Genomic DNA, 56,900 nt, shown 5'->3' with positions numbered 1-56,900 from the left:
CGCGATGCGACGTCGCAAGATTACCGTCGCGACCCGCATCCGGTTCGCCTAATCTTGCCGACATCTATCTAACGGGCCGTCGACCGTCATGTCGGCGGCCCCTTTTGTCGATCGAGGCTTTACGCTCAGTTGCGAACGATCTGAATGGCAGGTTTCGGTCTGACAAATATATTGAGTGAACGTCCGCAACTGGGCGCTAGCCGCCCGGCTTCTTTTGCGGCTGACCTGAGTTGGAACTGATTCACATTTCGATAATTCTCTGATCCAGATCAACCAAATGGGCCATGGGATATGTTTTCCTTCATTGAGAAGCCCGCTGCGGCGCTTGGGCAAAAGCTCTGCGGTTCAGGAATGATCTCCCATGACGAGGTGGACGCTCTCCAATCACTACCTCTACGCACACTGCGGCTGAAGGCGGGGGCGTGGGTCGTCACCGAGGGCCAGCTGGTGTCAGAATGCGGCGTCCTCATCTCGGGCTACGCCTGCCGACACAAGGTGGCAAAGGATGGGGGGCGTCAGATCGTCTCGTTCCACGTCGCAGGCGACTTCCTGGACGTGCAGCATCTCTGGCTCGAGAACGCCGACCACAACGTGCAGCTTATCACAGACGCCAACGTGGCGTTCGTGCCGGTCACGGCGCTGCGGCAACTGGTCGAAGAGCATCCCGCCATTGGCGTCGCGCTCTGGCGCGACAGCCTCCTGGACGCATCGGTCTTTCGAGAATGGGTGCTTAACGTTGGCCGCCGCGGCGCGAAGACCCGGATCGCCCACATGCTCTGCGAGTTCGTGACAAGGTCGGAAGCCGCCGGACTGGGTAGCCCGAGCGAGCAAGTGATACCAATGACTCAGGAGCACATTGGCGACGCCACCGGTCTCACGTCGGTGCACGTCAACCGGATGCTGCGGACACTCAGGGAGGATGGTGCCTTGCAAGGCTCCGGTCGCGACCTGCAGGTCGCGGACTGGAAACGCCTGAAGCAGATCGCAGAGTTTCGGGCGGACTACCTCCACCTTGCTGCCTAAGGCGATGGTTCGTGAGAATTCGCTTCCTTCGATGTCAGCACAGGATGACTAACGCCGTGGTAGCGGCTCCACTGGACCGGCCGGCCATGACCAAAGTCGCGAGATGACTTTACGCGGTGGGCGGCGAGATCGCGACTGCCTCAGCAAACCGCAGTGACATGACCTCGGCACCACCGGCGTCGACGACCTGGATCTTCCCGTCCAGATAGAGGTGTCCCTCGCAGACCTGAGCCGCCATAAGCCCCCGCGCGCCTTTCAGGCCGAAGTGCCGGACCTGGGCTAGATCAGCTAGCTCCGAGCCCTCCTCGTCCAGTGTCACGCTGCCGCTTTCGTGCAGATGGAAGAAGTAACGCGACATCACGTACCTCGAGGTCAATAAGCTGTCTCAACGCGCAGAAAGCGGATTGGTGCGTAAGCTCATAGAAAAAACGTCTTTGGTTCAATCTCTAGCCCCACCGCCGCTACTTCTGCGCCCTATGCCCGCAACGAAACACTGAGGGATTGTGGCAAAACGCCGCGAAACTAAAGGGCGAGGGCAACTCGGGGTGGGTTACGGCTGAGGGCGGAATGACACCCTAAACTAAATGGCAAAAAGTGGTGGATTGCCGAGCGACCGCTGTCGGGTCGCAAAGACCGGACAGCGGACGTAAAGACGTTGGATGGTAGTAGAGACTATAATCCGGGACGCTTGAAAGATCTCCCATGTGGTGCTTCAGAGTCGACGCGTTAGTCAAATGCTGTCGCTTTTGAGCGAGATTGGCGGCACAGTGATCAGTCATGTTCTGATGAAAAAGGCGCAGATCGCGGGTGGCTTGGTTTTGATCAAACTCTTAATCAGCGGTCATTCGCCTCTTACATCGTCGGCGCGAATGACAATCGGTGGTAGGTTTGTTTTAAACGCCTGTCTTTGACGCTGCGCGATGTGGTGAATGTAACGCTCAAACTTCTTAAATATATCCATACACTGTTGCGTGTTGAAACTAATCTCGCCGTCGTTTGACAATTCAGCGATTGCGGCTGGGGTAATTAGATATTTGATAGGTCCGCCAGGGCCAGACGCTTCGAACACGATGCCATTCCGTATTTCGTCTCAATGGAAGCGCCCGGAGACGAACGTCAAAAGCGGTATCCCTTTTGCAATAGGATCAGTGGTGGCAGGTCGGACGTTAGCGTGTGAACCCGTTGCCAAAAAAGATTAAAATGTACTCGCACTTGGTCACATGCGTGAGATAACAATCGGTCTATATGCGCTTTATACATTTCGACTGGATCGTTTTTGCGACGATGCAACATATTCCATAATCCGATTTCTCGATCGGAAATAATACGATCCATAATTATTTCGATGGAGTGGTGACGGTCGTCTTTCATAATTCTTTGCAAGCAAGGTTCGACGCTTACCCCCGAACCTTCCAACACCTGTATGAAGCATTTGCCATCTGAAAATAGCAAACCCGTAACCCCGTCCAGTGCGTTGTTATGGCGCGACTGATTGAGTATTCTCGTGAGGTCAGCGCCATCACCCGGAACCGTGCTTGTACTGACATACAGTATCTGGCGCATTGTTCACCCCAAACCGAGTGACCATAGGTCTGACCGAGAGGCCAGATTGCTGTCAACAACATGCGTTATTGAGGGCGCTCGAAAAGGCGGAAGCCGAGGCTAAACGAGCGACCGATTTCGGGAAGCACCCAAGCAGCGCTAAATGTCCGAAATTGGGCGATTTCGTTGAAGAAGTCGGGTTTGGGCTGCGGGTGGAAGCTGCTTCTGTATCGCGTGAGCGATGTCCGCCGTTCAGGCGGGTGCCATTTGCACCGGCATCGGGATGAGCTTGGCCATCTTGCGAAGGTTCTGAGCGGTGGCGGCCAGGAGGAACTCATCTTTGGCGCCGTTTGGTCCTCGCAGGCGCAATCGGTCGAGCTTCAGGATGCGTTTGAGGTGCGCGAACAGCATTTCGACCTTCTTTCGTTCGCGTCGTGACGTGACATAGGCGTCGGTCGTGGCGATGTCGCGGGCGCCCTCATGGATGGAGTGCAGGATCTTGCGGTGCGAGCCGTTGGGGCAGCATCGTGGCCGCAGGCTGCAGGCGTCGCACGCCGCCTTGCGGGCGCGGTATCGGTAGAGGCCGTCGATCGGTGGTGTTCCTTGGCGGCGCGGCCCTCCTGCCAGTGGCGGCGCAACTCCTCGCCCGTCGGACACGTGTAAACATCACGCGCGATGTCGTAGCGGAAGTCGGTGTGTTCGAACGTGCCGTCACGGCGGGCGGACTTGTCGAACACCGGGATATGCGGTTCGATGTCGCGCTCGTGGACGAGCCAAGCGAGCATCTCGGCCGAGCCGTAGCCGGTGTCCGCCGCCAGCCGCTGCGGCCAGATGCCAAACCGGTCCTGCACCCGCGCGATCATCCGCTTGCACGCCGTGACCTCGGCCTGCCGGATCGCGGTGCTCGCCTCAACGTCTAGGATGACGGCATGGTCGAGATCGATGAGGTAGTTAGTCGAGTAGGCGTAAAAGGCCTGTCCGCCATGCGCGCAGGTCCAGCGCGATGCCGGATCAGCGGGTGCCAGGAACTTGGGCACCACCGGTGTTGCCGCTCCGAACGCGGCATCGTCGAGGACTGCGAGATATTAGCGCACGGCGCGGTTGTCGGCGTCGGGCGGCAAGCCGTCGCTTCCCGGGCCGCCGGTTTGGCGGTTGGCATCGGCCCGGATCAGGCTGGCATCGACCGCAAAGCCTTCGCCACCGACCAGTCCCTCGGCCATGCAGCGCGCGACCGTCGTCTTGAACAATCCGCGCAGCAGATCGCTGTCGCGGAAGCGGCCATGGCGGTTTTTCGAGAAGGTCGAGTGGTCGGGCACGTCGCCCTCCAGACCCAGCCGGCAGAACCAGCGATACGCCAGGTTCAAGTGCACTTCGTCGCACAGCCGCCGCTTCGAGCGGATCCCCATGCAATAGCCGACGATCAGCATCCGGATCATCAACTCGGGATCGATCGAGGGCCGTCCCGTCTTGCTATAGAAAGGCTTCAGGTGCTCACGGATGCCCGACAGGTCGACGAACCGGTCAATCGAACGCAGCATGTAGTCCGACGGCACGTGCCGCTTCATGTTAAAGCCGTAAAACAGTGCCTCTTGCGCCACCGTCCGCTCGCCCATCATCGGCCGCCTCCGCTTATCTTGCGACGAGTGAATCAGACCGACGCCTCTACTGCAAGCGCGAGTTTTTCAACAGAATCGGGCGTTTCGGGTCCGTCCGCTTTACCGGCCGAAAGCTGCAAGTCGGCTTTCAGGAACGGCCGGAACGCCAGTAGCGCCTGACCGTCACGATCTGGTGGAAATTGTACGTTCAGTGCGACACGTGGTCGCCAACCTAACTGAAAATCAACGCGCTTCTGGCCGGTCACGCTGTTCGAACGGCGCTGAACGCGCTTGATCCTGCCCGGAGGAAAGCTCGAGAGCATGAAGGATGGACCGCCAAGTCTCAGAAACGGTGCCGCTCGAACTCTCAGATTGGTTACGAGCTACTTCCTCAGCCCTCGCGCCGAATTGACGTCGCATGCTAACGACGAAGGCCGACAAATCATGTTCCATGAGATGATCCTACCTCCTGACCCAAATCCGCGAAACAACATATGCTATTTCTCAGAAAGGCGCTCTTTGTCGATATCCGCGATGTGCGATCGCACGACGGCCGCCAGCGTGATGGGGTCAAAGGGCTTCGTGATCACTCCCAGGACGCCAGGCTTGTCGTATCGGCTACGGCGAATAGTATCCGCCGTGAGGAAAATCACTGGGGTAGGTGGCGACCCATCAGTTTTCGTTATGTTTTCCAGCAATTTCAATCCACTTGCCTCTTCCACCAATGCATCGAGAAGCACCAAATCGAACGTCTGCTCAGATAATGCCGACATTGCCTCCGCAGCGCCGCCGACCGAAACAGCGGCAAAGTGTGGGTCGAGATTCAGGGAAAGTTCTACAATCAGCCGGATGTCAGGATTATCGTCCACGCAGAGAATGCGCAACGTGCGTGTGCTATCCACAGCAGCAAGCCCTTCCTCGACTACCGAACCCAAACTTTTTGAGTCGCGCTTTTAGCATGACCGACGAACAGGAAACAACGGGTTGGTCGCCAGAGCTTGTCGATGCTGCGGCAAGGCATCATCAAGTCAGCCTTAACGAGCAAGCGGTCAGAATCGACAATGTCCGAAATTGCGCGGAATCGGCCGGCAGCCTTCGGCGGCGGAGACGACCCATAATCCGCCATTCTGCGCTTAGTTGGTGCCTCCCAGTTTCAGACACTTGTTCATTTTGGAAGAACGACAATTTGACGTTGCATAGTGACGCGCAGCCACACCGCTGAGTTGAAAGAGCTGGGGCGAGCCTGGGTCCTTGTCATCAGCGCCGGAAAAGGCGTGTCGACTACATACGCTTGGAACGGCATGCGCTACATTGCGCGCCCCAGAACGTTAGAACCGAAGTCAGGGCATGCAGGGCTTCACCGATCGCATCCAGCCAGGCAGTCGCCAGTCCTACTTCCTCAGTCAGTCGAGCCGCAAAAGCCCGACCGCGAGGGCGTCGAACACGACCCGGTACCGTGCACTTGTCTTCAGGTCCTCGTGCATGACGATCCAGAATGGCAGCGGCAGCGTGATCTCAGGAAGTATGCGAACTAGTATCGGGTCGCGGCTGGCGATCGCGACCTGACATATGCCAATGCCGAACCCGCCCCGGATGGCTGCCAACTGCGCGAGGTTGCTGTCGGTCCGTAATGCGAAGCCCCGCCGGTCAAGAGGGGCTAGACGGGTCGCCATCGTCCGGAGGGCAGGCGTCTCCTCATCGTACCCGATCACATCGTACCGCGAGAGGTCAGCGAGTGTCGTCGGCGTTCCAACCCTCCCGATATAGTCGGCATGGGCATGGAAGCCGAGCTCGACCGGCGGCAGTCGCCGCGCCAGCAAGGCGCCCTGGGTCGGCTCGGTCATGCGCACCGCGATGTCGACTGCGCGACCTAGCAGGTCATCTACGCGGTCCGTAAGGACGAGCTCGACCACCAGCGCAGGGTGTTCGCGGCGAAGCCGGGCGAGGATCGTTGGCAAGTACTCGACGCCAATGACTTCGCTCGCGCTGATCCGCACCGTCCCCTCGACTGCGCCGGGCGCGCCGCTTGCGGTGCGCAATAGCGTGGCGGCGGCGGTGGCCATGATCTCGGCGTGTGGGCGCAGCGTCCGCGCCAGATCGGTCGGCTCGAGCCCGCGCTGCGATCGCAGGAACAGGTCCGCGCCAAGTTTCGCCTCAAGCGCGTCGATGTGACGCGCCACTGTTGGCTGTGTATATGCGAGGCGACGTGCCGCTCCAGAAAGCGACCCCTCGTCCAGGACTGCCAATAGCGTCCGGTATAAAGCCCAGTCTGGATCAGCGCTCATCGTTTCTCGTATAGCAGGTGCACGCGCTTCGGCAATTTCCGTCGTACGCCAAAGGGTCCATCTCCGTCTTACCAACGGGAAGGAATGAGCGATGACACAGCAGATCACGGTATTTGGATTCGGCGCGGTCGGGCGCCGAATCGTCGAGATACTCGCCGCACGCGGTGACCGCGTCAGGGTCGCGACCCGGAACCTGCCGGCCGATCTACCTTACGGAGTCGAGCACATGGCGTGCGACGTGCTGGACGCTGCGGATGTGCGACGTGCACTCGCCGGATCGGCGCAGGCGATGCTCGCGGTCGGCTTCGCCTATGACTCACGCCTATGGAAGACGGTGTGGCCGACGACGATGACCAACCTGGTCGAGGGCTGTGCCGACGCCGGTACGCGGCTGGTGCTCATCGACAATCTCTACCAGCTAGGTGCCAAGACGAAGTCGCGCACGGAGGACATGGCCCTAACGCCGACCGGGAAAAAGAGCGCGATTCTCGCAGACGTCAGCCGCATCTGGCAAGCAGCAGCGGACCGCGTGCGGGTAGCGGCCCTGCGCTGCACCGACTTCTACGGACCAGGGGTCGCCGTATCGCACCTCGGCGCGTCGGCATTCGGCGAGCAGGCGAAAGGCAAGCCCGCGCAGCTGCTGGTTCCGGCGACCATTCCTCACGACTTCGCCTACGTGCCGGACATTGCGCGCGCGGCGGTGGTTTTGCTCGACGCCGACGATGCCGATTTCGGACAGGTCTGGAACATGCCATGCGCACCGACACGCACTCCACGCGAGCTGCTCACAATAGGCGCTGCAACACTGGGAGAGCGCCTCCGGGTGTGGGCCGTGCCACCAGGGCTGCTTCGGCCGCTCGGCCTTTTTTATCGCTTCGCCAAGGAGGTCGCCGATGTTGGCTTCACATGGATCGGCCATATATCGTGGACGGTAGTAAGTTCACGCGCCGCTTTGGCTTCGCGCCAACACCGTTCGAGGTTGGCGTCCCCGCCACCGTTCGCGCCTTTGCGGGCCATCGTTGAAATGGCTGGCACCCGCCACGTGCGGCCGGAGAGGCCAGACCTCCGCAACGTCGTTCTGGCGGTGCTGACCGCCTTGGTAGGTGGAGACGTCGTCGATCAAGCCATTCTCGTCGGCAGGTCGATGACGCATTGCTGGACGATGACGTGCACGCCATAGTTGCGCGCGCCGCCCAACCGAGCTGACCGCAAGTCGTCGAACCTATGGAATAAATGCGGCAATCGCCGTGATATCCGTAGCTGCTTTGAGCGCACCTATGCGCTTAGGCAGATCGTTACTACACCCACCGCTGCAAGCAGCGAGGTTTGAGGAGAACGTGATGCTTCATTGGGCTTTGTCGGCGGCGGCCGGAGTTACCAACGTCACCTCTGGTATAACGAGCCCACCGCAATGCGTGCGTTCAGGCATCTACGTCCTAGACCGTGAACGGAGCGACGACATCCAACAGGCGATCACGCGCGCTGTTGCCGGTCTTCCCAACACCGACTACTTCTCCCGAAGGCTGCGGAAGGCAAACACGCCTGGAGATGAAATTAGAACTTCAAATTTACCAAGTCGGTTCTCAATCAAGTACGAAACCAGACCGCAGCTTCTTCTTTTGAAAGGCGGTGAGCCGACGCAGTGGAAGCTCAACGACGGGCAGGTCTTCGATGTATTGGCAAAAGCGAACGGTGAAGCGGTTTTGCTGACGTTCCATGCCTTCGACAACGAACGGACCACAGTGTATCGAATCGTTGGCCCCCAGTTTGTGGAAGAGACTACGATCACCAGTCCGCGGCTCTCCACACCGATCCGGTATCGGCTCATCTATAACCAAGCGACCTGCTAGGATACTTGCCTAAGCAAGGCCGCTAGTGACAAACACTGCTTGACCGATTGGCGTACGGGCCCGACTCAGTCTGAATGACCGATCCGAAGGCGGCGACATCGGCCCTGCACGAGCGCCGCGCACCGGGCGCGACGATATGCCCGAGCGAGGTGGCCCGCTTGATCGCACAGGACTGGCGCAGCGCGATGCCTGCGGTCCACGAAGCGATAGACGAGCTGTTCAGCGACGGGCTGGTACGGCTAACGTCGAAGGGACAGCTGCTTGGAACGCGATCAGGACCGTACAGGATCCACCGTTTTGGCGACGATTGAGGCTGGGGCTCACCCTGCACTCTTCGCTCATTCCAGTATGAGACCAATCCTGCCAATCTGCTCAAAATTGTGAGAGTCTGCAGCTGCGGCTGGGGTGACCCAGGTGTGGACGTTCGAGCGCCCTTCCCCGCCTGCCAACTTCAGACACTCATTCATCTCCGCGCTGACAGCATATTAGGCATCGCTTTCCAAATATGTCCGGCGGTAAGCTTATACCAAGTCCCTCGGAGCCTGACTCAGCGCCGGGGATTCCCAAGTCGGTCATGATCTGATTCAACATCGCAAACGGTGGGAGGTTGGCGGTGGCATCAGCGGTTGGGCTAAGGGACGATTTCGACGGGTCTGGTCTTCGAAGGTTGGCGCGTTTGAGCGGTGACGCCAATCAGGTCCGGCGGCTGCTGGCGCTGGCGGTGATTTACGATGGTGGTGCGCGGCACGCGGCGGCACAGGTCGGCGGCGTTGGTTTGCAGACGGTTCGAGACTGGGTGCTGCGCTTCAATACCAGCGGGCCCGACGGCTTGCTCGACGGCAAAGCCCCCGGTCCCCGTCCAGTGCTTGGCCCAGAGCATAAGCGGGCGCTTGCCGAGATCATCGAACAGGGCCCGGTCCCGGCGTCGCATGGCGTGGTGCGCTGGCGGATCGTCGATTTGATCCAGTGGCTGTTCGACGAATATGGTGTGTCGGTCAGCAAGCAGACGCTGAGCCGCGACCTGCGCGCCATGGGCTACAGGAAGCTGACGGCACGACCGAGGCATCATGCGCAGGCGGCTGACGCCATCGACGTTTTTAAAAAGGCTTCCCCGCCCAAGTGGCAGCGATCCGGGCAGCGCTCCCTGGCGGTACACCTATAGAACTGTGGTGGCAGGATGAGGCGCGGGTCGGCCAGAAGAACGGCATCACCCGGCGCTGGGCCAAGCGCGGGACACGTCCGTCAGCGCCGAAGGACCAACGTACCACCTCGGCCTACATCTACGGCGCCATCTGCCCAGCCGAGGGCAAGGGAGCGGCCCTGGTGCTCCCGCGCTGCAATACCGAAGGGATGACGCTGCACCTCGCCGAGATATCCGCCGCCGTGACGCCCGGCGCCCATGCCGTGCTGATACTTGACCAGGCAGGCTGGCATCTCTCGGCGGGGCTGATCGTCCCGGCCAACATCACGCTGCTGCCGCTGCCGGCAAAATGCCCCGAGCTCAACCCGGTCGAAAACGTCTGGCAGTTCATGCGCGACAACTGGCTGTCGAACCGCATCTTCAAATCCTACGACGACATCCTCGACCATTGCTGCTTCGCCTGGAACCGCCTCACCGATCAGCCGTGGCGCATCATGTCCATCGGACTGCGGTCGTGGGCCCATCGGTCCTGATCAGAGAGTCTTGGTATTAGTGGCGTCCCGAAAACCTCCCCGGCCAATTACTGTCTTTCCGTAAATTTATGATGTAGAACAAAGTCAATGCGGGTTACGCATTATCACGCATATGACGGTCTTTTCTAACAACGCCGGACGTGCGCGATTTATTGGAGTGGGCTACGACAACATTTGGATTAACGGGCAATGTCGATCAAATGTCCATAACTGACCGAATAGTTTTACGATTATGCTGCTGTGGAAGCGCAATTTGAATAGACTCGAGGGCGGCATTGGCCACTAACCCTCTTTTCTGGCATTCTCGTCCATCACTTTGTTGATCAGCGAAGCGGCTCCAGCCTCGCCCAGCATCCGACCCATTTTGATCGCTACCGCGGGGGTCATTGAGACGATTTCTCCGTCGTGGCCCTCGACAAAGACATGTCCATCTTCGACCCATACCTGTCTGGGATCGCCGTACTTTTTCGCGCTAGCTAAATGACTGACAATTAGATCAATCTCATCCGAGTTTAGCAAATTTGTTGGTTTATCGAGGTCCATGGCAATCCAAACAGTCGGAATGAGCTGATGGCAAATCTACCATTCCGTATATCGGCCGCAATAGGCTTTAACAGTCCGATTCCGTCACCTTCTTACATTCGCAAATTGGGCGATCCCTGGGAAAAGCAGCCGGGGCTAACTGCAAGACGGCTAATGGCCAAATTTGCTTTCCCAATACAGGTTCCTGATTACTCCGTCCCGAGATTACAGCTCGGAGGAGGCGAATGATTGCGCCGGCCAAGCGGCTGCTTTCGGGGATTGGGTTTATCACCTGAGCGTCCGGGTCTGGGCGGAACTGCCCAGGAACAGGCAAGCAAGACCCAATTATGGACGCACAGCGCCCTTCTTGCGCTTCCTAACTCCGGACATTCATTCATCGGTTCGCGATCGTCCTGTAGCCGCGCTGAAATGGCGAACTTTGGGACAATTTTGCCGTTCACCAGCGACCTTTCGAACGGCAGGTCTTGTCAGGAGCCGACATTCGTCGGGTGCGGGACCGGTATCGCAGAATGACAAAAGGTGGGCCGGTTCTCGAAACGGCAGGTTCCAGACTGAGAAAATGGGATAACTGCCTTCCGTCATCCAGGCCCACAAAAGTTACGTGCAATCGATATAACCTCGTCTGAGGCTTCCGAACCGCGCTAGACGTCCGGTACGTCCTCGGCGACGAAATGCTCGAACAATGTATTCGAGCCGGGCGTCAGAGCGTCAGGGCCTGGGGAGCGCCATCAACGTTGCGGCGCATGATTTTTCCGGGGTAGTCACGCGGCGGCGACCGCAATCACGGCTGCCCGGATTAGGCAGCAAGCGCACTCGGCCGCGCAAATCGCCCAAGGTTTGTGTCGCCCCAATGCTTGAGCGCCAGCAGTACCGGGGTCAGTGTCAGACCAAGCTCGGATATGCTGTACTCAACCTTCGGCGGCACTTCGGCGTAGACCTTGCGGACGATCAGACCGTCGGTTTCCAGTTCGCGGAGCTGGTTGGTCAGCGTGCGCTGCGTCGCGCCGGGGATGTGACGCCGCAGTTCGTTGAAGCGACACGTGCCCTCGAGCAGGTGGAAGAGGATCACGCCTTTCCACTTGCCGTCGATCAGGCTGATGGCCGCTTCGACGGGACAGCCTGGCGCGCACTCGAAGCTGGAATGACGAGGCTTCACCACGATCGGTATCCTTTTTGACACTACGATAGAATTTTGTGCGTATTACGCGTTCGGTCTATACTCACTAGATGCGGTTCCAGCAAGCTGGAGGCAAGCATGAAAGCCATAGGATATAAGATCGCCGGCCCGATCACTGACGCCGCGTCGCTCGTCGATATCGAGCTGCCTGTGCCGGTGCCGACTAGCCGGGACATTCTCGTCGAGGTGAAGGCGATCTCGGTGAACCCGGTCGACTATAAGGTCCGTCGCAGCACCGCACCGCAAGACGGCGATTGGAAGATTCTCGGCTGGGACGCCGCCGGAATCGTCAGCGCCGTGGGGCCGGACGTGACGCTGTTCGAGGTGGGCGACGCGGTCTTCTACGCCGGCTCGATCACTCGAACGGGCACCAATGCCGAATACCATCTGGTCGACGAGCGCATCGTCGGCCGCAAACCCGAGACGCTCGATTGGGCTCAGGCGGCGGCGCTTCCGCTCACCTCGCTCACCGCGTGGGAGAGTCTGTTCGACCGGCTGGACGTGATCCGCTCGATTCCGGGCGCGGCACCGGCGATCCTCATCATCGGCGGGGCAGGCGGCGTCGGCTCGATCGCCGTTCAGCTTGCCCGTCGGCGCACCGATTTGACCGTGATTGCCACGGCGTCTCGTGCCGAAACGCAGGACTGGATCCGCACGCTCGGCGCGAATCATGTGATCGATCATGCGCAGCCGTTGGCGGCGCAGGTCGCCGCGCTCGGCATCGGCGCGCCCGCCTTCGTCTTCTCGACCACGCAAACACAGCAACATGTCGCCGAGATCGCCGAGCTGATCGCGCCGCAGGGACGGTTCGGGCTGATCGATGACCCGCAGGGCTTCGACGTGATGCTGTTCAAGCGCAAGGCGGTGTCGATCCATCACGAGCTCATGTTCACCCGCTCGATCTACGAGACACCGGACATGAGCGAGCAGGGCAAGATCCTCGACGCCGTCGCCGCGCTTGTCGACGCGGGCGAAATCGTCACGACGCTGACCGAGCGCCTCTCGCCGATCAACGCCGCCAATCTCAAACGAGCGCACGCGCGGCTCGAGAGCGGCACTGCAAGAGGCAAGATCGTCCTCGAAGGCTTCTGACCGCAGATCACCGCTACCCCCTGATACATATCGCAACACAGGCCGGGCCAACATCAGTCCCGACAAAGGAGATCCCATGACCGACAAGTCGATCGCTACCGCTTCCATCAACCGCGCGGCAGCCGTCGCGCTGATCGAGGCCGCGCTTGCAGCGGCGCGCGAAATCGGCATTCCAGCCGCCGTCGCCGTGGTTGACGCCACGGGCAATTTGCGCGCCTTCGAGCGCACTGACGATGCTCCGTTTCTCACCGTCGACGTCGCCATCGACAAAGCCTGGAGCTCTGCCTCGTTCGGTTTCCCCACCCATGTCTGGAACGACTATGTGTCGAACGATCCCAAGGTCGCGCCGCTTGCTTATCGTCCGCGGATGGTGGCGGTCGGCGGTGGCTATCCCATTCTGGAAGACGGAAAGCTGATCGGGGGCATCGGCATCTCGGGCGGAACCTACGGCCAGGATCAGAACGCCTGCGTGGCGGCGTTGACCAAATTGGCGTTTGAACTTCCTGCGTGAAGCGTTCGATATAGGATTAGCCGTTGGGCACCATTCAGGGGCCCAACGGTGGCGACTTCCTCAAGCAGATTTTCCTCAACAGAGGGGAGTTTCGGACGAGAAATCAGCCGCCGGGGCTCGCGTCAAAACGGTATTGATACCACTGTATCTCGCCTATGCTGTCCGTAGTCTGCCGGGACAGTGTGATGAACGACGCACGCAGCAAGCAAGAAGCAAGCAGTTCTAAGATAATCCGTCGGGATCCGCTGCCTTGACGTGCCAGATCCCCCACGCTGAATGACTGGGGCACTTTCCTGCCAGTTAACTACGGAGCGATACATCGGCAGCTTTTGTCAGCGGAAGACGTCCGCGATGGCTGATCTGAACTACCGGCTTTGGTCGGCTCCTGCCGATCGCTCCGCGGCCGTCAAGACCCATAGTCGGCCATTCGACGCTAAGTTGCGGCCTCCCAACTTCAGACATTCGTTCACTTCGATAGAACGGCAATTTGACGTCGCATATTGACGCGCCGCCGCACCGTTGGATGGAAAGAGCTGAGGCAAGCCTAGGTACGTATCGTCAGCGCTTGGAAAGGCGCGTCGACGACGTACGCCTGGAAAGGCATGCGCTACCTTGCGCGCCGTAGAACGTTAGAAACGAAGTCAAAGCATGCAGGGCTTCATCGATCGCATCCAGCAAGGAATGTCGCCAGTCCTGTTCGTTCGGTCAGTCGAGCCGCGAAAGCCCGACCGCGAGGGCGTCGAATACGACCCGGTACCGGGCACTCGTCTTCAGGTCCTCGTGCATGACGATCCAGAATGGCAGCGGCAGTGTCAACGCCGGTCGCATTCCAGGCCAGCGGGGCGGAGTAAAAGCAGGCCATTGTTGATGCGAGGCTGACGATACGAAGAGGGCCCCGATCGGGGCCCTCTTCGTATCGTTGTCCTCGTCTACTAGGCGGCGGTGATCTCGCCGGTTTCGGGGTCGATGATCTCGGTGGCCTGGTTTTGCTCCGCCCTGGCGGCGGAGCGTCGGCGCCCGGCGGACTGCTTCAGCCGATAGCTGTCGCCGTTCATGGTCAGGATGCTGACGTGGTGGGTGAGCCGGTCGAGCAGCGCGCCGGTGAGCCGCTCGCTGCCCAGCACCTGGGTCCAGTCCTCGAACGGCAGGTTGGAGGTGACGATCGTGGAGCCACGCTCGTACCTTTGGGAGAACACCTCGAACAGCAGCTCGGCGCCAGTGGGCGACAGCGGCACATAGCCAAGCTCGTCGATGATCAGCAGCTTCACCGCTGCAAGGTCGCGTTGCATCTTCAGCAGGCGGCGTTCGTCTCGCGCTTCCAGTAGCTGGCTGACCAGCGCGGCCGCGGTCATGAACGTCACGGTAAAGCCCTTCTGGCAGGCGGCCAAGCCGAGGGCGAGCACAACATGCGTCTTGCCCGTGCCGCTGTTGCCCAGCGCGATGATGTTCTCGCGCCGCAGGACATACTCGCAGCGGGCAAGCTCCAGCACGAGCATCTTGTTGAGGCTCGGGATCGCGGTAAACTCGAACGTGTCGAAGCTCTTCACCGCCGGGAACCGTGCCGCCCGGATACGCCGCTGATCGTGCGCCGTTCACGGTCGATCAGCTCGAGCTCGATGAGCCGCAGCAGATAGCGCGGATGGTCGGTGCCATCGCGCGCGCACTCGCGGGCCACCTTGTCATACTCGCGCAGCACGGTGGGCGGCTTCAACTGCTTGAGGTGATGCGCCAGCAGCACCTGCGGTGTGCCGCTCATCGTGCCGACCGGCATCGTATCAGGTGCGCCGCTCATGCCGCCAGCACCGCGTAATCGGCGGCCGAGGTCGTCTTGACCGCCGTTCGCGGCAGGTGCGGATACGCCGCCAGGTCGAGCCGGGCGGGTCGCTGCGCGATGCGCGCCAGCGCGATCAGCTTGATCGCATCGAACCCGACAGCGCCGATCTGGATCGCCTGGGTTACGGCATCCGTGACGGTGTCGAGCGGCAACGCCTCCAGCAGGCGCAGCACTTGGATAAACTCACGCTTGCCGCGGTTGCCCATCCGCGCTTCGAGCAGGTGTCGCAGATGCTGGAACACATCCGGCAACGCCCAGCCCTGCAACGCCGCGGCTTGGTCGAGCGCACCCGGCTTGGTCTCGATCAGCGCCAGATAGTGGAGCGGGTCGGCGACGAACACGCCCTCGCCATAGCACCGCTGGTGGCGGGCGATCTCCTTGCCGCCGCACAGGATCACGACCTCGGCGACGAAGCCCTTCACCACCACGTCCTGGAAGCCATAGGCGGTCGGCACCGAGTAGTCGTTGGTCCGATAGCGCACGAGCGCCATCGACGAGACCCGGCAGCGCGCTTCTCGCAGGGCTCCAACGGCACCGCCGGCAGCGGTCGCAGCGCGGCGCGATCGGCCACCAGCCGCTCGCCGATCGTCTCGGCATGGCGGCCGGCATGATCGCGCTGTCGAGCGCGGCAGCGCTCTTCCAGCACGGCGTTCAGATCGTCGAAGCTGGCGGCGTGCGGGACCGGCACCATGAAGTTGGCGCGTGAGAACTTGACCAGCCCTTCGACCTTGCCCTTGTCGTTGCCCTTGGCCGGCCGGGCGAAGCGATCGCGGAACAGGTAATGGCTGCACAGTTCGGTGAAGGCGCGCGTGCGTTCGCGCTTCCCGTCGCCCAAGATCTTCGCCACCGCGATCGTCGTGTTGTCGTACAGGATCGATAGCGGCACGCCGCCGAAGAACGCGAACGCCGACACATGCCCGTCGAGGAACGCCTCGGTGGTCTCGCGTGGATAGGCCTTAACAAAGCAGGCATCCGACTGCGGCAGGTCCATGCACAGGAAGTGGATCTTCTGGCGCACCCGCCGATCACGCCGACGCCTCGCCAAAATCCACCTGCGCATGACCCGGCGGGTGTGCCAGCGGACGAACGTCTCGCGCCCTCGTGCCCGGCAGAGCCGAACATGATCCTTCACCACGGTATATCCGCCGGCAAAGTCATGCTCATCGCGCAGCCGTTCGAAGATCCGCTTGGCCGTATGCCGCTGCTTCACAGGCGCTGTGGTCCGCTCAGGATCGCATCGATCACCGGCAGCAGCGGCCCCAACTTCGGCTTCGCCGCCGGCTCCTTGCGCGTATATCCCGGTGGCAGCGAAAACCGGCACATCTTGGCCACCGTCTCCCGGTTCAGCCCGAACACCCGCGCCGCCTCGCGACGGCTGTGACCCTCAAACACGAAGCGCCGAACGGCGGCATAGCTCTCCACGGCAAACATCCCCGGCCGCTCCCAAAAAGAAGCAGCCTTACCAACGGCCGGATTTTACTCCGCCACGCTCAGCACCGCGCCGGCGTTCCGATGGCCTGCTTTGTCACCGCCGCATCCATCAGATCGCGGGATTTGCTGGAACACCGGCAGTTGCCGATCCGGGGAACCGCGTGGCGGCGCCATCGGCCGAAGCGATTGCCAACTACATACGACGCGAGCGTATAAAGGCACCGGTCATCATCGGCCATTCGCTGGGTGGCGAGGTCGCGTTGATGCTGGGGGCGCGTCATCCAGGGGAAATCGGCCGACTGCTGATCGTCGACGCTCTGCCTTTCTACAGTTTGCTGTTCAGTCCCACAGCGACCGTCACAGCTGTGACGCCTCGGGCTGTCGCATTCCGGGATGCAATGATGGCTGCGCCGACCGATCAGGCCAATGCTATGCAGAGCGCCGCTATCGCTCGCTTGGTGAAGACCGAAGTGGCGCGCCCCGCCGTGATCGCCGCAGGTGTTCGTTCGGACCGCAAGACCGTGGCCGATGCCACCTACGAGCTGATGACCACCGATCTTCGTTCCGAACTCAAGCGGATCACAGCGCCGGTCGAGGTCATCTATGCCTATGACAAGATGTACGGTGTTCCACCGGCCAGCATCGATACCACGTTCCAGAACGCCTATGCTTCGACGCCGCAGGTCCGCTTCAAACGCATCGACGACAGCTTTCATTTCGTCATGCTGGACCAGCCCGATACCTTCGAGCGTGCCGTCATCGAGTTTGTTGATCAGCGCACACCGGTGCCGACAAACAGGTGATTTCCGTGATGCCGGCCGGCCAGCATAAATCCGGACCGAATTACTGGCATAATATACACGACAAACCCTGTCGCTTTGCCATACTATGCGGAAACGCTATTCTTGGGGTTTGTCGTACATGCTGGTCGGGTACATGCGGGTGTCATCGGCTGATGATCGCCAATCGGTCGACCTTCAGCGCGATGCGTTGATCGCGGCCGGTGTCGATGAGAGGCACATCCATGCCGACAAGGCGTCAGGGGGGCGCGACGATCGTCCTGGCCTGAAGGCATGTCTCGCCTACCTCAAGTCGGGCGATACCCTGGTGGTCTGGAAGCTCGACCGGCTCGGGCGATCGTTGCCGCACCTGCTGTCGATCATCACCGACTTCCGAAAACGCGGCGTCGCGTCCGGTCGCTGACCGAACAGATGGACACGACCACACCGCATGGCGAACTGCTGTTCTCGATGTTCGGCGCGCTCGCGCAGTATGAGCGCGCGCTGACGCGCGAACGAGTGATGGCCGGCCTTGCCGCAGCGAAGCGCCGAGGTCGGCAAGGCGGCAGGCCGTCCGCGATCGATCCCGAGAAAATCGAAGCGATCACCAATGCCCTCGAAGGCGGGGCCAGCAAGGCGGCGGTGTGTCGCAACTTCGGCGTGCCGCGTTCGACGTTGATCGACACCCTTGCCCGGGTCGGCTGGGCCGCACCCACCAAGGCCTGATCCATGCCGCGTCGTTCCGTCCTGACCGAGGCGCAGCGCGCCAACCTCCTCGCTCTGCCCGAAGACGAAGCGGACTTGGTACGATACTGGACGCTGAGTGCAGATGACCTCCGCATCGTCGTCAGCCGGAGGCGTGCCCACAACCGGCTCGGCTTTGCGATCCAGCTTTGCGGTCTGCGCTATCCGGGGCGATTGCTCCGGCCGGGCGAGCTGATCCCCCATGCTCCGCTCGCCTTCGTCGGCGAGCAACTCGGAATCGAGCCACAGACACTGGCCGAATATGCGACGCGGGGACCGACGCGCTACGAGCAACTGGATGCGCTGCGCGACGTGTTCGGCTTCCGGTCATTCTGCCGCCCCGTTCAGGCAGAACTCCAGGCATGGCTGTTGCCGGTCGCCCTCACAACCACCAGCGGGCCAGCCTTGACGCGGATGCTGCTGGACGAGGTTCGCCGGCGTCGCATCATCGTACCGGGCATCACCCCGGTCGAACGGATGGTCGGCAAGGCGTTGCTCGATAGCGAACGGCACGTTGCAGACCTGCTTACCCAAAAACTCACCGTAGCCCAGCGCGACCGGCTCGACGCGCTTCTGCTGAAACATGACGAGCGACCAGTCAGTGTCCTGACATGGGTACGTCAGCCGCCCGGGAAGCCGGGACGGCGCGCCTTCGCCGCGATTCTCGATCGCCTCACGGTATTGCGCGCGATCGAACTGGATGCCGATCTTGTCAGCGCGATCCATCCCGAACGGTTGCGCCGGCTGTGCCAGGAAGGTGCCCGGCTCACCGCGCAGCATCTTACGTCGCTCAACCCGGCAAGACGGCGCGCCGTGCTTGTCGCCGCGGCGATTGAGACGCAGGTGGCGCTGACCGACGATGCGGTGCTGATGTTCGAGCGGCTGTTCGGCCAGCTGTTCCGGCGCGCTGAGCGCCGCGAGGAGGCGGCGCTGAAACGTGACCGGCGCACTATCAATGGCAAGATCCGGTTGCTCGCCCGTCTTGGCGAAGCGATCATCACCGCGCGTGCCAGCGATGCCGACCCTCTTGCCGCCATTGAGGGGATCATCGGCTGGGACGATTTGGCGACCGAAGTGGATGAAGCCCGGCGCCTGGTACGACCTGATCCGCTCGATCCCGTTGAGCTTTCCCGATCGAACGCGCCTATCCTGCGACAGGTCGGGCCGGCGTTCATCACGACCTTCACCTTCGGAGCCGTCCCGGCCTGCGCACCGCTTGCCCGCGCCGTCGCCATAATGCGTGATCTCGGCAGCGGCCGGCTGCGCAAACTGCCGACCGACGTATCGCTCGGCTTCGTCCGAGCGACGTGGCGACGACGAATCGATCGTGCCGGCCTCGATCGCCGGACCTTCGAGTTCTGCGTGCTGGCTGAACTGCGCGATCGGCTGCGGGCCGGCGACATGTGGGTCGAGGGCAGCCGACGCTACCGCGCAGTCGAGCAGCAGCTCATTTCTGCGCCGGTATTTGCCGCGATGCGTGCGGCGGGACCGCTGCCCGTGCCGGTCGGCGATACCGCCGGACCGTGGTTGGCGGAGCGAAGGGCACTACTCGCGCAGAGGGTGGCCGAGGTAGAAGAGAAGGCAAGCGCCAATACCCTGGAAGACGTGTTGCTCGCAGGCGGGCGGCTTCGCATTTCGCCGCTGCGCGCTATCACGCCCGACGAAGCCGAAGGCGCACTATCACCGCTCTACGCGCATCTACCTGCGATCCGGATCACCGATCTGCTCGCTGACGTCGATCGCTGGACCGGCTTCGCCAGCTGCTTCACGCACCTGACGCACGGCAGAGCGCACGACGATCCGCGCGCGGTCCTCACTGCTATTCTCGCCGATGCAACCAACCTTGGTCATGCCCGAATGGCCGAGGCGTGCGGCCTGATGACGGAGCGGCAACTCGGCTGGCTGTCGGCATGGCACCTGCGCGAAGACAGCTATGGAGCGGCGCTCGCCCGGCTGGCCGAGACGCAACACCGGATGCCGCTCGCCGCTCGGTTCGGCGACGGCACCGCGTCCAGTTCCGACGGGCAGAATTTCCCGCTCGACAGGCGGGCGCAGGCGACGGGTGCGATCAACCCGCACAAAAGCAGCGAGCCGGCCGTCTCCTTCTACACCCATGTCTCGGATCGCTATGCGCCACTCCATTCCACGGTCATCTCTGCTGGGGCGAGCGAGGCGGCGCATGTCCTCGACGGCCTGCTCCATCACGGTGCCGACCTCGCGATCGAGTGCCATCATACCGATGGAGGTGGCGTTTCCGATCATGTCTTTTCGCTCTGCCACCTGCTCGGCTTTCGTTTCGCGCCGCGTATTCCCAATATCTCCGCCCGACGCCTGCACCTGTTCGCGGACATGCGGCCGGGACCGGACATTGCGCCGCTTGTCGCGCAGCCGATCGATGAAGGACTGATCGCCGGCCATTGGGATGACGTGATCCGGCTCGCCACCTCGATCCGGACCGGCGTCACCAGCGCGTCGGTGATGCTCGAACGCCTCGGCTCCTATCCGCGCGCGAACGGCCTTGCGCTCGCCTTGCGCGAGATCGGGCGGGTCGAGCGCACGCTGTTCACTCTCGACTGGATCGAGCGCCCCGAGGAGCGGCGTCGTGCAACCCGCGAGTTGAACAAGGGCGAGGCGCAAAACGCCCTGAAACGCGCGATCTTCTTCCATCGCACCGGCCGTATCCGCGACCAGGGTCTGCAAGAACAGACACATCGCGCCAGCGCACTCAATCTGGTCGCTGGTGCCATCGTGCTGTGGAATACGACCTATCTCGAAGCCGTGATGCGTCATCTCGAACAACAGGGTCGGCCTGTGCCGTCGCACTTGCTCCAGCATCTCTCGCCGCTGGGGTGGCAACACATCAACCTGACCGGCGACTATCTCTGGACAGATGCCGACATCCCCGATGGAAAACTGCGCGGCCTGCGTCAGGCGCTCCGCTCGCCGGGCTGACGGTCCTTACCGTATATCTGTGCCCGTTTTATGTAGCGCCCCCTTGCTGATCAAGGCGGAGGGCACCCTCGAACTGCGCCTGCCCCCTGAAATTGACGGATCGCACTGAGGCGTTTTCATGTGCGCAAACGGTCATCGATCCATCGGCGTCAACGAGAAAGGCATTGAGGAAATACGGTGACAGACGCAGCAAGGATCGGAGCCGGTCCAACGCCTCAGCTTGATGGCGCGCGCCAGAACCCTGCATTACCAGCGCGTCTTGAATAGAACGATCGGCAGCTAACGTGCGAAGGTCGATCGAACGATCGTAAAGGGTGCGGGATAGGCTGCCGGCGATGGATTGAGCGAGTTCGCGCAAACGCCCCCCCTCGAACTCCTCAAGCAGCTCGTTGGCGATCGCGGTACCGACCTGAAGACTGTCCGTGATGCCGGCCCGGAAAGCGACGGATGCCTGCCGGGCGCTGCCAGCCAATGACTTCACTTCTGAGGCGACAACTCCGATGCCGCGGCCGGCCTCACCAGCGCGTGCCGCCTCGATAGCCGCGTTAAGTGCCAACAGGTTAGTCTGCGCAGCGATCTCTTGCACCTTGCTGGCATGCACGTCGATGTCGGTGCCAAGCGCAGAGATGAGGGAGCGTAGACGACGAGGCATGATTTTCCGATCGACAACCTGGTTAGTCGAAGATGTTTAAAGTCTCGTTATCTACGGCACTTAGAGTACGCGCAAAGCCATCCGCACGGGCGGTGCAGTGATCGGGTTGGCCGGGTGCCGCGCGACCGCTTCGGCCAGCACCTGGAGAGCAATGTTGATGAGGGAAGTGTCGCGCTTCGTCATGCGCGCGTTGAACACGGGCGGCGGCAATTCGGTTAAAACATAGTTGGAACAGCGGGCGCGGGGTGCTGCAACGAAGTAGCGGACCGGACATGTCAGCCCGGTTGCGGACCGATCTGCTCGTCGGTCGCCGCATCGAGCAAGTCGTTCCAATCGCTCCATACATCGACGCGTATAGAGAGGATCGCTGCCTTCCGAGAATCGCTCAGAGGCCCCTCCTCAAGCCAATGTGCCGGGACCGGTCTGACGGCTTCGAGCATGGCCTCCGTCGGACCGCGCATGACGGAGAGAATCCCTCGGGCGTCTTCAACGTACTGGCCCCAGACTGGCTTTTCAGTTTCACAGAATTGAACCGCCCGCTCGTCTCTCTCTCGTAACGCTCGCGCGATACGCTCTAACATACTCACGCGGGATCTCCAGCGAGACCAATACAACGGTCTGCATAGCATTGGTCCAAGCCATGTCCTGTGAAGCTCATACTCTACGAGTTTATGACGTTTGCGGCCGATTATTTCGCTCCGGATCGGCCGTGGGGGAGGCTACTGGTTCAATATGAGCGGGCTGCAGCTGGAGGGCCCATGCTGAAGCCCTAGCCGCGCATTCTTTGGGGGACAACGCGGTTAATGCCATGGATACGACTTGGCCTGCGAATCATTGCGGTCGGGTGCGATACGCGGTTGGACCCTACTTCGATCGATCTCGGACACGCCGTGTTCCAACCGGTGCCCACTTTCACAGTCTATCCCGGCTGCCCTCAATGTTCGCGGAACGCTCCCCAGAACGCACCAACCAATGGCTCTAATGCATAGCTCAACGCGGTTCGCTTCCGCAGCGGGACCAGCACCTGAACCGGCATCCCCGCGCGGAGTTCGAAATCCTTGCCCCTTACGCCGCGCAACAGCGCGAGCTGCGCGCGCGGCACCGTCACTTCACCGGTGAAATAGGTTGCGCCCGTTTTCTCGTCGGTCAGCGCATCGGCGGAAAGCCGGGTCAGCCTGCCTTCCAGATCGGGCAGGGTCCGTTCGTGCAGGCCGGGGAATTTGACCAGCGTGCGCTGTCCGACGACCAGATCGTCCGCGTCATCGGGCGCAACGCGCGCCTGGATCCTAAGCGGGGTCCGCTCCGGGACAATGTCCATCAGCTTTTGTCCGGGCGAGACGACGCCGCCGGGAGTAAAGACGCTCAACGCGATCACCGCTCCGGTCGCCGGCGCGCGGATGTCGGTCCGACGCAGCTGGTCCCGTGCCGCGGCAAGCTTGGGAAGGACGTCGCCGAGCCGGATTTCGACGTCGCGCAGGTCCGCCGCGGTGCGTTCCCGAAACGTGCGTTCGGCCTCGATCGCGGTGATCTGGCTCTCGCGTGTCGCCCCCTGCGTCTGCGCGACGCTTGCCGAATATTGCCCGCGTTGACCGACCAGTTCGGCGCGCATCCGCTCCAGTTCGCGCAACCGCGTCTGCGAAACGTACCCCTTTTCAGCCAGCGGTGCGAGCGCTTTCAACTGTTCGTCGATGATTCGCAGCTGTTCCTGCGCGGATACCACCTGCGTGTCATAGCCGCGCCCCTGCGCGGTCGACTGTGCCGCCCGCTGCCCCAGCGCGCCGCGCTGCGCCGCGAGCGTTGCGCGCCTTGCCAGCAGCTCGCGTTGTTGAAGCTTGAGCGCAAGCGCCGCAACGTCTCGGTCCTCGGGCGGGAGCGTGGCATATTCGGGCGGCGTCACCACCCCCCCCGTCCCGAGCTCCTCCGCTTCTAGCCGCGCACGCTGGGCGAGCAATCGGATCGCCTGCGCGCTCATCGCGCGTTCCTGCGCGAGCACTTCCGGCGCTGCGAGTCGAACAAGCAATTGCCCGCGCTCGACTCGCTGCCCCTCGTGGACGTAGATCGCACCGACGACGCCGCCATCGCGGTGCTGGACCGTCTGGCGCTGACCCGAGACCTCGAGCACCCCCGGGGCGTAAGCCGCCGCGTCGAGCCGCGCGAAGGCCGTCCAGCCGAGGAACAACCCGAAGAAGGCGAACGCGATCATCACCCCGTTGCGAATGTCGCGCGTTGGATCCGAAAAGCGGTTCCCGTAATCGGCGGGCGTATCCGCCGCGGGCAGCACGCTGAGCGCGGTGCTCATGCCGCACCTCCCTGGGTCGCGGGCAGATCGGCCACGGGCGGGACCATCCGGCGGACATTGGGCGGTGCGATCTTGGCGAGGACCTCGTCGCGCGGGCCGAACAGTTCGGCGCGCCCGTCGCGGAGCACGAGCATCTTGTCGACTACCGGCAGCACGCCGAGCTTGTGCGACACCACGATGATCGTCCGTCCTTCCGCCTTCAACCGCGCGATCGCAGAGTTGAGCGCGGCATCGCCTTCCGAATCGAGATGCGCATTGGGTTCGTCGAGCACATACAGCGCGGGGTTGCCATAGACCGCCCGCGCCAGGGCGACGCGTTGCGCCTGCCCCGCCGAAACCCCGCGCCCGCCGAGCTGAAGCCGGTGCTCGAACCCGCCGTTCAGCCGCAGGATCAACGGCAGCGCGCCGACCCTTTCCGCAGCCGCCACCGCTTCCGCATCGACCGCGGCGGGGTCCGCACCGGCTTCGCTCGCGAACCGGCTGATATTCTCCTTTACTGTACCCTCGAACAGCGCCGCGTCCTGCGGCAGATAGCCGATGTGGCGTGCCAGCAGTTCGGGGTCCCAGTCCGACAGGCTCGCCTCGTCGAGCCGCACCGTCCCGCGATCGAGCGGGAGCGCACCGACGATCGCCCGGACCAGCGTGGATTTACCCGAACCCGACGGCCCGACGATGGCGAGCACCTCCCCCGGTTCGAGCGCGAACGACACCGCGTTGAGCACCGCCGCATCGCGGGTCGGGGTCAGCACCGTGACTCCTTCGAGCTTGAGCGTCCCGGTCGGCGCCGGCAGCCGGGTCGGTGCCGCGTGGAACGGATCGGCGGCGAGCAGCGCGTCGATGTTGCGATAGCCGTCGCGCGCCTGCATCAGCGGCTTCCAGCTGCCGATCAGAAGTTCGATCGGGGCGAGTGCCCGCGCGATCAGGAAGGACGCGGCGAAGATCGCGCCGCCCGATATGAGATTGTCGACCGCTAGCATCGCCCCGAGGCCGAGCGCTAGCGACTGCAAGGCGAGGCGGACGAACTTGGTCGTGGTCAGATAGCCGCTCGCCTGGAACCCGGCCTCGGTCTGGAACGTGAGCATCGCAAGCCGCTGCCGCAACTGTCGCGCGACGAACGCCCGCCGCATCCCGAGCGCCTTGATCCCGTCGGCACCGTTGAGCGCGGCGTCCTGCGCGGCATAAGTGCGTGCGGCGACATCCTGCGCGCGTTGCATCCCGTCGCGAGTGGCGCGTTCGTTTCGCCACGCGATGAACGGCAGGGTCAGGCCGCCGACGAGGGCGACCACGCCGATCCAGGGATGCACGAGGAAACAGACGAGGACGTAGATCGGCGTCCACGGCGCGTCGAACAAGGCAAGGATCCCGGGGCCGGTCAGCGTTCCGCGGATGACGTCGAGCTCGCGTAGCGCCTGCCGCGCGACGGGCGAGTCGGGGCGGCCGAGCGTCGCGTCGAGCAGCGCGGGCGCGACCACCGCATCGAGCAGCACGCCGGCCCGGACAAGCAAGCGGCTGCGGATCCGGTCGAGCAACGCGAGGCAGCCGAGTGCGAACAGCAGAGCCGCGGTCAGGAACCCGAGCGTCTGCAACCCCTTCGTCGGCACGACCCGGTCATAGACCTGCAACATGTACAGCGTCGGTGCGACATACAGCAGGTTGACGAGCGCGCTGAACGCCGCCGCCGCGATGAGGTGGCGGCGGCACAGCCGCAACGCGTCGCGCATGCGCCCGTGGAACGCGGCGTCGGCAGGTGGCAGCGGAGACCATGCCGGTGATGGCGAAGACTGCGGGGATGGCGTCAAGGTGTCGGTCATTCAGGTCAGGCCGTACCCCCCATCCCGTGCGGAATGGGGGGCGCGGTCGTCACACCAGATGAAGGTGGTCGGCGGTGGTGAGCTGGTACAGATGCTCGTGGCCGAAGCTGTCGCCGGGCGAAACGGCATAGTCGCCGGTCCCCTGCCCTGCCACCGCCGCCGCCGTGTCGTGCGCCCAGCCGAACGTGTCGTCCGCCGTCGCGGCGACCCGCGTGGTGTCGAACACAAAGCCCCGCTGCATCCCGCCGTCCTGCCCGGCCGACGCCACAATCGAGCGCGCGACGATGGTGCCGAAGTCGAACACGGCAAGCTGCGGGTCATGATCGGTCGGGCGATCCCCGCCGAACTGCGAGTTGATGTGGACCGCATCATATTGCGCGTTCGCGAGCAGCCCGTCCGAGACGAGGATATGATCGAGTTGCTGCGCATTGCCCTCGAACAGATAGCTGTAGCGTTCCTCGCTCGACAGCAGAGTGGCGAGATCGGTCAGCGCGCCGCCCTTCGCCGGGTCGGTCAGCTGGGTCTGCGCATTTTCCCAGACGAACCCGTTCCAGTCGCCGAGCACCGCGATGTTGAGGTCGGGATTGTCCGCGAGATGCGCGTTGACATACGCCTTGACCCCGGCGGCCTGCGCGGTGCGCGCGGCGTCGCCCGCGTCCGTCGGTGGCTGGGTCGCGCCCCACAAGGGATCGCTGCCGCCGCGCGACGTCAGATGGACGTTGATCGCGGTGACGGTCTCGCCGTGGAACAGGAAGTCCGCGACGAGCGGCTTGCGCGTGTTGTTATAGGCCGCCCCGTCGATCAGCTCGGCGCTGCCCTCGACATAGCTCACGCGATCGAGATTGTAGAGATAGCCACCGCGGATGTTGCCATTGGGTTCGCCGCCGGTGCTGTTGGCGGTATCCGGCGCGATTTCGACATAACCGTAATGCAGGCCCGACGTCGCCGCGATCGCGTCGATCAGCCCCTGCGCGGTCTTGACCCCGGACAGATCGGTGCCGCGGCCCGCGCCATCGGCATCCTGGATTTCCTGGAGCGCGACGATGTCGGGCGCGCGCAGATTGTAGACGATGTTCGACGCCAGCACGTCGTATTTGCCGTCCGAGGCATCGAGATTCTCGACGTTGTAGGTCGCCATCGACAGATGCGTCGCATCGCTGGTCAGCGTCGTCACTTCCTTGGCGAGCGACACGTCCTTGGTCACGGTCACCGCTTCGGTCACCAGCACTTCATACCGTGCGGCGGCATAGTTGACGATGCCGGTCACGCTGCTGAGCTGATCGCCGATCGAATAGCCCGCCGTAAACCCGGCGAAGATCGTGCTGTCGCCCTGAAGCTGGATCTTCTCCGGGTTGAAATCGCCGTCCGAGATCGTGATCCCGCCGCGATCGTTGACCCCGGTCGCACCCTTGCCGAGCGACGCCACGACGTCGGTTTCGGCATAGCTGTCTTCGGTGGTGTTCGACACGACGAGCGGCGTATCGATCGTGACTCGCATCCCCTCGAGCGATTCCCAGAAATCGATCCCGTCGGCGGTCGGATCGAAGCTGGTGAGCCCGTCATTGTCGATCACCTGAGTCGGCGGCGCGATGCCGCCCTGCCCGATCAGGACGGCGTCGGGGAGCTGATAGTCCGACGAAATGAATTCGACCGTCGGCGCGGTGATTTCCGTCACGGTCAGCCCGCCCGTTCCCGCGCGATATTCGCTGACGACGCCCTGCACCGACACCAGATCGCCGAGGAAGAAGTCCTCGGGCGCGGTACCGGTGAAGACGAACACCGCGTCCGATGTGTGGCTGTTCCCGTCGCCCATGTCCTGGATGTAGAAGCCGTTGCTGTCGACCGCGGTGATGATGCCCTGGGTCAAGACGGTCTGGCCCTCGAACGCGGAACGATGCCCTTCGCCCTGGATCTCGCCGATCTGGAGCGGGAGGATGTCGTCGTTGAAGATCGTGCCGGTCGCGGTCGCACGGTCGATCGTCGCGCCGCCGGTCGCGTTCGACAGCGTGATGCTGAACGTCTCGTTCGGCTCGGGCGCATGGTCGCCGAGGACGGGAAGCGAGATCGTCGCGGTGGATTGCCCGTCGGCGAACTTGACGACGCCGGTGAAGGTGGTCGTGCCGAAGTCGCCGGCATCCGCCCCGCCATTGCCGCCGGGCAGCGAGACCGAATAGGTCGCCTCGACCGCACCGCTCGCCCCGCCGATGCGCGAGACGGTGAAGTCGATCATGTGGCTGCCCGCATCGCCCTCGGTCGTACTTGCGTCGGCGATGCTGAGGATGCCGGGAACGACCCCGACGCTGCCGTTGCTGGTGACCTTGATGTCGTCGATCCCGACCCATTCGTCATTGCCGACAGCGTTGGTCGTGAGCACGCGGACCTGCAAGGTCGCCGCGGTGTTGGCGTCGGACGGCAGCGTCACCGAGACGGGAATGTCCGCTCCGTAACTCCCCGGACCCGACGTCGCATCCGCAACATAACCGCCCGGAACGTTCGACCAGGCCCCGGTATCGCCGAGGCGATATTGCACGGCGACCTGCTGGACCGCATTGTCCGCGCCATTCTCGAGATCGCGCAGCGTGAACGACAGCGTGACGCCTTGCCGTCCCGTCGCATCCAGATACAGCGCGAGATAAGGCGCGGCGGCCGTGCCCGATCCGGTCAGCGCGATCGTCGGATTGGCGATCTGGAACTCGGCGGCACCGCCGGTCGTGAAAGTGTTGGGGTTGGTCTGATTGGCGCTAACGCTGACCACAGTGCTGGTGCCGGTGACAGTGCGCGGATCGGCCCCCGTGCCCGAGACGAGGCCGTCGCCGCGGAACGCCATGATCGACGGTACGCCCGACCAGTCGCCATTGGTGGTGATCAACCCGAGGTCCGACCAATCCTGCAAGAGATCGCCACCACCGAGATTCCAGTAATTGGTTGTCAACGCCTTACTCCCTGTCGCCTTACTCTGCCGACCGGCGCGCCCGACTCGTTCGGTGCGACGATCGGCAATTACGCGCTGGGTCGGTCCGCTACGGGGCCGATGTGACACGGATATGAAAAAAGCTTCATAAATCGGATTTTAACTTGTACCAGAAGGACAAGCCTGTGGCGGATGTCCCGCGTCGTGACCGCATGCCCCGGATCGTCCTACTAAGAGCGCATAAGAGCCTGTCGCCGGACAAGTATATCTCGCCCTGCTGTCGCTCAACTGAAACAAAAAGCGGATAGAAGCCCGAACCGTTACAGTATGTATCGCTGTTCAGGGGTTTTTATCATGATTCGTTCGCTTGTTTGTCTTTCCGCCGCGCTCCTCGCCGGTACTGCGACCGCCGCATCCGCGACGACCACTGTGGGTGGTGTTACCGGGGTGCGGACGGGTAATATCCTGAACAACGGAGTCACCATCAATGGTGTCATGGCGATGGGCCAGACGTTCAGCGCGACCGATTCGCTGCTGACCGGTTTCGCGTTCCAGTTCGCGACGAGCGTGCGCGCCAGCACCAGCGCAAGCGTCACTTTCTCGCTCCTCTCCGCGAGCGGCGCGACGCTGGCGAGCAACACGACGCTGCTGACCGGCCTGCAATTCCGGACGAACCCGTCCTTCGCATATTACGACGTCTTCAACGGCAGCGTCGCGCTGACTCCGGGCGAGACCTATAGCGCGGTGGTGACGACGACCGAATCGTACCTCGCGCTGGTGTTCAGCCCCAACTCCGCCGCCGCGAGCAACCCGGCGAACGATCGCGCGAACGACGCTTATGCGGCTGGCGCGGTGATCCGGAACAACGTCGGCGACACGGTCTGCTCGCGCAATATCTGCGACGCGAACTTTCGCTTCACAAGCGCGACGCCACCCGTCGCCGCGGTGCCCGAGAGCGCGACCTGGGTTATGATGCTCGCAGGCTTCGGCCTAGTCGGCGGCGGACTGCGCTATCGCCGTCGCGCGACGGGCGTCCGCTTCGCCTGAACGGACGGTGGGTTTGCTACCCGGGAGGGGCGTGCCGCGGTCATCGCGGCACGCACATTCTTGTGTTCATAGACTTCGACCAAGGATCGTCACCGTCGGGTTCGGTCCCATTGACGTGGTCCCGAAATCTTCATGATCCCGGCCCAGTCGCGCATGATCCGCTAGCTCGACATCCGTGCGGACAGGCACCACCGCCGCGTGGTTTATCTCCCCGGCCGAGGCTTCTGGACGAACGCCCGCTTATGCCGATCGTTCTCGATAGCAGACGGGCAGCGTTCTACCATTACCCCCCCCCTGCCTGCCTTATGAACAAACGGCTGCATAGCGCGATCGCCGCCCGATAGCGGACAGGCCGGTTTCCACCCAAATGACCCTTAAAGCAGCCCGTCCACTCGCAGCAAACTTTACCGTCTTCTCATCGTTAGGGTGGCGGATTCCCTCTGCCATGAATGGTTTGAGGCTATGGCTTGGACGACGGCAAACATGCGAGCCATGTTTGCCGTCTGTCGATTCAAGCCGGCTCTACCGCTTTCGCGGGACGACCGCGCTTTGGTGCTGATACGAGATCCTCTGCATTGCCAGATGCTTTCTTGCCACGCTCTCGGCCGAGACCGATCTTTTTCGCCAAGTCACGGCGCACTGTCGAGTAGGATGGTGCAGTCATGGGATAATCCGCCTTCAAACCATACCGCTCGCGATATTTGGCAGGCGTCAGACCGTGGGTGGAGAGATGCCGCCTCAATGTCTTGTAGGGTTTTCCGTCAATCATCGAGATAATGACATCAGGATTTGCCAACGACTTTCGTGCGGTGACCGCGCCAGTAAACTCGGGGGCAGCTTCCTCGGTGGGAGATTCAACCGGCATAGTCGAAAGACCGATCACTGCGTCATGCATCGACCTCAAGAAGGCCGGGACATCCTCCGCCGAGGTGCGCGTATTGGGATTAGACAGCCATGCCATTGTCAATTCGGTCGCGAGTTCAACGGTATTTGTAGTTTCATCAGTCAATGTGCATCTCCTTTAAGCGGTATGTAGCGAAAGGTTCGTAAACTCACCCTGAACATTCAACGCACCGCGGGGTTGTTTGACCATGGCACTTATTTTAGCCCCCTGAACGCACCGAAGCATTTTTCTGCCAAAAGGCGCAAGTTTAGACGCGATCCAATCCGGCTACTCATTACTGTTTGGCGAGCTCTAGGCCGATCCGGCATCCTCCGGTTTTGGGATGAACCGATATACGGTACCGCGGGAAATGCCGAGCTGACGTGCGATATGGGCAGGCTTCACCCCATCCGCAGCAAGCTTACGGACGGCTTCGGGATCGATGCGAGCCTTACCACCTCTATAGACCCCCCTCGCTTTGGCGGCTTCTATCCCTTCCAACTGACGTTCCCGTCGTAGGTTCGTTTCAAACTCCGCAAATACGCCGAGCATATCGAGAAACGCTTTGCCGGTGGCCGTCCCCGTGTCGATCGGCTGTTCGGTTGCTTTGAGGGCCACCCCCCTGCCCTTTAGTTCATGGACGATGTCCTGCAGATCCTTCATCGATCTGGCGAGCCGGTCGATACGCGTGACGACGAGGGTGTCACCCTCGCGCAGGAAGTCGAGCAGGATTTGCAACTCGGTGCGCGACCCGCGCTCGGCCCCGGACTTTTTCTCGGCGCGGATCGTCTGACATCCGGCAGCGCGTAATGCCGCCTGCTGAATTCCCAGGTCCTGCTCGGAGGTCGATACACGTGCGTAACCGAATAGCGTCATTTGAGCTCCATCTGTTCGATCAGGTTCTAGACCGTCCGCGCGGACTGTTCAATATCCATGATAACGACCCTGATGAGACGTGGGTCGTGTCCCACGTGACGCGATCAACCAGGGTATACCCATATTGAAGCTGCCGGTGAGGAACGTTGAAGATAATGCCAGACTGTCCATTGTGTCACATGGGCAGGAATGCCATAATCAGCGCGTGCTTTGGCTCCAGGAGTGTCACCGTGGCAACACAGTCGATTGATATTAAGGTGGCCAGCAATGGCCGTATGATCCTACCGGCGTCGGTTCGTAAGGCGATGGGGTTGCATGGCGATGCCAAGGTCATCCTGACGGTCGAGAACGACGAGGTTCGATTGTCACCCATCGGCCATGGCGTTTCGCGCGCTCAGGCGATCTACCGGGAGCATGCCAAGCAGGCCCGATCGATCGACGACTTTCTGTCTGACCGCAAGGCTGAAGCTGCCACAGAGGCAGTCGAGGCTTCGCCTTCGGACCAACCGCGAGATCCGGCATGACATCCGTGGTGATGGATGCATCTGCGGTGTTGGCGCTAGTGCGGGACGAACCCGGTGCTGACAAGGTCGGACCTCATGTGGGACGAGCTGCAATCTCAGCCGTCAACCTCCAGGAGGTCATTAAGGAGCTTCTGCTTAGCGGCTTGGATGCTTCTACCATTCGCGAGCTCCTCGACGAGCTTCGTCTCGATGTTCGTCCTCACGACGTGGAGGCCGCGTATGCGGCCGCGGGGTTGCAGGCTCAGACAAAGGAGTTCGGATGCGGCCTCGGTGATCGCTCCTGTCTCGCGCTCGCGTTACAGTTAGGCGTTCCCGCGCTTACCGCCGACCGGGAGTGGAAAAAGGTAAAGGTCAAAGGGCTTAAGGTGGAGCATATTCGCTAACCGCCTATCCTGCCCTGCCGTGCTCCGCGGCATTTATCCCCAAACGAAGCGTCGCAAATGTGCTTTGGAACTGGTTCGTTCTGCAACCGAGTTATGCGACGATCGAGAATCTAAAAGCCGGCGGCTGCCCCAACTGTCGGGAAACTTAGGACATCCGCGACAAATTAGCGGCGAGTATCTGCCCGGCCGGACAGGCTTGCAATCAGGATGCCGGAGCCAACCAATGGTCGATCGTGCCGACGCTGCGTCTCACTACTAACCATTGTTTTGTTAGCAGTGCGATCCGCCCGCCATGCGCCGACAACATGGTTTGATCGGGTTTCGACATTGGCCAATGCAAGGGCAGGCGCGCTAGCTTCCGGTGAAGATGCAGCCGCTTTATAGCGAGCTTGCACTGCTTGGAGAGCGGCGCGTGAGAGTATTTCGACAACTTTACGTCCAGGTTCTGGTGGCAGTGTTCATCGGCGGCTGTATCGGATTTATTGACCCTGCGCTGGGCGTTAGCCTGAAGCCCCTGAGTGATGTTTTCATCAATCTGATCAAGATGGTGCTCCTTCCGATTATTTTCGGAACGGTCGTCCTAGGAATCGCGAAGATGGAAAACATGCGCGAGCTCGGGCGGGTTGGAGTGAAGTCGCTCGCCTATTTTGAGATCGCATCAACGCTCGCATTGCTGGTGGGCATGGCCGTCGTCAATGTTGTACGTCCGGGCGCTGGCCTCAATGCGGATCCAGCGTCGCTCGATGCAGGTGCTGTCGGTCAATATACCAAGGCCGCGTCCGAGCATCACGGTGTCATTGATTTCTTTGTCGGGATCGTCCCGTCGAATGTCGTTGGCAGCTTTGCCACCGGCAACGTCCTTCAGGTCCTGTTCTTCGGCGTCCTTTTCGGGATCGGACTCGCGCAGATCGGCCCCAAGGCAATACCCGCGGTCACGGTGCTGGAGAGCTTCATCGACGGGGTATTCCGCGTCGTGTCGATGGTCATGCGCGTCGCGCCGCTCGGGGCGCTTGGCGCGATGGCGTTCACAATCGCCAAGTACGGTCTGGGCAGCCTGGCATCAATGGGGCTGGTGCTGGTGTGCGTCTATGCCACCTGCATCATCTTTGCGACAGTATTGTTCGGGGTGATCGCGCGACTGGTCGGATTCTCGGCTTTCGCATTTTTAAAGTTTATCCGCGACGAGATTGTCACCGTGTTCGGGACGTGTTCGTCGGAATCGGTCCTGCCGCAGCTAATGACGAAGATGGAGGCAGCCGGTGTACCCAAGACTGTCGTTGGATTGGTGTTGCCAGGCGGACTGACGTTCAATGCGTGCGGCAGTGCGATCTATTTCACGATCGGCGCGATCTTCATCGCCCAGGCGACCAATACGCCACTGACATTGGGCGATCAGGCGGTGATTCTCGGCGTGCTCATGCTGACGAGCAAGGGCTCGGCCGGCGTCGCGGGCGCGGGGTTCGTCACGCTGGCCGCGACGCTGGGCGCTATGCACAAGATCCCAGTCTCCGGGCTGGTACTGCTTCTAGGTGTCGATCGTTTCATGGCGGAGGCGCGATCGGTGACCAACACGATCAGTAATGCGTTCGGTGCCGTCGCCGTGGCGGCGTGGGAAGGCTGCCTCGATCGTGACAAGCTCGCTGCGGCACTACGCGGGGAGGCCGTCATGGAATCAGGCGTCGCGCTAACTGAGAAAGTCGGTGCCGAGCAATCTGCGGTCACCCGCATCGGATGAGGATGACCGTGGCGATGGACGTAGACTGATGGCGCGGATCGATCTTGAAGATGATCGGACCATTCGCACCCTGCTGCACGACCTGTTCGACGCGGCCGTTGCAAGTGCGGATCCCGTCAAAACGCTTGGGCAACACGTTCCTGATCCGCCGCGTGGTCGATGCATCGTGGTCGGTGCAGGCAAGGCCTCCCCGGCGATGGCGGCCGCGCTGGAGGCGGCGTGGCCGGATGTTTCGTTGAGCGGGCTCGTTGTCACGCGGGACGGCCACAGTGTGACAACAAGGCGCATCGAGATCGTCGAGGCGAGCCATCCGGTTCCCGACCATCGCAGTGAGCAGGCTGCCCGGCGGATGCTGTCGCTCGTCACCGGTCTGACGCCGGATGACATGGTCATCGCGCTGATGTCCGGGGGTGGATCGGCAACGCTTGCGATGCCGGCGCCGGGGATCGCCTTCGATGACAAGGTGGCGCTGCACCAGGCGTTGCTTCATTCCGGTGCGACCATCGGCGAGATGAACCTGGTGCGCGGCGCGGTCTCCGCGATCAAGTCGGGTCGCCTTGCTCGGGCAGCTTTCCCAGCGAAGGTGGTCACGCTGGTGATCAGCGACGTGCCAGGAGACCGCCCTGACATGATCGCGTCGGGACCAACCGTTGGCCGGCCGCCGCCTCGTGCTGACGCGCTGGCCATCATTCGGCACTACGGGATCAAGATACCGCCGACGATCGCCGCATTCCTTGGCCAACCGGACTTGAGGGTCGATCAGGTCAATGCACTTGACGACGTCCGCATGATCGCCAGTCCCACGCTGATGCTCCAGGCCGCAAGCGGCTTTGCGCGACAGGTCGGCATTCCGACGCTGACGCTTGGCGACGCGCTCGAAGGGGAAGCGGCGGAGATGGGCACCGTGCTTGCCTCGATTTCAAAGTCGGTGGTGCAGCACGGGCTGCCGGCAAAGGCGCCGCTGATCGTGTTGTCCGGCGGCGAAGGCACGGTGACGATCCGTGACGGCCGGGTCGGCCGCGGTGGGCGTAATACGGAATTCCTGCTCGGCCTCGCCCTTGCACTGCAGGGCGAACGGCGAGTTTGGGCGATTGCCGGCGATACCGACGGCATCGACGGCACTGAGGACGCGGCCGGCGCGATCGTGACGCCCGATACGCTGGTTCGCGCGTACGCTGCCAACCTTGATCCGCGGGGGATGCTTGCCGGACATGACAGTTATTCGCTGTTTGCGACGCTCGGCGATCTTGTGATCACTGGCCCGACCTACACCAACGTCAACGATTTTCGCGCGATTCTGATCGCGTAACCGGAGAGACTTTTATGTCCGCCAAAAGCAATCGCCGCTATCGCATCGCGTCTATCCCTGGTGACGGCATCGGCAAGGAAGTCATTCCCGAAGGGCTCCGCATACTCGAAGCCGCAACCAACCGGTTCGGCTTCGAGCTTGAAATTGATACCTTCGAATTCGCTTCCTGTGACTATTATCTAAAGCACGGGCGAATGATGCCAGAAGATTGGCAGCCGCAGATCGAAGGCCATGATGCGATCTTCTTCGGAGCGGTCGGATGGCCAGCGACCGTGCCGGATCACGTGTCATTATGGGGTTCGCTGATACAATTCCGGCGGGCGTTCGATCAATATGTCGGCCTGCGTCCGGTTCGCCTGATGCCCGGCGTATCGTCGCCGCTGGTCGGACGCAGCGCGGGTGATATCGACTTCGTCGTCGTTCGCGAAAACACTGAAGGAGAATATAGCTCGATCGGAGGTCGCATCTTCGAGGGCACCGACCGAGAAACGGTGATCCAGGAGACTGTAATGACGCGGACCGGCGTCGATCGCATTCTGCGCTATGCTTTCGAGCTCGCCGGTCGCCGCAACCGCGGGCATGTCACGTCGGCGACGAAGTCCAACGGCATCTCGATCTCGATGCCCTATTGGGACGAACGTGTTGCAGCGATGGCGACGCAATTTCCAGACATTACTTGGGACAAGTTTCATATCGATGCCCTTGTCGCGGAATTCGTGCTTCGGCCCGATCGCTTCGATGTGGTGGTGGGATCAAACCTGTTCGGCGATATCCTTTCCGATCTCGGACCGGCGTTGACTGGAACAATCGGCATCGCGCCATCGGGCAATATCAATCCGGAACGCATCCACCCCTCGCTATTCGAACCGGTGCATGGTTCTGCGCCGGACATTGCCGGACGGGGGGTTGCTAACCCGGTCGGCCAGATCTGGGCGGCGGCTTTGATGCTCGATCATCTCGGCGAGGCCGACGCTGCCGCTGCGATCCTGCGTGGTATCGAACATGGCCTGTCGGATCCGCGCCTTCGTACGCGCGACCTCGGGGGAAGCGCTGATACGATCGCGGCTGGCAAGGCGATCGCCGCTACCCTCGGTTAAACGGAGTCAGCGGCGTCCGGCGCTGCCTGCTGGGAGGCCCGCGTCCAGAAGGCTTCGACCGAAGGGCTGCGGCGGGCGCGCAGGCGAAACAAGCGTATCTGGATCGGCACGTCCCAGCTTTCATCACCCGCCCGCACGAGATGCCCGCTGTCGATCGCATCTTTCGCGAGGGTTAGCGGAAGCCAGGCCATGCCGAGTCCGTCTCGTGCCCAACTGAGCAGCATGCTCGCCAGATGCGACCGGAATACCGGCTTCAGCGCCGCGCCGCCATCGATGATACGATTGGACGCGGCGAGGATGCGTCCCATGCCCGATTGTTCGTCGAATTCTAGCAGCGGTAGCGGATCGCTCGCTACGCCCGGAAGCACGTGAAGCGGCCTCCCGTCGTCGGCGACCGGAGATAACGGCACCAGAACATCCGTACCAAGATCAATGGAGATGAACCCCGCCGCATCCAGCCGGTGATTGGCGGAGGGGTGATGATGACACAGAAGCAGATCGGCGCGGCCATCGAGCATCAGGCGTTCGCACCCGACCATATTGTCCGCGACCAGGCTGATCGTGTTGTCGCCGCGCTGCCCTTCGAACCGACGTAGCCAGCCCGGAAAGAACGTCATCGATAGTGCGTGCGTCGAGGCGAAGCGGATGGTGCCGGCTTGTCCCGCATCGATCTCGCGGGCGGCAGCGCGGCCGGCTGCGAGGCGGCGGAGCACGTCCTGTGCGGCCGCGACCAGCGCGTCCCCAGCAGGGGTCATCGCGATCCGGTGCGTGTCCCGGTCCACTAGGGTTGCGTCGGTCCAGTCCTCCAGTCCTTTGATTCGGCGGCTGAAGGCCGGTTGACTAAGATTGCGCGCTCTAGCCGCGCGCGAGAAATTGCCCTCCTCGGCAAGTTTCAGCAGATCCTCGAGCCACGCAGTTTCCATCGATATGTCCTGGCGCATCATTTGATGACGAAGCGGCATTGGCCACGACTGTTGGCCCTTCCTAGAATGATGCTGTATCCAGTTCGAGGCCTTAGATCATGTTTGCTCCGCGTACCCTGTACGACCGCATCGTCGACGAACACCGCGTGATGGCGCTGAACGATGTGGTTGGCCCCGGTGAGCAGATGCTGCTCTATGTCGATCGCACCGTGCTGAACGAGTATACCAGTCCTCAGGCATTTAGCGGGCTGCGCGATGCGGGGCGCCCGGTGTGGCGACCTCAGGCCGCGTTGGGGGTGGTTGATCACGTCAACTCCACTGCGCCTGACCGGAGCAGTGGCGTCGCCGATCCAGACGCGCAGCGGCAAATCGAGTATTTCGCGCAGAACGGCCGCGATTTCGGCATCGAGATGTACGACGTGCTGAGCCCGCGCCAAGGGATCGAACATGTCGTGCTTCCTGAATTGGGCTGGATCATGCCCGGGCTCGTGATCGCAGCGGGTGACAGCCACACGACCACCTATGGCGCGTTCGGGGCAATAGGATTTGGGATCGGAACATCCGATATCGAGCATCTCCTTGCTACCCAGACGTTGCGCTATACCCGGTTGAAGACGATGCGCGCGACAATCGAAGGCGTTCGACCGCCGGGCATCACGCCGAAGGACATCGTGATGGCCCTGATCCGCAAAATCGGAGCCGACGGTGCGGCAGGGCACGCGCTGGAATTTGTGGGCGAAGCGATCGCCGACCTCGAGATCGAGGGGCGGATGACGATCTGCAACATGGCGGTGGAATGTGGTGCGCGCGTAGCGTTCATGGCGCCCGATGTGAAGGTGTTGGCCGCCATCACAGGCAAGCCCAAGGCGCCGAGCGCGACGGTGCTCGAACAGGCATGGGGCAAATGGACGACACTGCGCAGTGATCCTGGCGCGCAGTTCGACGGCGAGGTGAAGCTATGCATCGACGAGATCGCGCCGATGGTGACTTGGGGCACCAGTCCGGATCAGGCCGTAACCATCAACGACACGGTGCCCGATCCTGTTGAGCTCTTCGCCGACGCCCGCGCCGGTGCCGAGCGCGCTATCGCCTATATGGGCCTGAGGCCGGGTATGGCGCTTTCCTCTGTGCCGATCGACCGTGCGTTCATTGGATCATGCACCAACGCCCGGCTTTCTGACCTGCGCGAGGCCGCCGCAATTCTGAAGGGCCGCAGAGTCGCCGCAGGCGTTCGCGCGATGGTATCGCCTGGAAGCAGCACGGTCCGGCGCGAAGCGGAGGCGGCGGGGATCGACCGGATATTTCGCGAGGCCGGTTTCGAATGGCGACAGTCCGGTTGTTCGATGTGCCTGGCGATGAACGATGACGTGCTCGCGCCGGGCGAGCGGTGCGCATCGAGCACCAATCGGAATTTTGAAGGGCGGCAGGGCAAGGGCGGCCGAACCCATCTCATGAGTCCAGCCATGGTCGCTGCCGCCGCAGTGGCGGGGCATCTGGTCGATGTTCGAACCTTCGCAGCGGAGCAGGGGCAATGATCCCGTTCGTTCACGAAAGGGGCGTCGCCGTGGCGATGCCGGCGGCCAATATTGATACCGATGTCATCATGCCTAAGACATTTCTCAAAGGAACCGATCGGTCAGGACTCGATCGCGGGCTGTTCCACGATCTGCGGTTCGACGATGCGGGCGATGTTCGCCAGGACTTTGTCCTGAACCGGCAAAGCAACGTGCGTTTCCTGCTTGTCGGCCCGAACTTCGGATGCGGATCGTCGCGCGAGCATGCGGTCTGGGGCATGTTGCAATATGGCATCCGCGCGATCATCGGCACCAGCTTCGCCGGTATCTTCGCAGACAACGCGAAGAACAACGGGCTGTTGCTCGTGACGCTGACGCCCGAGGCATTGACGCCGCTGGTGGCCAGGGCCCAGGCCGCACCGGCGATCCTCGCAGTCGACCTTGAAAATCGTAAGATCACGATGAGCAACGTTGCGCCGCTGGGCTTCGAGATCGATCCGGCCCGGCAGCGCGCACTCATGCTGGGTCTCGACCAGATTGGCGAGACATTGCAGGAAGCCGAGCATATCTCGCGGTTCCAGGAAATCTACCTAGCGAACAACGCTTGGCTCGTGGAGACTGCGGCATGACGCCAGTCATCGGCCATCCGGACATCCTGCCCGGTTTCACATGGTATGATATCAACGCGAACGGCATCCGCATTCGAGTCGCCACGGCGGGCGAGGGGCCGCCGCTGCTGATGCTGCACGGCCATCCGCAAAACCACCTCACTTGGCACAAGGTCGCACCCAAGCTCGCCCAGCACTTCACGGTCGTCTTGGCTGACCTTCGCGGCTACGGCGATAGCGACAAGCCAGAGGGTGGCGCGGACCACGTCGTTTATTCGAAGCGCGCAATGGCCGCCGACCAGGTCGCGGTGATGAAGGCGCTGGGTCATAACCGCTTTCGCGTCGTCGGCCATGATCGTGGCGGTCGCGTTGCGCACCGAATGGCGCTCGATCATTCAGACGCCGTCGATCGGATCGCTGTCCTAGATATCGCCCCGACGGCGACAATGTATGCGCGTACCGACATGGAATTCGCGCGACGATACTTCTGGTGGTTCTTCCTCATTCAGCCTTACCCGTTGCCCGAGCACCTTATCGCAGCGGATCCAGACTTTTTCCTCGACCGTCATCTGGCCGGTCAATTGAAAATCGCGGGCGCTTCCGACCCGCGGGTGCTCGCCGAATATCGGCGGTGCTACCGAGATCCGGCGACCCGCCATGCGATCTGCGAGGATTACCGCGCCGCTGCGGGTATCGACCTGAGGCATGATGCGGCAGACGCTGAGGCTAGGATCCATGTACCCCTGCTGGCATTGTGGGGCGGTCTCGGTACCGTCGGGGCGCTATACGATGTCTTGGAAACATGGCGTGAGAAAGGGTCGGACGTATCAGGGCATGCGATCGAATGTGGGCACAGCCCTCAGGAGGAGGCGCCGGACGCCTTGATTGCCGCTCTCATGCAATTCTTAAACTGATTCCGACTCAGAAGCTTTTGGTCTGAGGAAGCCGCGCAAGAGTGCTGAGTGACTGGTGAGGGTCCCCCGGTTTCTCATCCAACCTGAAGGTGAGTTTCCGGCGTTCATTCGGCTGCCTTTGCGGCCGCTGCAGCAGCATATTCGACCGGCGTCATCCAGCCAAGCGATGTGTGAGGACGGCTCTCGTTATAGTCCCGTCGCCAGGCCTCGATCTTGGCTCGGGCGTCGGTCATGGACAGGAACCAATGCGCGTTCAGGCACTCGTCGCGAAGGCGGCCGTTGAACGACTCCACGAAGGCATTGTCGGTGGGTTTGCCCGGTCGGCTGAAGTCCAGCGTGACGCCGTTCTCGTACGCCCAGCGGTCGAGCGCCTTCGAGATGAACTCCGGACCATTGTCCACGCGAATGGTCTTGGGCACGCCGCGGATAGACGAAATCCGTGCCATCGCGGCGACGACCTGTTCGCCCTTGATCCCCTGGTCGACGTCAATCGCCAATGCTTCGCGGGTGAAGGTATCGACGACGGTCAACGCTCGTGACCGCCGGCCATCGAACAGGGCGTCCGAGACGAAATCCATCGACCACATCTCGTTCGCCGCCAACGCCGCGGGTTGCCGTTCGCGGTTCGCAGCGCTGACGTTGCGTCTTGGTTTCTTGAGTCGAAGGCTCAGTCCATCATTCCGATATAGTCGATAGACGCGTTTGTGGTTCACGACCCATCCTTCCCTGCGTAGCAGGATGTAGATCCGGAAACAGCCGTAGCGCGTCCGCGTTGCCGCCAGATCACGGATGCGCATCACCAGCGGTGTCTGATCCGGCCTGTGCGAAATGTAGCGCACCGACGACCGCTCGACGCCCAGCGCCGAGCAACTGCGCCGTTCGCTTACAGCATGGGACGCCTGGACGTACGCGACGAGTTCGCGTCGTCGTCCAGGCGTCAGAGCTTGTGGGATGGTCCGCCCCCTTACGGTTTGGACGAGTCGGGTGCATCATAAGCGCCATCATATCGAGGAGGACCGTCATGACAGAAGTAGCAGTGGTCGGCATCGACATTGGCAAGACCTCGTTTCACCTGATCGGCTTGGATGTCGCGGGATCCATCCAGTGGAAGAAGAAGCTTAGCCGATCTCAACTGATGCGACATATGGCGGCGCTGCCAAGATGCTTGGTTGGCATGGAGGCGTGCTGTGGTGCCCATCATCTCGCTCGCGAGCTGTCAGCGCTAGATCATGACGTTCGATTGATGGCGCCTCAGTTCGTGAAGCCGTTCCTCAAATCCAACAAGAACGACTACCTCGATGCCGAGGCGATCGCCGAAGCCGTTCAGCGACCGACTATGCGGTTCGTACCGGCCAAGTCTGTTGAGCAACTCGATTTACAAGCTCTGCACCGGGTACGTGAACGGCTCGTTAGCAGGCGTACCGCAGTCATCAACCAGATCCGCGCCTTCCTGCTCGAGCGAGGCATCGTATTCCGCGCTGGACGTCAGCACATGGCGCGCGAAATGCCCTTGCTGTTCGTGGACGAGCGCTCGACGCTCTCATCGCGCATGCGCACCCTCCTGCAGCGGCTCTGGGAGGAATGGCAGACGCTCGACCAAGATATCGCCGCGGTGACGAAGGATGTGGAAGCGATTGCGAAGACAGATGAGGCATGCCGTCGGCTTCTCGCCATTCCTGGTGTCGGGCCTCTAGTGGCCACAGCGCTCGTCGCGGCCGTGGCCGACGGTACGGGCTTTAAACGGGGGCGTGACCTCGCGGCCTGGCTCGGGCTTGTCCCACGACAACACTCGACCGGCGGAAAGCCGAAGCTGCTCGGCATATCCAAGCGGGGCAACAGCCACCTTCGCCGGCTTTTCATTCACGGTGCTCGGTCGGCGAGCATGCATATGAAACGCGAGCATGGCCTTGGGCCTTGGCTCGACCAACTGGAAACAAGAACACACAAGAATGTCGCGGTCGTCGCGCTGGCTAACAAGATCGTCCGGATCAGTTGGGCAGTGCTGGCACGTCAGGAAGAGTATCGGCCCCCCATGCCGATCGCCGCCTGACGCTCTAACCGCAACACCCAGGTCTGCAGCACGAGGAGTGATGGCAAACAGTCGATGGCGATACGGTCCAAGCCTGAGCAAAAATGCAGCCGTCAAAGGCTGAACCAGCTTGTTAGGACGACCGTGCGCGTATCCCATCATGGCCAGGGATCGAGATGTCCCACAAACAGGCCGGATACATTTACGCAGACTGTGCAGCCTATCGCGTTTCATGCTTGCCAGACGGGGGCGGACCATACATTTTTTGCCAGAACGTCCTGCAGGATGTGCTTGTCCAGGCTCAGGTCGGCAACCAGCTGTTTCAGCTGCCGGTTCTCGTCCTCGAGCTGCTTCAGGCGCCTCAGTTCGCCGACGCCGAGACCGCCGTACACCTTCTTCCAACGGTAGAACGTCTGCTCTGAAATCCCCATCCGCCGGATGACTTCGGCCACCGGCGTACCGGTTTCCGCCTGCTTCAACGCGAAGGCAATCTGCTCGTCTGTGTACCTAGATTTCTTCATTTCCAGCTCCTTGCCCGAAGGCTTCTCAAGGCCGGAAAACTCTCGCTCAAATTGGACTAAAAAACAGGGGGGACGTCAACACTACCGGGGTTGCGGCGGTGCCGACCACAACTCTGCGTCGTCAACGTAAGCGCGCTTAGTGCGTTTGTCATATAGACACAGTTTAGACAGCGAGGAGCCGCGGGTACGATCCGACACAAGCATTGCAACCTTACCAGCCCGATCATCGAACCCTACAATAGTCGAAGCGCGAAAATTACGGATGCCGCTTTCTGCCACACATGCGCGGGTGACTTGTAGGTTGAATGCTCGCCAAGCATTATCGCTCGACGCACTCGCTTGAGTTGCAGACCCCGTCAGCACGAAGCCGACCGAAGCAAAAAGAAAAGCTATTTTCATCGATATATCCTGCCATTCTATCTCGTGACAGTGCCGATATAGGTTCGTACATGAACGAAAGATTGGCTGGATCCTCTGATGCAAAAATTGTGATTTTCGCATCAGGTAAGAGAATCCTGCTGGTCCGACTGCGGTAGCTGAGGTGCCGACAAGGCATGCATGTTCGGGCCGCCTTCGATGGAACGCTGACCATCGGCGTTAACTAATTGCTCGCCGGGTTCTGTCATACCGGCGTGATGCGCTTGGCAACGATCACGAACTGGGCTTACGGCGTGACTGTCGCGCTGACCATCGCCTCCGGCACGATGATGTTGCTGGCATCTTCGGCGCAGCAGGACGAGCGTGCGGCAGTCGGCCAGCGTTACGCACTCGACCACGCGACGGCGGCGGTCGAAGACGATGTGCTGGCGCTCAGTGAACTGGCGCGTCAGTTCGCGATAGGTGGAAATGAAGCGGACCTTCTCGCCTATCAGAGAACCCGTGCCGGCTTGGCCTCCTTGGAGACGCGGACGGGGCATATTCGGGATGCAGGTGCCGGTGAGGACGAGCTTCGCGTGTTGCAGGAAGCGCTGGGCTGGGCGGATGCCCTGCAGGCGCAACAACAACAAGCAGTTGCGTTACGGCACCAGGGAGACCCGAATTCGGCGGTACGCATTCTATTCGCGCCAGAATACGAACGCGAACTTGACCGCTCGCGGGCCGCGGTGGAGCGCTTCCAGTACCGCCTCGACCAACGCACGGGCGATAACCTGCGGGCGGCGGAACGAACCGCTCGGCATTGGCGCACCGCATCTGAGGTAATGCTAGGTGTCACCGGCCTGGTGTTCCTGTTTGTTCTGTATTTCGTGTTTCGCAGGCGGGTGCTGCATCCGGTGGTCAAGCTAAGCGACGTGATCGCCCGCCTCGCCACACAGGATTATGACGCCGAACCACCGCAATACGACCGTATCGACGAGATCGGCGACATGGCCCAGGCCCTGCGTGTGTTCAGAAAGAATGGTATCGAGCGGCAGCGGCTGGAGATCGAGCGTGATGCCGATCGTGCGGTCCGGGACCTCCTGTCCCGCATGACCCAGCGGATGCAGGGATGCGACACCCTTGCCGAGCTTGAGAATGTTGTCAGCCGGTTCGTGCCGGAGGTTGCGCCGAGCCTGGCAGGTCGACTGTACCTGCTCGACATCAAACGCAACGTCTTGGCCGAGAAATGTTCCTGGCGGGATCCAGTTCATTCAGCCGCTGAGTTTTTCCCGCTGGCATGCTGGGGCCTGCGCCGGGGCATAGCACACCGACCAACGGGTGACGCCTTCGACGTACCTTGCGATCACTTGGTAGGCGATCACCTGCCCGACAGCCTGTGCCTTCCATTGACCGGCCAGCAGGGCGTGCTCGGCTTGCTCTACTTCGAACGAAGCACCTCGGCTGTCGATAAGGTTTTGAATGACGCCTATTTACTGATGATCGCCGAGAACGTCAGCCTGGCTTTGGACAACCTCCGTCTTCGTGAGGCGCTTCGTTCGCTCGCCATGGTGGACCCCCTAACCATGCTCTCCAACCGGCGGCACCTGGATGAGGTGCTCGCTCGCGAGTTCGCGGAGGCCTAGCGCAAAGGCACCTCCATCTCATGCGCCATGATCGACATCGATCATTTCAAGCATTTCAACGATGAACACGGACACGATGCCGGAGACGCGGTTTTACGAGCCGTTGGACAGACGCTCAAGGAGGCTGTCCGGGATGCCAATCTAGTGTTTCGCTATGGCGGTGAAGAGTTCTTGATGCTTTTGCCGGGCATGGACGCGGGCCCGGCGTTAGAGCGGGCAGAGGAGATCAGGAGCCGTGTTGCTGCCCTACACGTTCAGCACGAGGGCCGGGACCTTGGTCCGGTCACCGCTTCCATCGGTCTCGCCTGCGCACCCCTGCACACCGAGTGGCAAGCGTTGGTGCAGACGGCCGATGCTGCCTTGCTCCGTGCCAAGCGGGCTGGACGCAATCGAGTGCAGATTGCCGTAGCAAGAAAGAACCAATCTGCGGCATAATCGCGTTCCGGGGAGAGGCGATCCAAACGAGGACAGGCGCTGATCCTACGCTTAACAACGACAAGTTTTTCACGAAAAAGGCGGATGATTCTGGAGATCTTTGCGACAACAGAGCGGTACAGGAAGGCGCTAGCCGCAACTCCCTTTTGCGTTATGACGCGGCAGAATGGCAAGAGAAGGGCGGGTAGCAGCTAGACTTTTCTGCTTACTGCCCTGATGCAAAATATTGATTTCTGCATCAAGATTTATCAGATTTGCTAGATACCTTGGCATTGATTTGGGCACATATCGACTTACCGGCACGAAATCGTACCGCTGCGAACTCCCTCCTTAGAAAATTCTCCCCCGTCCGAGGGTTCCGAGCGGTTCGCTGAGCATGGTGGCTTAGAAAGAAGCGTCCAAAACCGCGTAGTTCAACGTCGCCCCCATCAACAAGGCGCTCCGTAATGGCGTCAAATAGCTTCTCTACCATAGCCCGACATACTGGGCCTAGTAGGTCTGGATTCAGTAAGGCTATGCGTTGAATAAGGTCACTTTTACGCATTCGGCCTCCGCTGCCCACAGAGAGGCAACGTATCGTCCCTGGCAGGGATCGTCACGCCCTAGCTCGCACCATGCATCAGAAGCGGCGTTGCAAAAGGGACCCCTTTTGCAACGCGGCCCGTGTCAGCTTCGATTCTCGAAATAGGATCGATTTGGGAATGCTCCGGGCTTCTCGACCACCCTTCCTAATCGGGAACGATGCTATGGCGAACCGCCATCGCCAGCGCGCGCACGACCGCGCTCGTAGCAAAGTCCGAACAGATCGGTTCCTTTGAAAACCATCGCTGGTAGAACAGCGGACCAACCACCAATGCGGTCATCTCAGCAGGGGTAACCCCGGCCGGGAAATCTCCTCGCGCCTGAGCGCGCTCGGCGACCGTCAGAAATGGCGTCATCAACGCGGCGTGAAGGGTGGCGTGAAGCGTCGCGACTTCAGCGTCGCGCTCCGCCGCGTCCATGATAGAGGGCAAGATAGCGGGCCATTTCGCCGAACGAAGCTGCTCGGCAAGGTCGGTAACAAGCGCGTCGAGGTCTCCCTTGAGGCTGCCTGTGTCTGGGACCTCGGATGGCGAGCCAATCGTCGCACACGCGGTAAGCAACAGCGCCGATCGGGAAGGCCAGTGACGGTAGATCGTCGTCTTCGAGACGCCCGAACGCCGCGATACTTCATCCATGCTGACTCCGCCAATGCCCCCCTCGGATAGCAAGGCGTATGTCGAAGCGAGCACAGCCGCTTTTGACCGCTGAATACGCTTGTCGATCGCCTCCGCCATGTCAGCTGTTCTCCCAATGCGCTTCTACTTGACTCGTAACAGGACTGTACCGTATCGTATTACCAGGCGGAACAGTATCGCTATCCGCAGTTCCAGCGCAACGCGAAAGGCAGCATCCGATGAAGCTCGCATCGACCAGGATAGTCACGAAGGACGTGCCGGGGATGGCCCGGTTTTATGAAACCGTCACCGGCGTTGCTCCGGTTGGGAATGACGATTTTGTCGAGGTTCGCACATCGGGCAGCGTTCTCGCGATCTGTAGCGAGCGCTCGGTTGCAAAGGACAATGCCCGCGCAGCGGTCGCCCAAGAGAACCGTTCGGTGATCCTGGAGTTTGAGGTTGAGGACGTTGACGCCGAACGGGCGCGTCTCCAACCAACTATCGGGGAATGGGTATTGGAGCCGACAACACAGGCATGGGGCAATCGGTCGATGCTGTTCCGCGACCCTGACGGCAATCTAATCAACTTCTACACGCCCCCGAAGCGGAGGTCATCGCATTGAATGTACCGTAAACAACGGTAGCGATCCGGTTTGCGCGAATGACCGTCCACTTGCGACCTGTTAGAAGTATTCGCCTACCATTTTCTCGCTCCTGATCCACAACGCTTTGGCGTGCTCGGGATCAAGAGCGTAGCTTCGGACGCCAAATCCTTCCGTAGGATTGTCGTTCACGTCGGCAACGTGACAGTCTTCACAGTAGCGACCAGCAACCTCATCCGCGGCAGCGATGAGCCCCGCCCAGACAGCTGTCGCCGCGCCTTGCTCGACTGTCTTCCACTGGAAGGCAGTAGCCGCAGCTGGCTGATCCTCGATCATCTTGCGGGTGGTTTCGGTAAGCACGGCGCCAGGGTGGACCGCCGTGGCGCGGACACCCCCGGCCTGGTGACGCCGGTCAAATCCGACCGCGAACAAGATCGTTGCCGTCTTGGATCGGCGATAGGCCACCAAAGGATCGTAGGGCGTACGCTCGAAATTGGGATCGTCGAGGTGGACATCGGCCCCGCGATGACCGGCCGAGGCGACCATGACGAGCCGCCCGCCGGGATTGATCAGGCTCGCAATGCGGTTGATGAAGACGAAATGCCCGAGGTGATTGGTTCCGAACTGCGTCTCGAAGCCGTCGGCGGTCGTCCCTTGCGGCAGCGCCATCACCCCGGCGTTAGCGATGACGACATCGAACTGCTGGTCCGCCTTTATAAGACTGTCGGTGCACGCTCGAATGCTTGCCAAGGAGGCCAGGTCGAGTTCGATCAAATCGAAGCCACCGCCCGGTGTTGTCTGAGCGCGGACCAGCTCGGTCGCTCGCCGCGCCTTGCTCAGGTCACGCGCAGCGCCGACCACATGAGCCCCGTGTGCTACCAGCACACGCGCCGTCTCCACGCCAACTCCGGAAGAAACACCGGTCACCAGCACGCGCCGGCCACGCAGATCGGCTTCCTCCAGCACCTCGTCCGCCGTGGTTGTTGCGCCAAATGATGAGAACATCGAATTTCCTATGATAAACAATGCCGCTAAGGTCCGAGCTGGGCTGATAGCGGGAGGTTATTAGATATCAGAGCCGTCGCATTTCTCCGCCACGACGGACGCCAGCCACTGCCATCTCACGATAGACTGTCGCGCGCCCAAGCCCGAGTTGCCGCGCTGCGTCTGTCGGCGACACCCCGTTTTCTACGAGCTTAAGAGCTGACGCCGCCTTGTCCGGGTCAAGCGGCCGCCGCCCCGGCAGCTTGCTCTTGGCGCGCGCGGCCGCGATGCCGTCCTTGGTGCGCTCGGCGATCAACCGCCGCTCGAAATGCGCGATGGCTCCAAATACGTGGAAGACGAGCTCGCCGGCGGCTGACGACGTATCAATCTTCTCCTCGAGGCTGAGTAGCGCAATATCGCGCTCCTTCAACGCGGTCACGATGGCCAGTAGCTCACCGAGCGAGCGGCCGAGCCGGTCGAGGCGCACGACTGCCAGCGTGTCGCCCGCACGCGCATAAGCGAGCAGTTCGGTCAAGCCGGGACGATCCATCGACTTACCCGAGCGCACGTCGGTGAAGACCTTGATCGCGCCTGCCTGTTCGAGCCGCATCGTCTGCCCGGCGACGTCCTGATCGCCGGTGCTCACCCGCGCATAGCCCAAAATGCCGCTCAACCTGCGTCTCCCAACCGGCCGTTCTGTCGACGCCGGCGTCTTCCGCCATTTCGACCGCCAAACCCGTCCAGCAACTACGTCCCCTTACACTGTCCTGTCCATGATTGACGACAACTTTTTCTAGACGTCAAAGGGGTGAGTCATGGGCCGACGTGATCTGCCGACCGACGACGAGCGCCGCGCGCTTTGACCGTTTTTATCAGCAACGCTGGATAAATATCCGCAATCGGGATGCAGCCAGCCAAACGGGAACGGCCGATTTTGGGTGTTTTTGTCCGATCCGACATTCTCGATATCGATCCAGAGCGTGCGTAAACTCGCGGTCGGTTAGATAATGGGCGCGTGAGCGGCTTCGACGACGAGCTGGGCGCGCATATGCGCCAGATCGAGCCATCAGGCCGATAACGACTGGTAGTGGAGGCGAACGCGGATTTATCGACCGCGCGGAGCGGGTATTCCGAGCGAAATCAGGCCCGAACGGCCCGTATCATCCCCGGCACGCCGATGATGGTGATAGCCCGTCTGAGATTGTAGGCGATCGCGGTCAGGCTGAACTCGGCGCGCACCTTTTCGAGCCCGCGCATCAGGAATGCGCCCTGGTTCATCCATTGTTTGATCAAGCCGAACGGATGCTCGACCGTCTCGCGCCGCACCGCCAGTATATCCGGGCGGGCGGCCAGTCGCTCCGCCATGCGGTCGAGCACCGCCTCGTTCTCCCAGCGGTTGATGCGACGGTAGCGTCCGCCGGTACAGCGGGCCTTGATGGCACAGGCGGCGCAGGCATTCGGGTTGGAGTATTGCACAGTGACATGCCCGCGCACGACGGAGTTGTAGCGGGTGTCGAGACGCTGCCCGCCGGGGCAGCGATACGCGTCTTCTGCGGCATCGTAGTGGAACCGCTCCTTGGGGAAGTGGCCGTTGCTGACTGCGATGCCCCGCTGGGGACGTGCGACGTAAGGCGTGATGCCGTTCTCCTCGCACGCTTCGATGTCCTCGCCCTTATAGTATCCCATGCCTGCCACGGCATCGATACGCTCGACGCCGAGCAAGGCCTTGGCCGCGCCAGCGGTTTGGGCCAGCAGGCCGAGGTCGCTGCCAGCGTTGGTGACGTGCTGCTCGACGATGAGCTTGTGCTTCGCATCGACCGCGACCTGCGCATTGTAGCCGACGGTCGTCTTGCCATGCGTCACCATCGCTCGCGCGTCGGAATCGGTCAGCGAGATCTGGCTCTCGCCGCTGGTCTTCAGCTGGTCCAGCATCGCCTCGCTGACCTGGCGCCGCTCACGCACCTTGGCGATCTTGGCCGCAAGCGCCTCGGCAGGTCCGCTCCCGGCGTCATCCTCGCCGCGGTCGATATCGTCCAGTTGCGTCAGATATCGCTCCAGCCTCTAGTCGGCCGACTTGAGGTACGTCTCCAGTTTCGCCCGTGTGAAGTTGCGGGTCTGGCTGTTTACCGCCTTCAGCCGCGTGCCATCCACCGCCAGCAATTCTCGCCCGAACAGATCTAGCTTGCGGCACAGCGCCACAAACGCACGGAATACCGTCTTGAACGCCGCTCGGTTATCGCGCCGAAAATCAGCGATGGTTTTGAAGTCAGGCCGCAACCCGCGCAGCAGCCAGACCACCTCGAGATTGCGGATCGCCTCTGCCTCCAGGCGCCGGCTCGATCGCACCCGGTTGAGATAGCCGTACAAATACAGCTTGAGCAGATCGCCCGGATCAAAGCCTCGCCGGCCCGTCGCCTTCGGCCGAGATCGAAGGAAACCAGCCTCACCCAGGTCGAGATCGTCAACGAAGGCATCGATGAACCGCACCGGATTGTCCGCCGCCACGTAATCCTCGACCAACGCCGGTAAAAGCAGCGCCTGTTCGCGCGCATGACCCTCGATATCTGCCATCGCCAAAGCATACACCCGTCAGCATACCGAGGGAATCAGGCAAACGAGTTTTCGCACACTCTGGATCGAGTTTCGGGAACGATGTTCAAGTAAGCAACGGGTCCGGCCAAGCGCGCAGCAAGGCATCGGCGACGCCAGAGAGAAGCGCGCGCGAGGCCCCATCCCGGGCCATGACAGACAGGCCCTGCACCATTGTCACGACCAGCGTAGCGAGCGCAGTCGGGTCCGCTTGGTCTGGTAACGTACCGTTCGCCACATCTCGTTCGATGCGGGCTTGCAGACGGTCACAGATCGCGCGCCTATAACCAGCCACGACAGCCTGCACGTCGGACGACGCTGCCGAGCCGCTGGCAGTGGCGCTGGCCAGCAGGCAGCCGGGGGGCGTGGCCTCACCGGTGAAAACGACGACGGCACTCGTCAGCAGCATGGCGGCTGCATCGCGGGCGGTGGCCGCCCCGTCGATCGCCTCCCGGATCGCCTCGGGATCTCCGGCATATCGGCACGCCGCCTCTAGGAAGAGCCGCCGCTTGTCGCCGAAGGCGGTGTAGAGGCTGGGGGCCGTGATCCCCATGGCGCGCGTAAGGTCGCTGATCGAGGTCGTCTCGTAGCCGTGCCGCCAGAACAGCAGCATCGCCTGTTCCAGCGCCGCGTCGCGATCGAACGACAACGGCCGACCGCCCTTGCGCCGCGCCGACGCTTCCATGTCAGTTTCCATAGCGATCGTTCCGAAACATGTTGACCTGACCCGATCACACTAGCATGGGTTCCGTATCGAACGCTACGAAAGAGATGTCATGTCCCTCACCGACTTCCGCACGCTCGGCCGCTCCGGCCTCGTAGTCAGTCCGCTCGCACTCGGCACGATGACCTTCGGACCCGGTGAATGGGGGACGGACAGGGCGACGGCGCGTGCGATCTTCGATGCCTATCGGGATGCGGGCGGCAACTTCATCGACACCGCCGACATTTATTCGGGTGGAGAGAGCGAGAGGCTGGTCGGCGCGTTCATCGCCGAGACGGGCGCGCGCGACGACGTAGTTCTGGCAACCAAATTCGGCTTCAACGGATCCGCAAGCCCGCTTGCAGCCGCGCAAAGCGGAAGGGGTAATCCGAACGCCGGGGGCGCGGGGGCGAAGAATATCCACCGTGCGCTGGATGAGTCCCTAAAACGGCTCGGGACGGACTATATCGACCTGTACTGGATGCACGTCTGGGACGGGGTGACGCCGGTGGAAGAAATCGTCCAGACCCTGGGCGACCTCGTCCGAGTGGGCAAGATCCGCTATTTCGGGCTCTCTGACATGCCCGCCTGGGTAGGTTGCAAGGCGGCGACGATCGCGGCGGAGCGCCGCATCCCCGGCCCGGTCGCGATGCAGCTGGAATATTCACTGGTCGCGCGCGACGTGGAAGCCGAACATTTCCCGGCGGCACGCGAAGGTGGCATGGGCATCATGCCGTGGAGCCCGCTGGCGGGAGGCTTCCTGTCCGGTAAGTACCGGCGTGACGACACGTCGGGCACCGGCCGGCTGAGCGGCGCCAACCCGTTCGGGGACAGCAAGTTCGTCGACCGGAACTGGGACATTCTCGACGCCGCGAAGGCCGTCGCGGCCGAGGTCGGCCGGCCGGTCGCGCAGGTTGCGCTGGCCTGGACCCTAGCCCGGGCGGGCGTCGCCTCGACACTGATAGGGGCAAGCAAGGTCGCGCAGCTCGAAAGCAATATCGCCGCGATCGAGATCCGTCTCGACAACGAACAGCTACGGCGCCTCGATGAGGCAAGCGCACCGGTTCCGGGGTTCAGCGCCTCGCTGACGTCGCGTGGCCTTCGGCGCATGGTTTTCGGAGGTCGTGATGTGACCGGCTGGGGCGAGTAGCATCTACGCCCACCCCATGCGGCGATCGCCATTGAGGCAAGCCAACCTTCTCGATTAGGAACGGCTGAGGAGAAGGCGTCGGAGTTCTCGAGATCGATGATCTTTCGAGACAAGAGCGTCAGCCCTGGACGCGAGTGTCGTAGCTCTGTTGATGTTGCCGTATCTCAGCCATGCTCGCGGTCGTCCACGTGAACAAGGCGGCGAACGGCTCGTGCAGGGAGCGACCGAGCGGTGTCAGCGCATATTCCACCCCCAGCACGCGGCCGTCGATTATAGTGCGGGCGATCATGCCGTTGCGTTCGAGCTTGCGCAGCGTGTGAGTAAGGACACGCTGCGTCACGCCTTCGAGCCGCCGCTTGATGGCGTTGAAGCGCTGCGGCTCGCGGTGAAGAACGGCTAGTACCATCATGGACCATTTGTCAGCGATTTGATCGAGGATGACCCTGCTCGGACAGTCGGACCGGAACTCGAAATATCCGTCGGGAAGTGCGGTATCTTTGACCATACCAAGGATGCTCAATGTGCGTAATTGATGCCAAGTATGGAATGTATACCTTGTGTCAACGCCTGGAGCAAATCGCTCCTCCCATACGCCACAAGGATTCTCATGACAGAGTCGACCTATACCAAGTTGCGCGTCACGCGGCAGGACCGAGTGGCCACCGTCACCATCGACAACCCGCCAGTCAATATTCTTGACGTGACACTTATGGGCGAGGTTCGTCGCTTTCTGGCTTCAATGCACAATGATCCAGACACTCGCGTGATCGTCTTCGAGAGCGCCGATCCCGAGTTCTTCATTGCTCATGTTGATATGACGTTGGGGGAGCAGCCCGAAGCCTTGAATGAGTTGCAACGCGACGTGCCTGAAAACCTCAACCCGTTCCAAGCCTTCGCCGAGGCGCTACGCGCACAGCCGCAGGTGACGATCGTCAAATTGGCCGGTCTTGCGCGCGGGGGCGGTGCGGAGTTCGTCTTGGCAGCCGACATGGCGTTCGCCGCAGAAGAACGCGCTGGGTTAGCGCAATGCGAAGCGCTGATGGGCATCATTCCGGGTGGGGGCGCTACCCAGTATCTGGGCCAGCGAATGACACGCGGCCGTGTGCTCGAAGCGATCCTGGGGGCCGACTTGTTCGACGCCAAGACTGCCGAACGATACGGCTGGATCAATCGCGCGCTGCCGGCCGACGAACTGGACGGCTTCGTCAGCCGCATCGCCGCCAACATCGCGGCGCTGCCAGATGGCATTATCACTGCCGCGAAGCGCGCCGTGCCGCATGCCGCTCCCGGCGACGGCTTCACGCGCGAAAGCGAAGGCTGGATGGCACTTGTTTTCCAGCCGGCGGTCGGCCAACTCATGGCGAACCAGCTTAAGGCGGGTGCGCAAACGCGCGACGGCGAGCGCGACCTCGAAAGCTTGCTGCGCGGCGTGATCGCACGCTCCGCCTGAACCAAATGCCGAGTGGTGCTACGACACCGGTCGGGCCTTCCTGATTGGGAACGGCGATCGAGAAGGCCGGGGCGTTCCCAAAAGGATCCTATTTCGAGAATCGAAGCTGACACGGGCCCCGTTGCAAAAGGGGTCCCTTTTGCGATGCCTGTTGTAGGGTGTAGCGCTAGCGTAGGCGTGACGATTGCCGTCAAGCGCGATAGGATGTCTGTAAGTCGGCGAGGGTCAAAATGCGTAAAAGTGAGCTTATTCAGCGCATTATCAGGCTGAATCCAACCCTCCCAGAACAGTTATGCCGGGCATCGGTAGAGAAGTTCTTTGGCGCTATCACTAATCGCCTCGTGGATGGCGGCAGCATCGAACTACGCGGCATCGGCCGCTTCTTTCTGACACAGTATGCCGAGCGGACCCTTCGCAACCCTCGGACTAGTGGGACCTTCGTGAAGGAGCGGTCTGCAACGATACGATTTCGTGCGGGTAAGCCTATGTGTGCCCGACTAAATGCTGATCGACATAGACCTCTTACTAAACCTGGCCATTCATGATGCAAAGATCTTTTTACTCGGCATTCACACGGTGCCTGCAGATCACTCGTCACAACATCAGCATTTCACCACTTTCTCGCTGTTAAACTTTGACCAGTCCGGACATTGGACGGTCACTCGTCGTCTGGGCGAATAAGCCGCGCCGACACGCTCCGGATCAAGCGCGAGGCTTTCGGCAGCAGCGCCTGCGATAAGCGCGTCAAGGGCGTTGGTCGGCCGTAGGTCACGCGTCTGGTAGAGTTTCGAGGGCGCAAGGCCCGGCCAGTCCGAAACCACTCGGCCGCCCCTGACGGCACCCCCGACCAGCATAGCGACGGATCCTGTGCCGTGGTCGGTGCCTCCGGTGCCATTGACTGCCACGGTGCGCCCGAACTCTGTCGCCACCAACACCGTGGTGTTCGCCCATGCGGGTCCGAGACCGTCGCGCATCGCCGCGAGCATCGCGTCGAGGTTTGTTAGTTGGTTCGCGAGCCGGCCCTTCTGAGCATTGTGAGTGTCCCACCCCAGCGTTTCGAGCATGGCAACCCGGGGACCATTCGGTTTGGTGAGGAAACTGGCCGTAAGGCGACCCAGGCTCGCCGGATCCTGACCGGCACTTGCGTCTGCGGTCAGGCCTTTGGTTTCCAGTGCGGCCGACCAGACCGGGTGAAGCTGCGGATCGGCATCATAGAGGGCAGTGACACGTGTCATCAGATCGTCCGCCGCGTGTGGCAAGGCGGAGGGCGCGAAGGATGCGACCTGCACCGATCCGCGCAACGCGGTCGGCACAGTGGCAGCGATCGCGATCGCCTCGTCGCTCGATCGTGGCAGCATCGTCACCAGCCGATTGAGCCAACCGTCGCGGACGGCGTATGGCTGCGCACCGCCGGTTTCCAGGACGTTCTGTCCGTCGAAATGCGATCGGTCGCAATAGGGCGAGGCGACCGCGTGGACAAAGAGCGCCTGTCCTTGGCCATACATTTTAGCGACTTCGGCGAGTGCCGGGTGCAGCGTGAACATGGTATCCAGCTTGGTGCCTGCGGCATCTCCGATCAGCCCACCACGTAGGCCTGCAAAAGCCGGGTCACCGGTCGGCCGAAGGATGTCGAGACCGTCAGCGGCGCCACGCTGGATGATGAAGACGAAGCGGCGGTCGGTCGGCACGGTCGCAAACGCTACGCCAGGCGCGACGAACACCGCGCCTGCTCCAAGCGCGGCTGTCGACAGAAACTGACGGCGAGCGAGCATCGGATCATCTCCTCAGGAAATCGGGCGAGACCAGCATCAGCGCGAGCGCGCCGGCCGGGCTTTCGGAACGAGCGATCTGGTCAGCCGTCGCCTTGCTGAGCGATGCCGGCATGATCTTCGGCGCCAGGACGCGCGCATCGATGGATTCTGCTAACGGCGCCGCCAGCCGTTGTGCCAGCTCTACCCGGCGCAGAAGGGCATTCGACCCCGCCCAGCTTGCTGCGACATCGTCCCAGCCTGCCGGCGCCCCCGGCTTCCAGACCCGCTGGCCGAGTTGGGTCTGCAAAGCGGCGATCTGCATCTGGCCGACCTCACGACGCCCGACTCCTCGAAGCGACGAGATCGTCCATTCCCAAGGCGTCTTGAACTTGGTCGGCGTCGCGACCCACGCCTCTGGGGAGGCGATCAGGGCGCGATAGACCGTCGGCAGGTCGCCTTTGCTGCTGGTGAAGCTTTCCGCAAGCCGTGCGATCATCGCCACTGGCGGCTCGTCACCGGCGAAGTGGCGCGCCAGCTTTGTGGCTACGTGAGTCGCCGTGGCGGGCGAATGCGCAAAGTCCATTAGCGCCGCGCTCGCTTGCGCCTCGCCGTCCTGCGTGTATCGCTTCCCGAGAATGGTCCGTACACCGGGCTCGTGCTGTGCGGGCCTGAACGCGAAGTTGCCAGGGTCGCCGATTCCAGAAGCGCCGCCCAAGCCACCGACCGTCCATCCCGTCAGCGCGCGCGCGAACTCTGTAACGTCGGCCTGTGTGTAGCCCGAGCGTACGCCTAGCTGTTTGATCCCACGGTTTGATGGTGCGATCCTTTCGTTGGAATGGAAGGAAGCCATATGGGACAGGTACGTCACGGGAGCGCCACGACCACGCACGCCGTCAGAGCAGCAATACAGCGATCGCAAGCTTCGCTCTCGGCGCTGAGCCGAGAGCTTGGAATCAACCCCAAGACGGTAGC

General features: G+C 61.9%; 52 protein-coding genes and 8 pseudogenes (1 of these 60 running past the window's edge). 27 read left to right on the top strand and 33 right to left on the bottom strand.

Annotation, left to right across the window (positions count from 1 at the left end; all coding sequences use genetic code 11):
- Nucleotides 1-52: the end of a PEPxxWA-CTERM sorting domain-containing protein gene (locus RI03_RS23275; protein WP_238542504.1), read on the top strand. Its footprint begins 653 nt before the window's first position; 52 of the gene's 705 nt are visible here — the last part of the coding sequence; the start codon falls outside the window, past its left edge; its stop codon occupies nt 50-52.
- Between the two features lie 239 nt (nt 53-291).
- Nucleotides 292-1,023: a Crp/Fnr family transcriptional regulator gene (locus RI03_RS21925; protein ID WP_010219978.1), complete on the top strand. Its 732-nt coding sequence runs from the start codon at nt 292-294 to the stop codon at nt 1,021-1,023.
- A gap of 109 nt (nt 1,024-1,132) precedes the next feature.
- Here RI03_RS21925 and RI03_RS21920 read toward each other — a convergent pair whose 3' ends face one another.
- The 7 genes and pseudogenes from RI03_RS21920 to RI03_RS21905 form a co-directional block, all read right to left on the bottom strand.
- Complete coding sequence (locus RI03_RS21920; protein ID WP_010219977.1) at nt 1,133-1,381, bottom strand: DUF6894 family protein; 249 nt, start codon at nt 1,379-1,381, stop codon at nt 1,133-1,135.
- 483 nt (nt 1,382-1,864) lie between these two features.
- On the bottom strand, nt 1,865-2,092 hold the full coding sequence (locus tag RI03_RS23940) for a hypothetical protein (RefSeq protein ID WP_138995814.1): 228 nt from the start codon (nt 2,090-2,092) through the stop codon (nt 1,865-1,867).
- A gap of 47 nt (nt 2,093-2,139) precedes the next feature.
- Nucleotides 2,140-2,586 (bottom strand): BLUF domain-containing protein, encoded by a 447-nt coding sequence (locus RI03_RS23270; protein WP_010219976.1) that lies wholly within the window; start codon nt 2,584-2,586, stop codon nt 2,140-2,142.
- Between the two features lie 231 nt (nt 2,587-2,817).
- Nucleotides 2,818-4,181: pseudogene (locus RI03_RS21915) on the bottom strand (transposase).
- A 32-nt stretch (nt 4,182-4,213) separates the two neighbouring features.
- The gene (locus tag RI03_RS23935; protein ID WP_170318451.1) at nt 4,214-4,426 is read right to left on the bottom strand and encodes a hypothetical protein; all 213 of its coding nucleotides are present in this window, start codon (nt 4,424-4,426) and stop codon (nt 4,214-4,216) included.
- Nucleotides 4,427-4,657: 231 nt separating this feature from the next.
- A complete protein-coding gene (locus tag RI03_RS21910) occupies nt 4,658-5,062 on the bottom strand; it encodes a response regulator (RefSeq protein WP_010219972.1) in 405 nt (134 codons plus the stop codon).
- A 501-nt stretch (nt 5,063-5,563) separates the two neighbouring features.
- Complete coding sequence (locus RI03_RS21905; protein ID WP_026046984.1) at nt 5,564-6,445, bottom strand: LysR family transcriptional regulator; 882 nt, start codon at nt 6,443-6,445, stop codon at nt 5,564-5,566.
- A gap of 91 nt (nt 6,446-6,536) precedes the next feature.
- Here RI03_RS21905 and RI03_RS21900 point away from each other — a divergent pair, with 91 nt between their 5' ends.
- The 4 genes from RI03_RS21900 (at nt 6,537) to RI03_RS23265 (ending at nt 9,969) form a co-directional block, all read left to right on the top strand.
- On the top strand, nt 6,537-7,625 hold the full coding sequence (locus RI03_RS21900) for an NAD-dependent epimerase/dehydratase family protein (protein ID WP_010219970.1): 1,089 nt from the start codon (nt 6,537-6,539) through the stop codon (nt 7,623-7,625).
- A gap of 160 nt (nt 7,626-7,785) precedes the next feature.
- Nucleotides 7,786-8,295: a hypothetical protein gene (locus tag RI03_RS23930; protein ID WP_138995812.1), complete on the top strand. Its 510-nt coding sequence runs from the start codon at nt 7,786-7,788 to the stop codon at nt 8,293-8,295.
- A 74-nt stretch (nt 8,296-8,369) separates the two neighbouring features.
- A complete protein-coding gene (locus RI03_RS21890) occupies nt 8,370-8,606 on the top strand; it encodes a DUF3253 domain-containing protein (RefSeq protein ID WP_010219967.1) in 237 nt (78 codons plus the stop codon).
- A gap of 302 nt (nt 8,607-8,908) precedes the next feature.
- Nucleotides 8,909-9,969, top strand: a protein-coding gene (locus tag RI03_RS23265; RefSeq protein WP_170318413.1) for an IS630 family transposase whose coding sequence is annotated in 2 segments (ribosomal slippage) — nt 8,909-9,401 and nt 9,401-9,969 — 1,062 coding nt in all. Because the reading frame shifts where the segments join, the coding sequence is not laid out codon by codon here.
- Between the two features lie 282 nt (nt 9,970-10,251).
- Here RI03_RS23265 and RI03_RS21875 read toward each other — a convergent pair.
- Nucleotides 10,252-10,512, bottom strand: a complete 261-nt coding sequence (locus RI03_RS21875) for a hypothetical protein (protein ID WP_010219966.1) — start codon at nt 10,510-10,512, stop codon at nt 10,252-10,254.
- 796 nt (nt 10,513-11,308) lie between these two features.
- Nucleotides 11,309-11,671 carry a winged helix-turn-helix transcriptional regulator gene (locus tag RI03_RS21870; RefSeq protein ID WP_026046983.1) on the bottom strand — a complete coding sequence of 121 codons (363 nt, stop codon included), beginning with the start codon at nt 11,669-11,671 and terminating at the stop codon, nt 11,309-11,311.
- Nucleotides 11,672-11,767: 96 nt separating this feature from the next.
- On the opposite strand from RI03_RS21870, the gene RI03_RS21865 reads away from it, so the two are divergent.
- Both RI03_RS21865 and RI03_RS21860 read left to right on the top strand, forming a co-directional pair.
- Entirely contained in the window at nt 11,768-12,781 is a 1,014-nt protein-coding gene (locus tag RI03_RS21865) for a zinc-binding alcohol dehydrogenase family protein (RefSeq protein WP_010219964.1), read from the top strand.
- 76 nt (nt 12,782-12,857) lie between these two features.
- Nucleotides 12,858-13,292 (top strand): GlcG/HbpS family heme-binding protein, encoded by a 435-nt coding sequence (locus RI03_RS21860; RefSeq protein WP_010219963.1) that lies wholly within the window; start codon nt 12,858-12,860, stop codon nt 13,290-13,292.
- 932 nt (nt 13,293-14,224) lie between these two features.
- Here RI03_RS21860 and istB read toward each other — a convergent pair.
- The 4 genes and pseudogenes from istB to RI03_RS24990 all read right to left on the bottom strand — a co-directional run bounded on the left by istB (nt 14,225) and on the right by RI03_RS24990 (nt 16,548).
- A pseudogene (gene istB / locus RI03_RS21855) lies at nt 14,225-15,084 on the bottom strand (IS21-like element helper ATPase IstB).
- A complete protein-coding gene (locus tag RI03_RS25000; RefSeq protein WP_443208571.1) occupies nt 15,081-15,617 on the bottom strand; it encodes a Mu transposase domain-containing protein in 537 nt (178 codons plus the stop codon). Before RI03_RS25000 ends, istB begins: the two are co-directional and overlap by 4 nt.
- On the bottom strand, nt 15,545-16,336 hold the full coding sequence (gene istA, locus RI03_RS24995) for an IS21 family transposase (RefSeq protein ID WP_238542502.1): 792 nt from the start codon (nt 16,334-16,336) through the stop codon (nt 15,545-15,547). Before istA ends, RI03_RS25000 begins: the two co-directional genes overlap by 73 nt.
- Nucleotides 16,333-16,548, bottom strand: a complete 216-nt coding sequence (locus RI03_RS24990) for a hypothetical protein (RefSeq protein WP_238542501.1) — start codon at nt 16,546-16,548, stop codon at nt 16,333-16,335. The genes istA and RI03_RS24990 overlap by 4 nt, the downstream gene beginning before the upstream one ends.
- A gap of 170 nt (nt 16,549-16,718) precedes the next feature.
- On the opposite strand from RI03_RS24990, the gene RI03_RS21845 reads away from it, so the two are divergent.
- The 3 genes and pseudogenes from RI03_RS21845 (at nt 16,719) to RI03_RS21835 (ending at nt 21,032) form a co-directional block, all read left to right on the top strand.
- Nucleotides 16,719-17,360 (top strand): alpha/beta fold hydrolase, encoded by a 642-nt coding sequence (locus tag RI03_RS21845; RefSeq protein ID WP_010219959.1) that lies wholly within the window; start codon nt 16,719-16,721, stop codon nt 17,358-17,360.
- A gap of 118 nt (nt 17,361-17,478) precedes the next feature.
- Nucleotides 17,479-18,062, top strand: a pseudogene (locus tag RI03_RS21840) (recombinase family protein).
- A gap of 3 nt (nt 18,063-18,065) precedes the next feature.
- Complete coding sequence (locus tag RI03_RS21835; RefSeq protein ID WP_010219956.1) at nt 18,066-21,032, top strand: Tn3 family transposase; 2,967 nt, start codon at nt 18,066-18,068, stop codon at nt 21,030-21,032.
- Nucleotides 21,033-21,497: 465 nt separating this feature from the next.
- Here the strand turns inward: RI03_RS21835 and RI03_RS25490 are convergent.
- From RI03_RS25490 to RI03_RS21810, 5 genes and pseudogenes are all read right to left on the bottom strand, one after another.
- Nucleotides 21,498-21,609, bottom strand: a pseudogene (locus RI03_RS25490) (methyl-accepting chemotaxis protein); the annotation flags it as partial.
- A 135-nt stretch (nt 21,610-21,744) separates the two neighbouring features.
- Nucleotides 21,745-21,867, bottom strand: a complete 123-nt coding sequence (locus tag RI03_RS25205; protein ID WP_274517582.1) for a hypothetical protein — start codon at nt 21,865-21,867, stop codon at nt 21,745-21,747.
- Nucleotides 21,868-22,618: 751 nt separating this feature from the next.
- Nucleotides 22,619-23,983 (bottom strand): HlyD family type I secretion periplasmic adaptor subunit, encoded by a 1,365-nt coding sequence (locus RI03_RS21820; RefSeq protein ID WP_010219949.1) that lies wholly within the window; start codon nt 23,981-23,983, stop codon nt 22,619-22,621.
- Nucleotides 23,980-25,704: a type I secretion system permease/ATPase gene (locus tag RI03_RS21815; RefSeq protein ID WP_010219947.1), complete on the bottom strand. Its 1,725-nt coding sequence runs from the start codon at nt 25,702-25,704 to the stop codon at nt 23,980-23,982. The genes RI03_RS21820 and RI03_RS21815 overlap by 4 nt, the downstream gene beginning before the upstream one ends.
- 139 nt (nt 25,705-25,843) lie before the next feature.
- Complete coding sequence (locus RI03_RS21810; protein WP_010219945.1) at nt 25,844-28,726, bottom strand: endonuclease/exonuclease/phosphatase family protein; 2,883 nt, start codon at nt 28,724-28,726, stop codon at nt 25,844-25,846.
- Nucleotides 28,727-29,059: 333 nt separating this feature from the next.
- Here RI03_RS21810 and RI03_RS21805 point away from each other — a divergent pair, with 333 nt between their 5' ends.
- Entirely contained in the window at nt 29,060-29,752 is a 693-nt protein-coding gene (locus RI03_RS21805) for a PEPxxWA-CTERM sorting domain-containing protein (protein ID WP_138995811.1), read from the top strand.
- Between the two features lie 511 nt (nt 29,753-30,263).
- Here the strand turns inward: RI03_RS21805 and RI03_RS23260 are convergent.
- Together RI03_RS23260 and RI03_RS21800 are read right to left on the bottom strand one after the other, a co-directional pair.
- Nucleotides 30,264-30,761, bottom strand: coding sequence for a MucR family transcriptional regulator (locus tag RI03_RS23260; RefSeq protein ID WP_010219942.1), 498 nt, complete (start codon nt 30,759-30,761; stop codon nt 30,264-30,266).
- A 186-nt stretch (nt 30,762-30,947) separates the two neighbouring features.
- A complete protein-coding gene (locus tag RI03_RS21800) occupies nt 30,948-31,511 on the bottom strand; it encodes a recombinase family protein (RefSeq protein WP_010219941.1) in 564 nt (187 codons plus the stop codon).
- A gap of 230 nt (nt 31,512-31,741) precedes the next feature.
- Here RI03_RS21800 and RI03_RS21795 point away from each other — a divergent pair, with 230 nt between their 5' ends.
- The 5 genes from RI03_RS21795 to RI03_RS21775 all read left to right on the top strand — a co-directional run bounded on the left by RI03_RS21795 (nt 31,742) and on the right by RI03_RS21775 (nt 36,559).
- Nucleotides 31,742-32,035 (top strand): AbrB/MazE/SpoVT family DNA-binding domain-containing protein, encoded by a 294-nt coding sequence (locus RI03_RS21795; RefSeq protein ID WP_037516059.1) that lies wholly within the window; start codon nt 31,742-31,744, stop codon nt 32,033-32,035.
- On the top strand, nt 32,032-32,418 hold the full coding sequence (locus RI03_RS21790) for a PIN domain-containing protein (protein ID WP_010219939.1): 387 nt from the start codon (nt 32,032-32,034) through the stop codon (nt 32,416-32,418). The genes RI03_RS21795 and RI03_RS21790 overlap by 4 nt, the downstream gene beginning before the upstream one ends.
- A 367-nt stretch (nt 32,419-32,785) precedes the next feature.
- A complete protein-coding gene (gene dctA / locus RI03_RS21785) occupies nt 32,786-34,153 on the top strand; it encodes a C4-dicarboxylate transporter DctA (RefSeq protein ID WP_051007337.1) in 1,368 nt (455 codons plus the stop codon).
- 28 nt (nt 34,154-34,181) lie between these two features.
- Nucleotides 34,182-35,462, top strand: coding sequence for a glycerate kinase type-2 family protein (locus tag RI03_RS21780; protein ID WP_010219937.1), 1,281 nt, complete (start codon nt 34,182-34,184; stop codon nt 35,460-35,462).
- Nucleotides 35,463-35,476: 14 nt separating this feature from the next.
- Entirely contained in the window at nt 35,477-36,559 is a 1,083-nt protein-coding gene (locus RI03_RS21775; protein ID WP_010219936.1) for a tartrate dehydrogenase, read from the top strand.
- Here RI03_RS21775 and RI03_RS21770 read toward each other — a convergent pair.
- The gene (locus tag RI03_RS21770) at nt 36,556-37,521 is read right to left on the bottom strand and encodes a LysR family transcriptional regulator (RefSeq protein WP_202949397.1); all 966 of its coding nucleotides are present in this window, start codon (nt 37,519-37,521) and stop codon (nt 36,556-36,558) included. The two genes, RI03_RS21775 and RI03_RS21770, sit on opposite strands and share 4 nt — an antisense overlap.
- A gap of 59 nt (nt 37,522-37,580) precedes the next feature.
- On the opposite strand from RI03_RS21770, the gene leuC reads away from it, so the two are divergent.
- The 3 genes from leuC to RI03_RS21755 are packed head-to-tail and all read left to right on the top strand — an operon-like array spanning nt 37,581 to nt 40,518.
- Entirely contained in the window at nt 37,581-39,017 is a 1,437-nt protein-coding gene (gene leuC, locus RI03_RS21765; protein ID WP_010219933.1) for a 3-isopropylmalate dehydratase large subunit, read from the top strand.
- A complete protein-coding gene (gene leuD / locus RI03_RS21760; RefSeq protein ID WP_010219932.1) occupies nt 39,014-39,625 on the top strand; it encodes a 3-isopropylmalate dehydratase small subunit in 612 nt (203 codons plus the stop codon). Before leuC ends, leuD begins: the two co-directional genes overlap by 4 nt.
- The gene (locus tag RI03_RS21755) at nt 39,622-40,518 is read left to right on the top strand and encodes an alpha/beta fold hydrolase (protein WP_010219931.1); all 897 of its coding nucleotides are present in this window, start codon (nt 39,622-39,624) and stop codon (nt 40,516-40,518) included. Before leuD ends, RI03_RS21755 begins: the two co-directional genes overlap by 4 nt.
- 104 nt (nt 40,519-40,622) lie before the next feature.
- Here the strand turns inward: RI03_RS21755 and RI03_RS21750 are convergent.
- A pseudogene (locus RI03_RS21750) lies at nt 40,623-41,465 on the bottom strand (IS3 family transposase); the annotation flags it as partial.
- Between the two features lie 74 nt (nt 41,466-41,539).
- Here RI03_RS21750 and RI03_RS21745 point away from each other — a divergent pair.
- Nucleotides 41,540-42,568, top strand: coding sequence for an IS110 family transposase (locus tag RI03_RS21745; protein ID WP_010219929.1), 1,029 nt, complete (start codon nt 41,540-41,542; stop codon nt 42,566-42,568).
- A 236-nt stretch (nt 42,569-42,804) separates the two neighbouring features.
- Here the strand turns inward: RI03_RS21745 and RI03_RS21740 are convergent.
- Nucleotides 42,805-43,068, bottom strand: a pseudogene (locus RI03_RS21740) (transposase); the annotation flags it as partial.
- Nucleotides 43,069-43,703: 635 nt separating this feature from the next.
- Between RI03_RS21740 and RI03_RS21735 the strand changes: the two are divergent.
- Nucleotides 43,704-45,503 (top strand): annotated as a pseudogene (locus tag RI03_RS21735) (diguanylate cyclase).
- A 238-nt stretch (nt 45,504-45,741) separates the two neighbouring features.
- Here the strand turns inward: RI03_RS21735 and RI03_RS23255 are convergent.
- Nucleotides 45,742-46,047, bottom strand: coding sequence for an HU family DNA-binding protein (locus tag RI03_RS23255; protein WP_010219927.1), 306 nt, complete (start codon nt 46,045-46,047; stop codon nt 45,742-45,744).
- Between the two features lie 184 nt (nt 46,048-46,231).
- The gene (locus RI03_RS21730; protein WP_010219926.1) at nt 46,232-46,819 is read right to left on the bottom strand and encodes a TetR/AcrR family transcriptional regulator; all 588 of its coding nucleotides are present in this window, start codon (nt 46,817-46,819) and stop codon (nt 46,232-46,234) included.
- Between the two features lie 119 nt (nt 46,820-46,938).
- Between RI03_RS21730 and RI03_RS21725 the strand changes: the two genes are divergently transcribed.
- Nucleotides 46,939-47,322, top strand: a complete 384-nt coding sequence (locus tag RI03_RS21725; RefSeq protein ID WP_010219925.1) for a VOC family protein — start codon at nt 46,939-46,941, stop codon at nt 47,320-47,322.
- Nucleotides 47,323-47,382: 60 nt separating this feature from the next.
- On the opposite strand, the gene RI03_RS21720 is transcribed toward RI03_RS21725, so the two are convergent.
- From RI03_RS21720 to RI03_RS21705, 5 genes are all read right to left on the bottom strand, one after another.
- On the bottom strand, nt 47,383-48,306 hold the full coding sequence (locus RI03_RS21720) for an SDR family NAD(P)-dependent oxidoreductase (protein ID WP_010219924.1): 924 nt from the start codon (nt 48,304-48,306) through the stop codon (nt 47,383-47,385).
- 67 nt (nt 48,307-48,373) lie between these two features.
- Nucleotides 48,374-48,958, bottom strand: coding sequence for a recombinase family protein (locus RI03_RS21715; protein ID WP_026046978.1), 585 nt, complete (start codon nt 48,956-48,958; stop codon nt 48,374-48,376).
- Between the two features lie 467 nt (nt 48,959-49,425).
- A complete protein-coding gene (locus tag RI03_RS24405) occupies nt 49,426-50,247 on the bottom strand; it encodes a transposase (protein WP_202949396.1) in 822 nt (273 codons plus the stop codon).
- 99 nt (nt 50,248-50,346) lie between these two features.
- A complete protein-coding gene (locus RI03_RS24400) occupies nt 50,347-50,856 on the bottom strand; it encodes a transposase (RefSeq protein WP_202949395.1) in 510 nt (169 codons plus the stop codon).
- An 85-nt stretch (nt 50,857-50,941) separates the two neighbouring features.
- On the bottom strand, nt 50,942-51,571 hold the full coding sequence (locus RI03_RS21705; protein WP_010219922.1) for a TetR/AcrR family transcriptional regulator: 630 nt from the start codon (nt 51,569-51,571) through the stop codon (nt 50,942-50,944).
- Between the two features lie 79 nt (nt 51,572-51,650).
- Here RI03_RS21705 and RI03_RS21700 point away from each other — a divergent pair, with 79 nt between their 5' ends.
- Nucleotides 51,651-52,727 carry an aldo/keto reductase gene (locus tag RI03_RS21700; protein WP_010219921.1) on the top strand — a complete coding sequence of 359 codons (1,077 nt, stop codon included), beginning with the start codon at nt 51,651-51,653 and terminating at the stop codon, nt 52,725-52,727.
- A 118-nt stretch (nt 52,728-52,845) separates the two neighbouring features.
- Here the strand turns inward: RI03_RS21700 and RI03_RS21695 are convergent, their stop codons facing one another.
- The gene (locus RI03_RS21695) at nt 52,846-53,232 is read right to left on the bottom strand and encodes a winged helix-turn-helix transcriptional regulator (protein ID WP_010219920.1); all 387 of its coding nucleotides are present in this window, start codon (nt 53,230-53,232) and stop codon (nt 52,846-52,848) included.
- 102 nt (nt 53,233-53,334) lie between these two features.
- On the opposite strand from RI03_RS21695, the gene RI03_RS21690 reads away from it, so the two are divergent.
- Nucleotides 53,335-54,177, top strand: a complete 843-nt coding sequence (locus RI03_RS21690) for an enoyl-CoA hydratase/isomerase family protein (protein WP_010219919.1) — start codon at nt 53,335-53,337, stop codon at nt 54,175-54,177.
- 230 nt (nt 54,178-54,407) lie between these two features.
- Nucleotides 54,408-54,722 carry an HU family DNA-binding protein gene (locus tag RI03_RS23250; protein WP_010219917.1) on the top strand — a complete coding sequence of 105 codons (315 nt, stop codon included), beginning with the start codon at nt 54,408-54,410 and terminating at the stop codon, nt 54,720-54,722.
- A 57-nt stretch (nt 54,723-54,779) separates the two neighbouring features.
- Here RI03_RS23250 and RI03_RS21685 read toward each other — a convergent pair whose 3' ends face one another.
- Together RI03_RS21685 and RI03_RS21680 are read right to left on the bottom strand one after the other, a co-directional pair.
- Complete coding sequence (locus RI03_RS21685; RefSeq protein ID WP_138995810.1) at nt 54,780-55,949, bottom strand: DUF1501 domain-containing protein; 1,170 nt, start codon at nt 55,947-55,949, stop codon at nt 54,780-54,782.
- A gap of 4 nt (nt 55,950-55,953) precedes the next feature.
- Entirely contained in the window at nt 55,954-56,778 is an 825-nt protein-coding gene (locus RI03_RS21680; RefSeq protein WP_081504333.1) for a DUF1800 family protein, read from the bottom strand.
- Between RI03_RS21680 and RI03_RS23920 the strand changes: the two are divergent.
- A pseudogene (locus tag RI03_RS23920) lies at nt 56,779-56,900 on the top strand (IS481 family transposase); the annotation flags it as partial.

It is taken from the genome of Sphingomonas sp. PAMC 26621 (assembly GCF_000251145.1).
Taxonomy (GTDB): domain Bacteria; phylum Pseudomonadota; class Alphaproteobacteria; order Sphingomonadales; family Sphingomonadaceae; genus Sphingomonas.
This window is presented reverse-complemented; position numbering and strand designations above follow the sequence as displayed.

Bases quoted from the DNA above. Each gene is read 5' to 3' on its own strand.
- RI03_RS21900 (WP_010219970.1), top strand. From the start codon at position 6,537: ATGACACAGCAGATCACGGTATTTGGATTCGGCGCGGTCGGGCGCCGA.
- RI03_RS21790 (WP_010219939.1), top strand. From the start codon at position 32,032: ATGACATCCGTGGTGATGGATGCATCTGCGGTGTTGGCGCTAGTGCGG.
- RI03_RS21925 (WP_010219978.1), top strand. From the start codon at position 292: ATGTTTTCCTTCATTGAGAAGCCCGCTGCGGCGCTTGGGCAAAAGCTC.
- RI03_RS23270 (WP_010219976.1), bottom strand. From the start codon at position 2,586: ATGCGCCAGATACTGTATGTCAGTACAAGCACGGTTCCGGGTGATGGC.
- RI03_RS21890 (WP_010219967.1), top strand. From the start codon at position 8,370: ATGACCGATCCGAAGGCGGCGACATCGGCCCTGCACGAGCGCCGCGCA.
- RI03_RS21875 (WP_010219966.1), bottom strand. From the start codon at position 10,512: ATGGACCTCGATAAACCAACAAATTTGCTAAACTCGGATGAGATTGAT.
- RI03_RS21820 (WP_010219949.1), bottom strand. From the start codon at position 23,983: ATGAGCACCGCGCTCAGCGTGCTGCCCGCGGCGGATACGCCCGCCGAT.
- RI03_RS21700 (WP_010219921.1), top strand. From the start codon at position 51,651: ATGTCCCTCACCGACTTCCGCACGCTCGGCCGCTCCGGCCTCGTAGTC.
- RI03_RS21745 (WP_010219929.1), top strand. From the start codon at position 41,540: ATGACAGAAGTAGCAGTGGTCGGCATCGACATTGGCAAGACCTCGTTT.
- RI03_RS21835 (WP_010219956.1), top strand. From the start codon at position 18,066: ATGCCGCGTCGTTCCGTCCTGACCGAGGCGCAGCGCGCCAACCTCCTC.
- RI03_RS21865 (WP_010219964.1), top strand. From the start codon at position 11,768: ATGAAAGCCATAGGATATAAGATCGCCGGCCCGATCACTGACGCCGCG.
- RI03_RS21685 (WP_138995810.1), bottom strand. From the start codon at position 55,949: ATGCTCGCTCGCCGTCAGTTTCTGTCGACAGCCGCGCTTGGAGCAGGC.
- RI03_RS21695 (WP_010219920.1), bottom strand. From the start codon at position 53,232: ATGGTCAAAGATACCGCACTTCCCGACGGATATTTCGAGTTCCGGTCC.
- RI03_RS25205 (WP_274517582.1), bottom strand. From the start codon at position 21,867: ATGACGAAGCGCGACACTTCCCTCATCAACATTGCTCTCCAGGTGCTG.
- RI03_RS23255 (WP_010219927.1), bottom strand. From the start codon at position 46,047: ATGCGTAAAAGTGACCTTATTCAACGCATAGCCTTACTGAATCCAGAC.
- RI03_RS25000 (WP_443208571.1), bottom strand. From the start codon at position 15,617: ATGGCGCTCGTGCGCTATCGGACCAACGACTACTCGGTGCCGACCGCC.
- RI03_RS23250 (WP_010219917.1), top strand. From the start codon at position 54,408: ATGCGTAAAAGTGAGCTTATTCAGCGCATTATCAGGCTGAATCCAACC.
- RI03_RS21770 (WP_202949397.1), bottom strand. From the start codon at position 37,521: ATGCCGCTTCGTCATCAAATGATGCGCCAGGACATATCGATGGAAACT.
- RI03_RS23930 (WP_138995812.1), top strand. From the start codon at position 7,786: ATGCTTCATTGGGCTTTGTCGGCGGCGGCCGGAGTTACCAACGTCACC.
- RI03_RS21720 (WP_010219924.1), bottom strand. From the start codon at position 48,306: ATGTTCTCATCATTTGGCGCAACAACCACGGCGGACGAGGTGCTGGAG.
- RI03_RS21775 (WP_010219936.1), top strand. From the start codon at position 35,477: ATGTCCGCCAAAAGCAATCGCCGCTATCGCATCGCGTCTATCCCTGGT.
- RI03_RS21800 (WP_010219941.1), bottom strand. From the start codon at position 31,511: ATGACGCTATTCGGTTACGCACGTGTATCGACCTCCGAGCAGGACCTG.
- RI03_RS21690 (WP_010219919.1), top strand. From the start codon at position 53,335: ATGACAGAGTCGACCTATACCAAGTTGCGCGTCACGCGGCAGGACCGA.
- RI03_RS21730 (WP_010219926.1), bottom strand. From the start codon at position 46,819: ATGGCGGAGGCGATCGACAAGCGTATTCAGCGGTCAAAAGCGGCTGTG.
- RI03_RS21815 (WP_010219947.1), bottom strand. From the start codon at position 25,704: ATGCGCGACGCGTTGCGGCTGTGCCGCCGCCACCTCATCGCGGCGGCG.
- dctA (WP_051007337.1), top strand. From the start codon at position 32,786: ATGCAGCCGCTTTATAGCGAGCTTGCACTGCTTGGAGAGCGGCGCGTG.
- RI03_RS24400 (WP_202949395.1), bottom strand. From the start codon at position 50,856: ATGGCAGATATCGAGGGTCATGCGCGCGAACAGGCGCTGCTTTTACCG.
- RI03_RS21860 (WP_010219963.1), top strand. From the start codon at position 12,858: ATGACCGACAAGTCGATCGCTACCGCTTCCATCAACCGCGCGGCAGCC.
- RI03_RS21680 (WP_081504333.1), bottom strand. From the start codon at position 56,778: ATGGCTTCCTTCCATTCCAACGAAAGGATCGCACCATCAAACCGTGGG.
- RI03_RS21705 (WP_010219922.1), bottom strand. From the start codon at position 51,571: ATGGAAACTGACATGGAAGCGTCGGCGCGGCGCAAGGGCGGTCGGCCG.
- RI03_RS21920 (WP_010219977.1), bottom strand. From the start codon at position 1,381: ATGTCGCGTTACTTCTTCCATCTGCACGAAAGCGGCAGCGTGACACTG.
- RI03_RS21755 (WP_010219931.1), top strand. From the start codon at position 39,622: ATGACGCCAGTCATCGGCCATCCGGACATCCTGCCCGGTTTCACATGG.
- leuC (WP_010219933.1), top strand. From the start codon at position 37,581: ATGTTTGCTCCGCGTACCCTGTACGACCGCATCGTCGACGAACACCGC.
- RI03_RS21805 (WP_138995811.1), top strand. From the start codon at position 29,060: ATGATTCGTTCGCTTGTTTGTCTTTCCGCCGCGCTCCTCGCCGGTACT.
- RI03_RS21780 (WP_010219937.1), top strand. From the start codon at position 34,182: ATGGCGCGGATCGATCTTGAAGATGATCGGACCATTCGCACCCTGCTG.
- RI03_RS21725 (WP_010219925.1), top strand. From the start codon at position 46,939: ATGAAGCTCGCATCGACCAGGATAGTCACGAAGGACGTGCCGGGGATG.
- RI03_RS21905 (WP_026046984.1), bottom strand. From the start codon at position 6,445: ATGAGCGCTGATCCAGACTGGGCTTTATACCGGACGCTATTGGCAGTC.
- leuD (WP_010219932.1), top strand. From the start codon at position 39,014: ATGATCCCGTTCGTTCACGAAAGGGGCGTCGCCGTGGCGATGCCGGCG.